Source organism: Aestuariibaculum lutulentum (assembly GCF_032926325.1).
In the GTDB taxonomy this organism is placed as follows: domain Bacteria; phylum Bacteroidota; class Bacteroidia; order Flavobacteriales; family Flavobacteriaceae; genus Aestuariibaculum; species Aestuariibaculum lutulentum.
The window spans coordinates 95,172-152,842 of the sequence record NZ_CP136709.1 but is presented as its reverse complement, the minus strand read 5'-3'; the positions used below and the strand labels follow the sequence as shown (position 1 = coordinate 152,842).

Annotated in this window: 52 protein-coding genes (2 of these 52 cut by a window edge); 31 read left to right on the top strand and 21 right to left on the bottom strand. The window is 34.9% G+C overall.

All coding sequences use genetic code 11. The features are described 5' to 3' along the window. The 7 genes from R1X58_RS00695 to R1X58_RS00665 all read left to right on the top strand — a co-directional run. Positions 1-549, top strand: partial view of a glutamine synthetase III family protein gene (locus R1X58_RS00695; RefSeq protein ID WP_240571202.1) — the end only. 1,638 nt of this gene lie to the left of the window's left edge; 549 of the gene's 2,187 nt are visible here — the last part of the coding sequence; its start codon lies beyond the left edge, outside the window; the stop codon is at positions 547-549. 85 nt (positions 550-634) lie between these two features. Continuing rightward, the gene (locus R1X58_RS00690; protein WP_240571201.1) at positions 635-1,813 is read left to right on the top strand and encodes an AIR synthase related protein; all 1,179 of its coding nucleotides are present in this window, start codon (positions 635-637) and stop codon (positions 1,811-1,813) included. A 136-nt stretch (positions 1,814-1,949) separates the two neighbouring features. Then, positions 1,950-2,909 carry a DUF3078 domain-containing protein gene (locus R1X58_RS00685; RefSeq protein WP_240571200.1) on the top strand — a complete coding sequence of 320 codons (960 nt, stop codon included), beginning with the start codon at positions 1,950-1,952 and terminating at the stop codon, positions 2,907-2,909. 181 nt (positions 2,910-3,090) lie between these two features. Next, a complete protein-coding gene (locus R1X58_RS00680; protein WP_240572657.1) occupies positions 3,091-5,652 on the top strand; it encodes an adenosylcobalamin-dependent ribonucleoside-diphosphate reductase in 2,562 nt (853 codons plus the stop codon). A 155-nt stretch (positions 5,653-5,807) separates the two neighbouring features. Further along, positions 5,808-6,884 carry a peptide chain release factor 1 gene (prfA, locus tag R1X58_RS00675; RefSeq protein WP_240571199.1) on the top strand — a complete coding sequence of 359 codons (1,077 nt, stop codon included), beginning with the start codon at positions 5,808-5,810 and terminating at the stop codon, positions 6,882-6,884. Positions 6,885-6,918: 34 nt separating this feature from the next. After that, on the top strand, positions 6,919-7,734 hold the full coding sequence (gene pyrF, locus R1X58_RS00670) for an orotidine-5'-phosphate decarboxylase (RefSeq protein ID WP_240571198.1): 816 nt from the start codon (positions 6,919-6,921) through the stop codon (positions 7,732-7,734). A gap of 30 nt (positions 7,735-7,764) precedes the next feature. Then, positions 7,765-8,574: an ABC transporter substrate-binding protein gene (locus tag R1X58_RS00665; protein WP_240571196.1), complete on the top strand. Its 810-nt coding sequence runs from the start codon at positions 7,765-7,767 to the stop codon at positions 8,572-8,574. Here the strand turns inward: R1X58_RS00665 and R1X58_RS00660 are convergent. The 4 genes from R1X58_RS00660 to purU all read right to left on the bottom strand — a co-directional run bounded on the left by R1X58_RS00660 (position 8,531) and on the right by purU (position 10,705). Next, positions 8,531-8,677: a hypothetical protein gene (locus tag R1X58_RS00660; RefSeq protein ID WP_240571194.1), complete on the bottom strand. Its 147-nt coding sequence runs from the start codon at positions 8,675-8,677 to the stop codon at positions 8,531-8,533. The two genes, R1X58_RS00665 and R1X58_RS00660, sit on opposite strands and share 44 nt — an antisense overlap. 81 nt (positions 8,678-8,758) lie before the next feature. Further along, the gene (locus tag R1X58_RS00655) at positions 8,759-8,956 is read right to left on the bottom strand and encodes a Lacal_2735 family protein (RefSeq protein ID WP_240571192.1); all 198 of its coding nucleotides are present in this window, start codon (positions 8,954-8,956) and stop codon (positions 8,759-8,761) included. 110 nt (positions 8,957-9,066) lie between these two features. Then, complete coding sequence (locus R1X58_RS00650) at positions 9,067-9,774, bottom strand: DUF4197 domain-containing protein (protein ID WP_240571189.1); 708 nt, start codon at positions 9,772-9,774, stop codon at positions 9,067-9,069. A 76-nt stretch (positions 9,775-9,850) separates the two neighbouring features. After that, positions 9,851-10,705 carry a formyltetrahydrofolate deformylase gene (gene purU, locus R1X58_RS00645; RefSeq protein ID WP_240571186.1) on the bottom strand — a complete coding sequence of 285 codons (855 nt, stop codon included), beginning with the start codon at positions 10,703-10,705 and terminating at the stop codon, positions 9,851-9,853. Between the two features lie 153 nt (positions 10,706-10,858). Between purU and R1X58_RS00640 the strand changes: the two genes are divergently transcribed. Further along, positions 10,859-14,281, top strand: coding sequence for a methylmalonyl-CoA mutase family protein (locus R1X58_RS00640; protein WP_240571184.1), 3,423 nt, complete (start codon positions 10,859-10,861; stop codon positions 14,279-14,281). A gap of 226 nt (positions 14,282-14,507) precedes the next feature. Further along, on the top strand, positions 14,508-14,639 hold the full coding sequence (locus R1X58_RS00635; protein WP_258225834.1) for a hypothetical protein: 132 nt from the start codon (positions 14,508-14,510) through the stop codon (positions 14,637-14,639). 246 nt (positions 14,640-14,885) lie between these two features. On the opposite strand, the gene R1X58_RS00630 is transcribed toward R1X58_RS00635, so the two are convergent. Continuing rightward, a complete protein-coding gene (locus tag R1X58_RS00630; RefSeq protein ID WP_240571178.1) occupies positions 14,886-15,281 on the bottom strand; it encodes a hypothetical protein in 396 nt (131 codons plus the stop codon). Between the two features lie 124 nt (positions 15,282-15,405). On the opposite strand from R1X58_RS00630, the gene R1X58_RS00625 reads away from it, so the two are divergent. Beyond that, positions 15,406-15,849 (top strand): Lrp/AsnC family transcriptional regulator, encoded by a 444-nt coding sequence (locus tag R1X58_RS00625; protein WP_240571175.1) that lies wholly within the window; start codon positions 15,406-15,408, stop codon positions 15,847-15,849. Positions 15,850-15,853: 4 nt separating this feature from the next. Here R1X58_RS00625 and R1X58_RS00620 read toward each other — a convergent pair whose 3' ends face one another. The 3 genes from R1X58_RS00620 to R1X58_RS00610 all read right to left on the bottom strand — a co-directional run bounded on the left by R1X58_RS00620 (position 15,854) and on the right by R1X58_RS00610 (position 18,494). Continuing rightward, positions 15,854-16,231: a VOC family protein gene (locus R1X58_RS00620; RefSeq protein WP_240571172.1), complete on the bottom strand. Its 378-nt coding sequence runs from the start codon at positions 16,229-16,231 to the stop codon at positions 15,854-15,856. Next, positions 16,231-17,211 (bottom strand): YpdA family putative bacillithiol disulfide reductase, encoded by a 981-nt coding sequence (locus R1X58_RS00615; RefSeq protein WP_240571169.1) that lies wholly within the window; start codon positions 17,209-17,211, stop codon positions 16,231-16,233. The genes R1X58_RS00620 and R1X58_RS00615 overlap by 1 nt, the downstream gene beginning before the upstream one ends. A gap of 62 nt (positions 17,212-17,273) precedes the next feature. Further along, positions 17,274-18,494: an MDR family MFS transporter gene (locus tag R1X58_RS00610; RefSeq protein WP_240571168.1), complete on the bottom strand. Its 1,221-nt coding sequence runs from the start codon at positions 18,492-18,494 to the stop codon at positions 17,274-17,276. A 241-nt stretch (positions 18,495-18,735) separates the two neighbouring features. Between R1X58_RS00610 and R1X58_RS00605 the strand changes: the two genes are divergently transcribed. After that, a complete protein-coding gene (locus R1X58_RS00605; protein ID WP_240571166.1) occupies positions 18,736-19,341 on the top strand; it encodes a DUF1684 domain-containing protein in 606 nt (201 codons plus the stop codon). Here R1X58_RS00605 and R1X58_RS00600 read toward each other — a convergent pair. Beyond that, on the bottom strand, positions 19,328-20,368 hold the full coding sequence (locus tag R1X58_RS00600; RefSeq protein ID WP_240571150.1) for an SRPBCC family protein: 1,041 nt from the start codon (positions 20,366-20,368) through the stop codon (positions 19,328-19,330). The two genes, R1X58_RS00605 and R1X58_RS00600, sit on opposite strands and share 14 nt — an antisense overlap. A 168-nt stretch (positions 20,369-20,536) precedes the next feature. Here R1X58_RS00600 and R1X58_RS00595 point away from each other — a divergent pair, with 168 nt between their 5' ends. Continuing rightward, positions 20,537-22,582 carry a dipeptidyl peptidase 3 gene (locus R1X58_RS00595; protein ID WP_240571147.1) on the top strand — a complete coding sequence of 682 codons (2,046 nt, stop codon included), beginning with the start codon at positions 20,537-20,539 and terminating at the stop codon, positions 22,580-22,582. A 477-nt stretch (positions 22,583-23,059) separates the two neighbouring features. Further along, positions 23,060-23,446 (top strand): nucleoside triphosphate pyrophosphohydrolase family protein, encoded by a 387-nt coding sequence (locus R1X58_RS00590; protein WP_240571141.1) that lies wholly within the window; start codon positions 23,060-23,062, stop codon positions 23,444-23,446. Between the two features lie 56 nt (positions 23,447-23,502). Here R1X58_RS00590 and R1X58_RS00585 read toward each other — a convergent pair whose 3' ends face one another. Then, on the bottom strand, positions 23,503-24,570 hold the full coding sequence (locus tag R1X58_RS00585) for a branched-chain amino acid aminotransferase (RefSeq protein ID WP_240571139.1): 1,068 nt from the start codon (positions 24,568-24,570) through the stop codon (positions 23,503-23,505). A 94-nt stretch (positions 24,571-24,664) separates the two neighbouring features. Between R1X58_RS00585 and R1X58_RS00580 the strand changes: the two genes are divergently transcribed. The 9 genes from R1X58_RS00580 to R1X58_RS00540 all read left to right on the top strand — a co-directional run bounded on the left by R1X58_RS00580 (position 24,665) and on the right by R1X58_RS00540 (position 33,425). Beyond that, positions 24,665-25,129 carry a DUF4920 domain-containing protein gene (locus R1X58_RS00580; protein ID WP_240571136.1) on the top strand — a complete coding sequence of 155 codons (465 nt, stop codon included), beginning with the start codon at positions 24,665-24,667 and terminating at the stop codon, positions 25,127-25,129. Between the two features lies 1 nt (position 25,130). Beyond that, positions 25,131-25,811 (top strand): tRNA (5-methylaminomethyl-2-thiouridine)(34)-methyltransferase MnmD, encoded by a 681-nt coding sequence (gene mnmD / locus R1X58_RS00575; RefSeq protein ID WP_240571134.1) that lies wholly within the window; start codon positions 25,131-25,133, stop codon positions 25,809-25,811. 261 nt (positions 25,812-26,072) lie between these two features. After that, a complete protein-coding gene (locus R1X58_RS00570; protein WP_240571130.1) occupies positions 26,073-26,978 on the top strand; it encodes a TIGR01777 family oxidoreductase in 906 nt (301 codons plus the stop codon). Between the two features lie 138 nt (positions 26,979-27,116). Then, the gene (locus tag R1X58_RS00565; RefSeq protein WP_240571128.1) at positions 27,117-27,656 is read left to right on the top strand and encodes a nucleotide exchange factor GrpE; all 540 of its coding nucleotides are present in this window, start codon (positions 27,117-27,119) and stop codon (positions 27,654-27,656) included. A gap of 9 nt (positions 27,657-27,665) precedes the next feature. After that, positions 27,666-28,781: a molecular chaperone DnaJ gene (gene dnaJ / locus R1X58_RS00560; protein WP_240571126.1), complete on the top strand. Its 1,116-nt coding sequence runs from the start codon at positions 27,666-27,668 to the stop codon at positions 28,779-28,781. A gap of 319 nt (positions 28,782-29,100) precedes the next feature. Then, positions 29,101-30,030, top strand: coding sequence for an ABC transporter ATP-binding protein (locus R1X58_RS00555; protein WP_240571124.1), 930 nt, complete (start codon positions 29,101-29,103; stop codon positions 30,028-30,030). Positions 30,031-30,034: 4 nt separating this feature from the next. After that, entirely contained in the window at positions 30,035-31,342 is a 1,308-nt protein-coding gene (locus tag R1X58_RS00550) for an ABC transporter permease (protein ID WP_240571121.1), read from the top strand. A 1-nt stretch (position 31,343) separates the two neighbouring features. Then, the gene (locus R1X58_RS00545; RefSeq protein WP_240571119.1) at positions 31,344-32,237 is read left to right on the top strand and encodes a mechanosensitive ion channel family protein; all 894 of its coding nucleotides are present in this window, start codon (positions 31,344-31,346) and stop codon (positions 32,235-32,237) included. A 24-nt stretch (positions 32,238-32,261) separates the two neighbouring features. After that, entirely contained in the window at positions 32,262-33,425 is a 1,164-nt protein-coding gene (locus tag R1X58_RS00540; protein ID WP_240571117.1) for a sigma-54-dependent transcriptional regulator, read from the top strand. 20 nt (positions 33,426-33,445) lie between these two features. Here R1X58_RS00540 and R1X58_RS00535 read toward each other — a convergent pair whose 3' ends face one another. Further along, positions 33,446-34,210, bottom strand: coding sequence for a hypothetical protein (locus R1X58_RS00535; protein ID WP_240571115.1), 765 nt, complete (start codon positions 34,208-34,210; stop codon positions 33,446-33,448). Between the two features lie 148 nt (positions 34,211-34,358). On the opposite strand from R1X58_RS00535, the gene R1X58_RS00530 reads away from it, so the two are divergent. The 3 genes from R1X58_RS00530 (at position 34,359) to R1X58_RS00520 (ending at position 37,217) form a co-directional block, all read left to right on the top strand. Continuing rightward, complete coding sequence (locus R1X58_RS00530; protein WP_240571113.1) at positions 34,359-35,210, top strand: PPK2 family polyphosphate kinase; 852 nt, start codon at positions 34,359-34,361, stop codon at positions 35,208-35,210. A gap of 68 nt (positions 35,211-35,278) precedes the next feature. Then, positions 35,279-36,661: a M20/M25/M40 family metallo-hydrolase gene (locus tag R1X58_RS00525; protein ID WP_240571111.1), complete on the top strand. Its 1,383-nt coding sequence runs from the start codon at positions 35,279-35,281 to the stop codon at positions 36,659-36,661. A 4-nt stretch (positions 36,662-36,665) separates the two neighbouring features. Continuing rightward, entirely contained in the window at positions 36,666-37,217 is a 552-nt protein-coding gene (locus R1X58_RS00520; RefSeq protein ID WP_240571108.1) for a hypothetical protein, read from the top strand. Here R1X58_RS00520 and R1X58_RS00515 read toward each other — a convergent pair. From R1X58_RS00515 to R1X58_RS00500, 4 genes are read right to left on the bottom strand one after another with little or no spacing between them, the layout of a single operon-like run. Further along, entirely contained in the window at positions 37,214-38,161 is a 948-nt protein-coding gene (locus R1X58_RS00515) for a TolB family protein (protein WP_240571105.1), read from the bottom strand. The two genes, R1X58_RS00520 and R1X58_RS00515, sit on opposite strands and share 4 nt — an antisense overlap. A 52-nt stretch (positions 38,162-38,213) precedes the next feature. Continuing rightward, a complete protein-coding gene (locus tag R1X58_RS00510) occupies positions 38,214-39,635 on the bottom strand; it encodes an amidohydrolase family protein (RefSeq protein ID WP_240571102.1) in 1,422 nt (473 codons plus the stop codon). 45 nt (positions 39,636-39,680) lie between these two features. Beyond that, positions 39,681-40,421: a LytR/AlgR family response regulator transcription factor gene (locus tag R1X58_RS00505; protein WP_240571099.1), complete on the bottom strand. Its 741-nt coding sequence runs from the start codon at positions 40,419-40,421 to the stop codon at positions 39,681-39,683. A 27-nt stretch (positions 40,422-40,448) separates the two neighbouring features. Beyond that, positions 40,449-41,570 carry a sensor histidine kinase gene (locus tag R1X58_RS00500; RefSeq protein ID WP_240571094.1) on the bottom strand — a complete coding sequence of 374 codons (1,122 nt, stop codon included), beginning with the start codon at positions 41,568-41,570 and terminating at the stop codon, positions 40,449-40,451. Positions 41,571-41,995: 425 nt separating this feature from the next. Between R1X58_RS00500 and R1X58_RS00495 the strand changes: the two genes are divergently transcribed. From R1X58_RS00495 to R1X58_RS00475, 5 genes are all read left to right on the top strand, one after another. Continuing rightward, positions 41,996-43,528, top strand: coding sequence for a Kelch repeat-containing protein (locus R1X58_RS00495; RefSeq protein WP_240571092.1), 1,533 nt, complete (start codon positions 41,996-41,998; stop codon positions 43,526-43,528). 333 nt (positions 43,529-43,861) lie between these two features. Then, positions 43,862-44,596 (top strand): PKD domain-containing protein, encoded by a 735-nt coding sequence (locus R1X58_RS00490; RefSeq protein ID WP_240571089.1) that lies wholly within the window; start codon positions 43,862-43,864, stop codon positions 44,594-44,596. 84 nt (positions 44,597-44,680) lie between these two features. After that, positions 44,681-45,394 (top strand): hypothetical protein, encoded by a 714-nt coding sequence (locus R1X58_RS00485; protein ID WP_240571086.1) that lies wholly within the window; start codon positions 44,681-44,683, stop codon positions 45,392-45,394. A gap of 27 nt (positions 45,395-45,421) precedes the next feature. Then, a complete protein-coding gene (locus R1X58_RS00480; RefSeq protein WP_240571084.1) occupies positions 45,422-46,819 on the top strand; it encodes a vanadium-dependent haloperoxidase in 1,398 nt (465 codons plus the stop codon). A gap of 360 nt (positions 46,820-47,179) precedes the next feature. After that, positions 47,180-49,411, top strand: coding sequence for a TonB-dependent receptor plug domain-containing protein (locus R1X58_RS00475; RefSeq protein WP_240571083.1), 2,232 nt, complete (start codon positions 47,180-47,182; stop codon positions 49,409-49,411). A gap of 22 nt (positions 49,412-49,433) precedes the next feature. Here the strand turns inward: R1X58_RS00475 and R1X58_RS00470 are convergent, their stop codons facing one another. The 6 genes from R1X58_RS00470 to lysA form a co-directional block, all read right to left on the bottom strand. Beyond that, the gene (locus R1X58_RS00470) at positions 49,434-50,741 is read right to left on the bottom strand and encodes an APC family permease (RefSeq protein ID WP_240571082.1); all 1,308 of its coding nucleotides are present in this window, start codon (positions 50,739-50,741) and stop codon (positions 49,434-49,436) included. A gap of 13 nt (positions 50,742-50,754) precedes the next feature. Further along, positions 50,755-51,930: a DUF1624 domain-containing protein gene (locus R1X58_RS00465; protein WP_240571081.1), complete on the bottom strand. Its 1,176-nt coding sequence runs from the start codon at positions 51,928-51,930 to the stop codon at positions 50,755-50,757. 77 nt (positions 51,931-52,007) lie between these two features. Continuing rightward, complete coding sequence (locus R1X58_RS00460) at positions 52,008-52,865, bottom strand: ester cyclase (protein ID WP_240571080.1); 858 nt, start codon at positions 52,863-52,865, stop codon at positions 52,008-52,010. Between the two features lie 22 nt (positions 52,866-52,887). Then, positions 52,888-54,222, bottom strand: a complete 1,335-nt coding sequence (locus tag R1X58_RS00455; RefSeq protein WP_240571079.1) for an MFS transporter — start codon at positions 54,220-54,222, stop codon at positions 52,888-52,890. A gap of 143 nt (positions 54,223-54,365) precedes the next feature. Next, complete coding sequence (locus R1X58_RS00450; RefSeq protein WP_240571078.1) at positions 54,366-55,097, bottom strand: hypothetical protein; 732 nt, start codon at positions 55,095-55,097, stop codon at positions 54,366-54,368. A 300-nt stretch (positions 55,098-55,397) separates the two neighbouring features. Continuing rightward, the gene (gene lysA, locus R1X58_RS00445; protein WP_240571070.1) at positions 55,398-56,633 is read right to left on the bottom strand and encodes a diaminopimelate decarboxylase; all 1,236 of its coding nucleotides are present in this window, start codon (positions 56,631-56,633) and stop codon (positions 55,398-55,400) included. Positions 56,634-56,831: 198 nt separating this feature from the next. Here lysA and sucC point away from each other — a divergent pair, with 198 nt between their 5' ends. Further along, positions 56,832-57,671 carry the 5' portion of an ADP-forming succinate--CoA ligase subunit beta gene (gene sucC / locus R1X58_RS00440; protein ID WP_240571068.1) on the top strand. It continues 351 nt past the right edge of the window, so 840 of the gene's 1,191 nt are visible here — the first part of the coding sequence; its start codon is at positions 56,832-56,834; the stop codon falls past the right edge of the window.

The window sequence follows — 57,671 nt, the reverse complement described above, 5'->3', positions numbered from 1 at the left end:
GCAAAAAAACGTGGGTTAAGCAATAATAAAACTACGCCGGAAGCACTTAAGGCTAAGGTTTCCGATAAGACCATAAAGCTTTTTGAAGAGATGAATGTGATGAGTGCTATTGAAACCAAGGCGCGCTATGAGATAGAAATGGAAGCGTATATCATGCACATTCAAATTGAAGGTCGTGTGTTAGGGGATATCGCTCGTAATCATATTGTCCCAACTGCTGTTAAATATCAGAATGTTTTAATAGAGAATGTAAAAGGTTTAAAGGAGATTTTCGATAAAAAATTTGCTACGGTTTCTAAAGAGCAAATAAATTTAATCGAAGAGATTTCAAGTCATATAGAGGGTATCAACTCAAACGTAACGAAAATGATTAATGAGCGTAAAAAGGCCAATACCGTTGAAGATATCCAAAAGAAGGCCATGGCTTATTGTAATGAGGTGAAACCGTTATTCGATGAAATTCGTTACCATTGTGATAAACTGGAATTATTGGTAGATGATGAAATCTGGCCATTAACCAAATATAGAGAGTTGTTATTTACCCGATAGGTTAAAGCTAATTGAAATAAAAAATCCCGTTTTAATACGGGATTTTTTATTTCAAAGAATTAAATTTGCAGCTCAATATTATACTATGAGTCAAGAAGTTTCTAAACGCTACGCGCAACGCGGAGTTTCGGCATCGAAAGAAGATGTACATAATGCAATTAAAAACATTGATAAAGGGCTGTTTCCTAAGGCTTTTTGTAAAATCGTTCCAGACTATTTAACAAACGACGAGGATTACTGCTTAATCATGCATGCCGATGGAGCAGGAACAAAATCTTCTTTGGCTTATATGTATTGGAAAGAAACCGGAGACATTTCGGTTTGGAAAGGTATTGCTCAGGATGCCTTAATTATGAATATTGATGATTTATTATGTGTTGGAGCAACGGATAATATCATGTTGTCATCAACCATTGGTAGAAATAAAAACCTGATTCCAGGAGAAGTGATTTCAGCAATCATTAACGGAACAGAAGAATTAATTGAAGAATTAAAATCTTTTGGTGTGACTATCCATTCAACAGGTGGTGAAACTGCCGATGTTGGTGATTTAGTGCGTACTATTATTGTTGATTCTACGGTTACGGCTCGTATGAAACGTAGCGATGTTATTGATAATGCAAATATTCAGGCAGGTGATGTAATCGTTGGTTTGGAAAGTTTTGGTCAGGCTACTTACGAGAAATCATACAACGGAGGTATGGGAAGTAACGGTTTAACATCTGCAAGACATGATGTATTCAATAACTATTTAGCTAAAAAATACCCTGAAAGCTTCGATGCTTCGGTACCTGAAGAGTTAGTGTATTCCGGTAATGTGAAATTAACCGATGCTGTTGAAGATTCTCCAATCGATGCCGGACAGCTAGTGTTGTCACCTACCCGTACTTATGCGCCTATTATCAAAAAAATATTATCGCAATTTAATAGTGATAAAGTTCACGGAATGGTACACTGTTCAGGTGGAGCGCAAACTAAAATTCTTCATTTTGTGAATCAATTTCATATTGTAAAAGATAATATGTTCCCGATTCCGCCATTATTTAAGTTAATACAAGAGCAAAGTAAAACCGACTGGAAAGAAATGTATCAGGTGTTTAACTGTGGTCACAGAATGGAGTTATATGTATCTCCTGAAATCGCTGAAGATATCATCAGTATTTCGAAATCATTTAATGTAAATGCACAAATAATAGGTCGAGTAGAGGCTTCAGAAACCAAAAAGCTTACAATAAAAAGCGAGTATGGTGAGTTTAACTACTAAACTTTTTATTCAATACTGTTGAAATGGAACGGTTATTGATAACAAGTGTATTTTATTAAAGTAAACTAACACAGCTAGTAAAATAAACATCCATATAAAAGGTATGTTGCTTTTTATGAGCATTATGTAATCGCACATGAAAAACATTGTATTAATAATTTTTTGTTTCTTTTTTCAAATTATTTCGGCGCAACCAGATTCTTTATTTTTAAAAGTTAAAGCAGAAAAGTACGAAGGTCCACAGTGGATTAGAAAAAATAAGGCAACTGTAGATTTAAATGAGGTGGCTTTTGTGAACTGGAATGCCGGGGGTACAAATTCTATAAGTGGTTTGTTGGGGTTTGAAACTTCGGCTAATTATACCGACAAGTTTTTTAACTGGAAGAATAATGCAGTGCTTCGTGTTGGGATGAATAAACAGGAAGCTACGGAATTAAGAAAAACAGACGATTTGTTTGAAATTAATTCTAATATAGGTTTTCAGCCGGATGATAATGCAAATTGGTTTTATTCAGCACGACTTAATTTTAAAACCCAGTTATTTAACGGTTACAAATATCCAGATACCGATAATCCTATTTCACGTTTCATGGCGCCTGGTTATCTGTTTTTCGGGGGAGGTATGGAGTATGGTAAGAACATTGATAAAACGTCGTTTTATTTCTCTCCTGTAACTTTAAAGGCTACTTTTGTTTTAGACGAAACTTTAGCGAATGCAGGTAAGTTTGGGGTAACACCAGCGGTTTACGATACCGAAGGGAATCTGTTAGTTAAAGGAGAGCGTGTGCGTCGTGAAGTGGGTATTCTTATAACCAATAGTCACGAGATGAAAGTGGCGCAGAATGTCAATGTTAAACATCAATTAAGTTTGTATTCAGATTATATTAATAACTTCGGTAATGTAGATGTCGACTGGAGTTTAGATTTCGATTTTAAAGTTAATAACTTTATTCGTGCAACACTAGGTTCGCATATTCGTTACGACGATGATATTAAAACTCAAAAAGAAACCGATGTAGAAGGCGAATACGCCGAAGCTGGTGCAAAAATCCAATGGAAACAGTTTTTAGGTATTGGTTTTGCGGTTGATTTTTAATCTGGACGCGAAATGTATAGTTTCAAAAATTTGTTAACTTTTTATTGTTGATAAAATTGCAAAGCACTGAAAACTAATAGTTTGTGTTTTTTTATTGAAAACTTTATGATTTTTATCATGTTTTAGTTTGGGTATTTTTTACGTTCTTTGTGCTGTAGAACAAGTAAAAATTCCCATTCCTATGCCTGTAGAAACACAAACTCACCAAAAACCAACAACTTACACTCAAGAGGAAGCTTTTGAAGCTTCAAAAACCTATTTTAAAGGGGACGATTTAGCTGCCCGTGTTTGGATTAATAAATATGCCTTAAAAGATTCTGAAGGTAATTTATACGAGAAAACACCTGACGATATGCACCGTCGTATCGCTAAGGAAATTGCAAGAATCGAAAGTAACTACGCGAATCCTATTTCAGAGGAACAAATTTTCGATTTAATCAAAGATTTTAAATATATCGTGCCGCAGGGAAGTCCTATGGCGGGTATTGGTAATCCGTATCAAACAGCTTCGTTGTCTAATTGTTTTGTAATTGGTAATTCTGGCGAGTCTGATTCTTATGGAGGTATTATGAAAATAGACCAAGAGCAGGTGCAGTTAATGAAGCGTCGTGGTGGTGTTGGTCACGATTTATCACACATTAGGCCAAAAGGTTCTCCAGTAAAAAATTCAGCGTTAACGTCTACAGGTATCGTGCCTTTTATGGAGCGTTATTCGAATTCTACAAGAGAGGTGGCGCAAGATGGGCGTCGTGGAGCTTTAATGCTTTCGGTGTCTATTAATCACCCGGATTCAGAAGATTTTATAGATGCGAAACTTGAGCAGGGAAAGGTGACCGGGGCAAACGTATCGGTAAGAATTGATGATGCGTTTATGAAAGCGGTTAAGGCCGATGGTGAATATGTGCAGAAATACCCGATTTTTAGTGAAAATCCAAAATACAGTAAAACCATTCACGCTACCGATGTTTGGAAGAAAATTGTGCACAACGCATGGAAATCGGCAGAGCCAGGAATTTTATTCTGGGATACGGTAATTAATGAATCAGTGCCAGATTGTTATGCTGATTTGGGTTACAAAACCGTATCAACAAATCCATGTGGTGAGATTCCGTTATGTCCATACGATTCTTGTCGTTTATTGGCAATAAATTTATTGTCTTACGTAGAAAATCCGTTTACATCGCATGCAAAATTCAATTTCGATTTATTCAAAGAGCATGCTGCAGTTGCGCAGCGTATGATGGACGATATCATCGATCTGGAATTAGAAAAAATCGATGTGGTTCTACAAAAAATTGATAATGACCCGGAATTGGATGAGGTAAAAGCTGTAGAGCGTAACTTATGGTTAAATATTAAAAAGAAAGCTGAAGAAGGAAGACGTACAGGTATTGGAATAACGGCCGAAGGCGATATGTTAGCGGCTTTAGGTATTCAATACGGAAGCGAAGCAGGAAATGCATTTTCTTTAGAAGTGCATAAAACCTTATGTTTAGAAGTGTATCGCGCATCGGTTTACACGGCTAAGGAGCGTGGTGCTTTCGCCATTTATGATTCAGAAAGAGAAAAAAATAATCCGTTAATTCAACGTATCAAGAATGAAGACGAGAAGTTGTATTATGATATGTTGGAATACGGACGTAGAAATATTGCTTTATTAACTATTGCTCCGACAGGAACAACAAGTTTAATGACGCAAACGTCCTCTGGTATTGAACCTGTGTTTATGCCGGTTTACAAACGAAGAAGAAAAGTAAACCCAAACGATAAAAACGTGCGTGTCGATTTTGTTGACGAAGTAGGAGATTCTTGGGAAGAATATGTGGTATTCCACCATCGTTTTAAGCAATGGATGGAAGTTAACGGCATTGATGCTGATAAAAACTTCACACAGGAAGAATTAGATGAATTAATTAAGAAATCACCTTACTACAAAGCAACGTCTAACGATGTGGATTGGTTAAGTAAAGTGAGCATGCAGGGAGCGATTCAAAAATGGGTAGACCACTCGATTAGTGTGACTATTAATTTACCTAACGATGTGTCGGAAGAGTTAGTAGGCGAGTTGTATCTTAAAGCATGGGAAGTTGGCTGTAAAGGTGTAACTGTTTATCGTGACGGATCTCGTTCTGGAGTTTTAATTTCGAACGATGAAAAGAAAGATACAGAAGAAACTTCGGAAGTGTTAACAGCTTTTCCAGTAAAACGTCCGGAAGTTTTAGAAGCTGATGTTGTTCGATTCCAGAATAATAAAGAAAAGTGGATTGCATTCATTGGTCTTATCGATGGGAAACCTTATGAAATCTTCACAGGTTTAGCCGATGACGAAGATGGTATTTTAATTCCTCGTTGGGTAAACGAAGGTTTAATTATTAAAGGTAAAAATGAAGACGGAACCAAGCGTTACGATTTTCAATATAAGAACAAACGTGGTTATAAAACCACTATTGAAGGACTGTCGTATAAATTCAATCCGGAATTCTGGAACTATGCAAAACTGATTTCAAGTACACTTCGTCATGGAATGCCAATTGATAAAGTGGTTGATTTAGTTAACAGTTTACAGTTAGACAATGCGTCAATTAATACCTGGAAAAATGGTGTGGTTCGTGCTGTAAAACGCTATGTGGAAGATGGTACAGAAGCTAAAGGACACGTTTGCGATAATTGTAAATCGAAGAATTTAGTGTATCAGGAAGGCTGTTTAACCTGCACAGATTGTGGGTCTTCAAAATGTGGATAATATATTTCTTATAAAATATTTAAAGGAAGTCGAAAGGCTTCCTTTTTTTATGTAGTATGATATTTCTTGAGAATTTAAAATTTATTATTTCAATTTTTAAACTCACGATTTATCAATTCATAAATTATCGTATTTTTGCCACACAATTTAATTAGATGTTAGACAAATTACAAATAGTAAAGCAACGTTTCGATGAGGTTAGTGATTTAATCATTCAGCCAGACGTGATTTCAGATCAAAAACGTTATATCGCTTTAAATAAAGAATATAAAGACCTTAAAGTTCTAATCGAAAAGCGAGAAGAATTAATTGAGGCGACAAATAATTTAGCTGAAGCTGAAGAAATTCTAGCCGATGGTAGTGATGCCGAAATGGTTGAAATGGCTAAAATGCAGTTTGAAGAGGCTAAAGAGGCTATTCCGAAGTTAGAAGATGAGATTAAGTTTCTTCTAATTCCGAAAGATCCTGAAGATGCAAAGAATGCCGTTGTTGAATTACGTGCCGGAACAGGTGGTGATGAGGCGAGTATTTTTGCCGGAGATTTATTTAGAATGTATACCAAATATTGCGAAAGCAAGGGTTGGAAAGTCGATACTGTTGACTTTAGTGAAGGAACAAACGGTGGATTTAAAGAAATTCAGTTTGAAGTGTCTGGAGAAGATGTTTACGGAACCTTAAAGTTTGAAGCAGGAGTACACCGTGTACAACGTGTACCACAAACCGAAACTCAGGGGCGTGTACATACCAGTGCGGCAACGGTAATGGTTTTCCCGGAAGCTGAAGAGTTTGATGTTGAAATTAATCCTAAAGATGTACGTATCGATTTCTTCTGTTCATCAGGTCCTGGTGGTCAGTCGGTAAACACTACGTACTCAGCGGTACGTTTAACGCATATTCCAACAGGATTGGTAGCACAGTGTCAGGATCAAAAGTCTCAACATAAAAATAAAGAGAAAGCGTTTAAAGTATTACGTTCACGTTTATATGATATGGAGCTTGCTAAAAAGCAGGAGGAAGATGCAGCTAAACGTGGAAGTATGGTGTCGTCGGGTGATAGAAGTGCTAAAATTAGAACGTACAACTATCCGCAAGGCCGTGTAACCGACCACAGAATTGGTTTAACGCTTTACGATTTAAGTAATATTGTAAATGGTGATATCCAGAAAATAATTGATGAGTTACAATTAGCCGAAAACACTGAAAAGTTAAAAGCTAGCGATAACGTAATTTAAAAATGAATAGCCTCTTTAAGAGGCTTTTTTATATATGACAACAGCACAACTTGTAGAACAAATTAAGAAAAAGCAATCCTTTCTTTGTATCGGATTGGATGTCGATTTAAACAAAATTCCAGAACATCTTTTAAAAGAAGAAGATCCTATTTTTGCCTTTAATAAAGCCATTATCGATGCCACGCATCATTTATGTGTAGCTTACAAACCAAACACAGCGTTTTATGAAGCTTATGGTTTAAAAGGTTGGAAAGCCTTAGAAAAAACGATTAATTATTTAAATGAAAATCATCCTGAAATCTTCACGATTGCCGATGCAAAACGTGGCGATATAGGGAACACGAGTACCATGTATGCTAAAGCCTTTTTCGAGGATTTAGCATTCGATTCAGTTACTGTAGCACCTTACATGGGAAAAGATTCTGTTGAGCCATTTTTAGCATTTCAGGATAAGCATACCATTATGTTAGGATTAACGTCTAACGCTGGAGCTTTCGATTTTCAAACGAAATTAGTTGACGGTATAGAACTTTACAAACAGGTTTTAGAAACTTCAAAGACTTGGGAGAATGCTCAGAATTTAATGTATGTTGTTGGAGCAACTAAGGCTGAGTATTTAGCTGATATTCGTCAAATCATCCCTAACAGTTTTCTTCTAGTACCAGGAGTAGGTGCGCAGGGTGGAAATTTACAAGACGTATGTAAATACGGAATGAATGATACTGTTGGACTTCTTATTAATTCTTCAAGAGGTATTATTTATGCTTCTAAAGGAGAAGATTATGCCGAAGTAGCGGCAGAAAAAGCAAAAGAACTGCAAGAAGAAATGGCCGAGATTCTTTCAGCTTAAGTTTCAAATAATATAATACGATAATTCGTTTTGGAAGTTTTAGATCAATTACAAAGAACAATTGAATTTAAAAGCGTTCCAAAGCGAATTATTTCTTTAGTACCCAGTCAAACCGAATTACTATGTGATTTAGGTTTAGAGGAATCTCTGATTGGCGTTACTAAATTTTGTGTGCATCCACATTACATAACCACAAAAGTTGCAGTAGTGGGAGGTACTAAGCAAATCCATTTAGATAAGATTAAAGCTCTTCAGCCCGATATTATTCTGTGTAATAAGGAGGAAAATACTAAAGAAATTGTTGAAGCCTGTGAAAATATTTGTCCTGTCCATGTTTCCGATATTTATACAATTTCCGACAGTATTGAACTGATTAAGCAATATGGTGTTTTGTTTGACAGGCAAAAGCAATCTGAAGCTATGTCTGCTAAAATAGAAGCAGAGGTTACGGATTTTAAAATGTTTTTAAAAAATAGACGGGAGTTAAAAGTGGCGTATTTTATCTGGAAATCCCCTTGGATGGTGGCGGCTAATAATACGTTTATTAATCACCTTCTAGAACTTAATAAATTCACTAATGCTTTTGATAGACAGGAGCGTTATCCTGATGTGCTTTTGGAAGCTTCGGGAGGATATGAAGCAATCCAGGTTGTGTTGTTGTCCAGTGAGCCCCATCCGTTTAATGAGAACCATAAAACAGAGGTACAAGAATATTTTCCAAAAGCCAAAATTGTTTTAGCTGATGGAGAAATGTTTTCCTGGTATGGCTCTAGGTTACTAAAAGCATTCGAGTATTTTAAAACGCTCCGTTTAAATCTTGAGAATAATCTAACTTACTAGTATCATCTACAAAATTTTCAATTTTACGTTCTAACTCTTTTAAGCTGATTAACTTATTTAAGTTTGGCTTAATTCTTCCTACTTTACAAAATTGTGTACTCATACTCATAACTTGTTTTTTTATAAAGTACGTGATTTTGTGTGGTTTAGATGTAAGGGAATCGTTAAATAAATGATAAAAACGTTAAACTAGCGTTTTTTGTTGTTCTCTTGAAAGATATTTTAAACGATTTAGCTTATTAAGAAGTTTGATTGCCATATATTCAGAAATGTCACTTTGCGCAGAATCCGTCTGACGCAAATTATACGCCTGTTCCATTAAAAGCTTATATTTATTTTTAAGCTTCTCCTGATCGATTCTTATGCGGTCTAATCTGTCCATTGTGCTCTGAATTTCAGTTATTTAAATATACATTTTTTATCTAATAAAAAAAAAAATCCGATAATTATTTTATTAACCATCGGATTTATATAGAAAACACTAATGTTTTTTTAATCTTGAAGTGCAAAAACCTGTTTCAGTAAAGTGGTTGTTCTTGATGAAATGTCGGTACGAATTTCTTTTTCTTCAACAGCTATCATGGTGTAAACACCTTCTAAGGCTTCACTAGTAACATAATCGGTTAAATCCGGATTAACATCATTAGTAAAAGGTATACTATTGTATTTGTTAATTAGGTTAGTCCAGATTTTATCAGCACCTACTTTTGAAAAAGAGCTGTTAATTACGGGGTGAAATTTTTCGTAAAGAGGAGTCTGGGTTTTTCCTGTTAAATATTGTGTAGCAGCATTGTCATTACCTAAAAGAATGTTCTTGGCATCTGTAAAAGTGATTTGTTTCACAGCATCGACAAAAATAGGCGTCGCTTCTTTTACTGCGTCTTCAGCAGCGCGATTTAAAGCTTTAATACCTTCATCAGCTAAACTTCCTAAACCAATACTTCTAAGACCTTTATCGACTTGTTGTAATTCTTCAGGAAGTAATATTTTAACCAGATCATTTTTATAAAAACCATCGGTTTGGGTTAGTTTCGATACTTGTTTTTCTATTCCTAAATTTAAAGCTTCTCTTAAACCAGATGCAATTTGGTCGTTTCCTATAGTTGTTCCGGTTTGTGGAAGTTGATTAATAACTTGTTGTAGGTCGGCACAGGCATTTAAAGTGAAAACCAATGCTACTGTAAAAATCTTTTTTATCATATTTGGGTGTTTTAAATCTTAAACAAATATAGACTTTACCATTTAGAATTTAAGGTTAAGCTTATGCTATATTCGATCAAGAAAATATAACCGTTTTATTATTGTAAACCATAACTTTTCTATCGGCATGCAATTTTACAGCATTTGCCAAAACAATTTTCTCCAAATCACGTCCTTTAGCAATTAAATCGGGAATGGAATGTGCATGAGTTACGCGCGTTACATCTTGTTCTATAATTGGTCCGCCATCTAATTCTTCCGTAACATAATGACTCGTAGCCCCAATAATTTTAACACCGCGCTTAAAGGCCGAATGGTAAGGTTTAGCCCCAATAAATGCTGGTAAGAACGAGTGATGGATGTTAATGATTTTATTGGGGTATTTATCAATCATGGATTTTGGTATTATTTGCATATACCTCGCCAAGACTATAAAATTAATACCATGTTCCTCAAGAAGTTCTAATTGGTTTTTAGCCGCGTCTTCTTTATTGTCTTTGGTGACAGGAATGTGATAAAACGGAATTTTAAAATTATCGGCAATGGGTTTTAAATCTTTATGATTACTGATGATAAAAGGAATTTCTAAATTAAGTTCTCCTGAATTATAACGGCCTAATAAGTCATAAAGACAGTGATCATATTTAGAAATGAACAATGCCATTTTCGGTTTGCTTTCCGATGAGTAAATACGCCATTTCATTTTAAAGATATCAGCCAAAGTTGTTTTGAAAGATTCTTTAAAGGCTTCTGTACAAAAAGATTCATCAGTAAATTCACTTTCCAGTCGCATAAAAAACTCGTTTTGCTCACGATCAACAAACTGGTCTATATAAACAATATTTCCTTCATTTTTCGCAATAAAATTGGTTACTGAAGCAATAATGTTGGGGCGGTCTTTACAATGTATAAGGATGGTAATTTTATTCATAATCATATATAAGTATCTCAAATTAACCTAAAAATCAGATAACTAGAAAGTGAGATTGTGAAATTTAGATAATCACTTGTAAATAGTTGGTTTTTTTGAATATTTCGTAAATTTGACACATATATAATAGTTTTATTTAATTATACTGAAAAGATGCATACAGCTCCTTATAAGCCAAAACATAAAGTAAGAATTGTTACCGCTGCCTCGTTATTCGATGGTCACGATGCAGCTATTAATATTATGCGCCGTATCATACAATCTACCGGTGTAGAAGTGATTCATCTTGGACACGATAGAAGTGTTGAAGAAGTAGTAAATACCGCCATTCAGGAAGATGCCAACGCCATCGCTATGACCTCATATCAAGGAGGACACAACGAGTATTTTAAATACATGTACGATTTGTTAAAGGAAAAAGGAGCATCGCATATCAAGATATTTGGTGGCGGTGGAGGCGTTATTCTTCCGGAAGAAATTAAAGAGTTGATGGATTATGGTATTACTCGTATTTATTCACCTGACGATGGTAGGGAGTTAGGATTACAGGGTATGATTAACGATTTGGTTGAACAATCTGATTTTGCAGTTGGCGATTCATTAAATGGAGAAGTTAATGATTTGGAAACAAAGAATTCAAAATCGATTGCTCGTGTTATTTCATCGGCTGAAAACTTTCCGGAAGTAGCAAAGGAAACTTTAGAAACAATTCACGATAAAAATAAAACTTCAAATATTCCAGTTCTTGGAATTACTGGAACGGGAGGCGCAGGAAAGTCGTCGTTGGTTGATGAATTGGTTCGCAGATTTTTAATCGATTTTCCGGAAAAAACCATTGGAATCATTTCAGTAGATCCTTCTAAACGTAAAACGGGAGGCGCACTTTTGGGCGATCGTATTCGAATGAATGCCATTAATAATCCGAGAGTTTATATGCGTAGTTTGGCAACCCGTCAATCGAATCTGGCATTATCGAAACATGTAAATGAAGCGATTGAAGTTTTAAAGGCAGCTCACTACGATTTAATTATTTTAGAAACTTCAGGAATCGGGCAATCTGATACCGAAATTATAGAGCATAGCAATGTATCTTTATATGTGATGACTCCTGAATTTGGAGCCGCTACACAACTGGAGAAAATTGATATGTTGGATTTCGCCGATTTGGTAGCCATTAATAAATTCGATAAACGCGGTGCTTTAGATGCCTTACGCGATGTGAAAAAGCAGTACATGCGTAACCACGAATTGTGGGAAGTGAATCAGGACGATTTACCGGTTTTCGGAACCATTGCTTCGCAGTTTAACGATCCGGGAATGAATTCGCTTTATAAAGCGGTGATGGATAAGATTGCTGAAAAATCCGGAGTCGATTTACAGTCTACTTTTGAAATTTCAAAAGAAATGAGCGAGAAGATTTTTGTCATTCCACCAAGTAGAACGCGTTATTTATCGGAGATTGCTGAAACCAATCGGGCTTATGATAAAACGGCTGTTGAACAGGTTGAAGTAGCTCAAAAGTTATACGGTATTTATAAAACCATTGAATCTGTAGTTGGAGCAGTCCCGGAATTGGATAAAACAGGAATTGATTTTGAAGCTTTACCTATAACTGAAAATAATTCAGCTTTTGTAAAACTATTAATTGCTGAATTTGATAGAGTAAAAATGAATCTCGATCCATACAACTGGGAAGTCATCACAGGTTGGAGTGAGAAAGTTGAAAAGTATAAAAACCCGATTTATTCATTTAAAGTACGTGATAAGGAAATTAAAATAGAAACCCACACCGAATCTTTATCGCATACGCAAATACCAAAGGTAGCTCTGCCAAAATATCAGGCTTGGGGAGATATTCTTCGATGGACTTTACAGGAAAATGTGCCAGGAGAATTTCCGTATACTTCAGGATTGTATCCGTTTAAGCGCACAGGCGAAGATCCTACGCGTATGTTTGCCGGAGAAGGAGGTCCAGAGCGTACCAATCGTCGTTTCCATTACGTGAGTTTAGGTATGCCTGCAAAACGTTTGTCAACGGCTTTCGATAGTGTTACTTTGTATGGTAACGACCCTGATTATCGCCCGGATATTTATGGTAAAATTGGTAATGCCGGTGTGAGTATTTGTTGTTTAGACGATGCTAAAAAACTGTATTCCGGATTTAATTTAGCCGATGCCATGACTTCGGTGAGTATGACGATTAATGGTCCTGCACCTATGTTGTTAGGCTTTTTTATGAATGCCGCTATCGATCAGCAATGTGAGTTATATATTAAGGAGCAAGGTCTTGAAAAAGTGGTAGAAGATAAAATCGAAGCGATTTATAAAGAAAAAGGAGTCGAGCGTCCTATATATAATGGAGAGTTACCTGAAGGAAACGATGGTTTAGGCTTAATGTTGTTAGGTGTTACTGGAGATCAGGTATTGCCGGAAGACGTTTATAATAGAATTAAAACGGAAACCATTGCTCAGGTTAGAGGAACGGTGCAAGCTGATATATTAAAAGAAGATCAGGCACAGAATACCTGCATATTTTCAACGGAGTTTGCTCTGAGATTAATGGGCGATGTTCAGGAGTATTTCATTGATAATAACGTTCGTAATTTTTATTCGGTGTCTATTTCTGGTTATCATATTGCAGAGGCAGGAGCAAACCCAATTACGCAGTTGGCATTAACCTTATCAAACGGATTTACCTACGTAGAATACTATTTGTCAAGAGGAATGGATATTAATAAGTTCGGCCCAAACTTATCATTTTTCTTCTCGAATGGTATCGATCCGGAATATGCGGTTATCGGTCGTGTTGCTCGTAGAATCTGGGCTAAAGCTTTAAAACAAAAGTATGGTGCCAACTCAAGAGCACAAATGTTGAAATACCACATTCAAACTTCTGGAAGAAGTTTACATGCTCAGGAAATCGACTTTAACGATATTCGTACCACGCTTCAGGCGTTATATGCCATCTACGATAACTGTAACTCGTTGCACACCAATGCGTATGATGAAGCGATTACAACGCCAACCGAAGAATCTGTACGTCGTGCTATGGCCATTCAGTTAATTATTAATAAAGAATTAGGATTGGCGAGAAATGAAAACCCGATTCAAGGTTCATTTATTATTGAAGAATTAACCGATTTAGTAGAAGAAGCTGTTTTAACTGAGTTCGATAGAATAACAGAACGTGGAGGCGTTTTAGGTGCTATGGAAACCATGTATCAAAGGAGTAAAATTCAAGAAGAAAGCTTGTATTACGAAACATTGAAGCATAATGGTGAATTCCCAATTATAGGTGTGAATACCTTCTTAAGTAGTAAAGGATCTCCAACCATTCAGCCAAAAGAGGTGATTCGAGCTACAGAGGAAGAAAAACAGTTCCAGATAAAAACTTTAGAAAATCTTCATAAAACCTATGAGGGTAGAATTGAAACTGTTTTAGCTAAGGTTCAGGAAGCGGCTATCCAAAATCGTAATGTTTTTGAAGTATTAATGGAAGCCACTAAAGTATGTTCTTTAGGTCAAATTACCGATGCGTTGTTTGAAGTTGGCGGACAGTATCGCAGAAACATGTAACCGATAGTTTTTCTAATAAATTAAAAATCCTGAACGTGAGTTCAGGATTTTTTTATGCTAATTAGTTGATAAATAAGGGTGTAGTTTATCGGTGATTTTTGTAAAATGTTTCAAATCAAAGAATTAAATAAGCAGGTTAACTAGTAATTTATGTTTCAGTGGTTTTCTTGGGTATCTTGAATGTTCTCTAAAAGTCAATAATATGTTCAATTTAAAATACATTATTATGGAAGCAACTTTAAATTACAATTTTAACAGAAGGTCTGAGAATCACATCGACTGGCTATTAAACGTTATTAAATCGGAGAAATACTATGAAATCGATAGTTACATAGTGAATTTAGATAAAGCAAGTTAAATTTATTTAAAAAGAAGATTTATACGGAGAACATTACTTTTATTATTATGTAAGGGGAGGCAACATTCTAAAATGAAAATAGATAAAACATGCTATAACGGCCTCAAAGAAGAACTTTAAAGCAGTTTATAGAAACTGCTAGGAAGGCAGAATTAATATGAGCTATAAGAGCTCATATTAATTCTGCTTTTTATTTTTATGAATTGGGATGTATTAAATGAAAGAAAAGAGAAAAAATGTTTTAGGCTATAAAGTTAATAACCAGGTACGTTGAAGTTGTTTGAATTTTTTCAACTCACTACGTAAAATAGGTAAAAAGTCTTTTCCGTTGCTATTAGATTTCTCTAAACGGTAAGAGTTTCGGTATAATTTGTTTGTTAAGCGTTTTAAAGTAGCAATGTGTTTATGTCTTTTATCGGTGTAACGCTCTAATTCTACACAGGCAATTTCTGGAGCTAATGATATAGATTGCTGAACAATATCACCAGAAAAATAGATATTACTATCTTCAGAACCATCAGGTTTAAGCTCTGATAAATCGTGATTTAAGTACGATGATATGCTTTGCGATAGTGCGAAAATTTCTATCGCTTTTTTATAAATCGGTAATTCCGATAGGTTTTGTGGGGTATTGTATGACATGATCTTTTTCTCTTTAGCGTTTTTATCAAAATTACAGACAAGATTTCATATTCATCTTTAATATTTAAAGTAAAATCGTATATTTACTTTAATATTTAATTTTTTAATCTAATTTATCTTAAAAATGGTTTTAGATGCGCTTAACTGGAAGATTTTGAAGTGTTTACAGCAGAATGCAAGGCAGTCTAATGCCGAAATTGGGCGTCAGGTGGGAATAAGTTCACCAGCGGTTTCCGAGCGTATTAAGAAGATGGAAGATGCCGGAATTATTTTAGGATATAAAACTGTAGTGTCTCCATTAGATATGGGATATCAATTAAAAGCCATAATAACCTTGCGTGCTTTTATAGGAAAGCTGAAACCTTTTTTAGAAAAAGTAAAAACTTACGATGAGGTTTTAAACTGTTACCGCATTACAGGAAACGAAAACATTGTAATGGAAGTGGTGCTTAAAAACCAGAAGCATTTGGAAACTTTTATAGATCAATTGATTATTTACGGAGAAACAAAAACTCAAATCGTGTTGTCGCACGTTACACGATTTAAGGAAATAAAACCCCTAAAATAATAGGTTAAGAAATCCGCCACGGCGGATTTTTTCGGTTCTTACCTGCGTGATATATAATAATAGGATTACCGTCTAAATCATTTAAATGAGCTTCACGCCATAACCAGGGTTTATCTTCAGGAAAACTCTCGAAAGCAATGCCCTTTTGCTGTAAGGTTAAAACCGTTTGATCCACATTATCAACTTCGAAATAGATAGTTGCTCTTAGTTCTTTTGGTAGAGCTTCAACCTGATGAATTGAGAATGTACTGTTTCCGTCAGGACATTCAAATCGAACATATCTTGGAATAGAATCTACAATAAGTTTGAGTCCTAATGTTTCATAGAATTTTGTTGCCTTTTCGACATCAACAGAAGGAATAGTAACTTGATTAAGGTTCATTATTCTGTACTTTCATTTAAACTTTCAATATGTTCAGCAATGAGTTTCGCATGAATTCGTGAATTTTCAATAAACCACTTATGTGTTTCATTACCACCGCAAATAACACCCGCTAAATACAAGCCTTCAATGTTTGACTCCATAGTTTCAGGGTTGTAGTTTGGAATGTTTCTGCCATCATCAGACAATGCAATATGACTTTGTTTTAAAAAATTAAAATCGGGTAAATAACCTGTAAGCGCTACAACATAATCGTTTTCTAAAGTCAAATTGCCTTTAGGAGTTTTAATCTCTACGGTTTCGGAGTCTATTTTCGTGATTTCAGAATTAAAATAGGCTTTAATGCTACCTTCATTAATACGATTTATAATATCGGGGCGTACCCAGTATTTTACACGTTCGCCGATGGTTTCACCTCGAACTACCATGGTTACATCACCGCCTTTACGCCAAATTTCCAATGCCGCATCAACCGATGAATTACTGGCGCCAACAACAATTACTTTTTGTAAGGAATAGTTGTGTGCTTCCTTGTAATAATGTGTCACTTTTGGTAAATCTTCACCAGGTACATTAATAAGTTTTGGGATGTCGTAAAACCCTGTTGAGATGATGACTTTTTTAGCTAAATATTCAGTTTTTGATGTCGTTACTTTAAATATTTCCTTTTCTTTTTCAATATGCTTTACAGTTTCATATAAATGTATGTTAAGTTTATTGGAAGTCACGACCCGTCGATAGTACTCTAAAGCTTCATCACGATTAGGTTTCGGGTTGTTACTAATAAATGGAATCTCATCAATTTCTAATTTTTCAGATGTTGAGAAGAAGGTCATGTTTTTAGGATAGTTGAAAAGTGAATTGGTTAAAGCTCCTTTTTCAATCACAACATAATTCCATCCTCTTTTTTTACATTCTAAGGCGCAGTTAATACCAATAGGTCCTGCGCCAATTATTAAAACATCAAAAGTATTTCTCATCTCATTTATTAAAATTATCAACCATATTGCTTATTTAAACAATTAGGTCTTAATAATTTGTTTCAATTTACGGTTTTGTATCTTTTTAAATTATTTAATCTTCTGTTTAAACTAAATAATATCAAGGCACATATTAGGGCTAAACCTGCAATAATATACCATGTAATTTCAAATCCTAAACCTGCCGTTAGCTGCAATCCTGCATTATGACCAAAAATATGCGCCACTGAAAATGATATGGAATATAACGCCATGTATTCACCCTGATTTCCTTTTTTGGCACGTTCTATGGCAAAGGCATTAGAAAACGGAAAGGCAATCATTTCGCCAAAAGTTACCAGTAACATACCAATAACCAGAATGCCGGTCCAGGAAGTAAAGTTTAAAATTAGAAAACTGATTCCTGTTAAAACAGCTCCGAAAAACACCAACCATAATTTGGTAAAAGCTGTATTTTCCAACCATTTGATTAAAGGCATTTCAAAGATAAAAATAACAAAACCATTTAAGCCTAAAATCAAACCGATTTCAAATTCACTTAACAGATGCACATCTTTATAGTAAATAGTAATAGATGAAAAGTATTGCAAGAATACAATGCCAAATAGAACCATTGCTATAAAGAACACCAAAAAGGCATGGTCTTTATAAGCTGAAACCGGATTGTCGTTTTTAATCTCGTCTAGTACTTTGGTTTTTTTAGGATTTAAAACTTTAACCATAACAAGAGCAGCAATGGCACAGGTTATTCCATCTACCCAGAATAAACCGGAATACCCAAGACCTGTGATAATCATACCACCAATAGCTGGTCCTGCCGAAAATCCAAGATTAATGGCCAAACGAATTAATGTTAATGAACGGATTTTATTTTCGGGTTTGCTATAGGCATTTAATGCCACAAATATAGCTGGACGAAAGGCATCGGCAACCATCATAACAATAAATATCCCAACACATATCGATACGAATGTATTTAGAAATTGTAATAGAACGAATAAAACCCCTGTAGCAAGTAAACTTCTAACCATAACTTTGTAGTAACCAATTTTGTCGGTTAGTTTACCCCCAATCCAAGAGCCAACAACCGAGCCCAAACCAAAGGCACTCATAATCCACCCTACCTGACTTACCGAAAAGTGTAAATCTTCTTTTAGGTAAAGAGATAGAAACGGAATAACCATAGTACCGGCTCGGTTTATAAAAGTAATAAGTGCCAGCCACCATATTTCTTCCGAGAGTCCTCGAAAAGTATCTATGTAGTTTTTAAAAAGTGTTTTCATTATATGGTTGGTAATAGTTATAAAAATAAAAAAGTCCGACGGTTAAGTCGGACTTTTAATACATTGTAATATAATTTTATAATGATATCATCACAATATATAGCAAGCCCGACCTCGTTCTCTCACAGAGGTATATTGCTTTTTACAAATTGTGATCATATAGCGCATAGTCTAATTTTATGAATTACAAACTTATATAAAATAATTGTAAGTTGTATTTTTGAAATCAAAAATTGTTTAAATGAAGTATTTTTTAGTATGGTCTCTACTTGCTTTAGGTATAGTAAGTTGCCAAAATAAAAAGCAGTATAATTTAGGTGAAACCGCCTTTCAGCAAGAGTTGAATGCCGAATATAAAGATGCTACAACATCGCCTTTAAAAGATGAAGATAGAAAGACTTTTGAAGGCTTGGAATTCTTTAAAAATGACTCAATATATGTGGTTAAGGCAATATTAGAGTTGATGCCTGATTCGGAATTTGTGCCAATGAAAACTACAACAAGCCGTATTTCTGAAAAGCGAATTTATGGTATTTTAAATTTTGAATTAAAAGGAGAATCTTTCAAATTGAATATCTATCAGGATAAGGATTTAATGACAAAGGAAGGCTATGAAAATTATCTGTTTTTGCCATTTTTTGATGAAACCAGTGGCGAAGAAAGCTACGGAGGAGGTCGTTATATTGATGCTCGAATTCCAAAGGGAGATACCATCATAATAGATTTTAATAAAGCTTATAATCCGTATTGCTCATACAATGATAAATATTCATGCCCAATTGTGCCAAGAGAAAATTATTTGGCTACTCGTATTGAAGCCGGAGTAAAAGCCTTTAAAAAGCATTAACAGGATCTTCTTTAATGGCTATATAAATTTCGGTTACCCAATCGGCTGGATTTGGTGTAGTTTCAGGGTTTGTTAAGTAGACTTCTAACATAGGGCCATTTTCGGTAAATTCTAATCCCGCATCAGGAATGTATTTTAAAGCGGTTTCCCAGGCTTCTTTTGAATTACTGTAATCGCCTTTTAAAGTTGTTTTCACAGCTCTAAAGGGATCTAATTTACCCATTAAAATATGACTGCTGGTCGTGGTAACTTCTTCGTTTGTTGGTATGCAACAGGAAAATTCAGCTGTATTGCTAACGTCGCCCCATTTGGTGTAATTTACAAATGGTGCACCAGAAGACGAAATATTGTGTTCTTTAACATAAGCCTGAATTTCATTAAACATCTCCTGCATTTTTTCTTCAGACTCACTTATTTTACAGGTAATGGAGTTATAAAGAAAATGTTCACCGGCAAAACTGGTAATACCATTTACTTTTACGCTGTACACTTGCATGCTGGCTAAAACAATACTATCTAATTTTTCCAGACTACGTTCGTAATGTGGGCCGATTTGTTCTTCCATGCTTCCTGTAAAAGCCGTGTAAGCTTTGAAACCGAAAGGGAGTTCATTCCCTGAAATACTCCAGGTAACATTAGTAGAACCATCTTCATTAGGGGTAAATGTCCAGTTAATATTAGAGGCAGGAAATTCTGCGATTTGCATTTGTTGGTATATGGTAGCATTTGGAACTGTTTCAAGTGTTGTCAAACTTCCAAGTCCGCTTTCATCTTCCCAAGAATAGGAGCTGTTAATCCCTGATGTTTGCTCAGGGTAAATTAATTTCATGTCAGGGTCAGCTTCAACCCAAGACGACCAGTCTTTCCAGTTTTTAAAATCAATAACATTGTTATAAATCACAGACGCAGGAGCTTGAATGGTTCGTGTTCTGCTTACTTCGAAAGTATTTGGCTGAATAGCGACATAAATAGACGTACCAATAACGGCAATGAGTAGTAAGAATAGTATGTATTTGAAAGATTTCATGTCAATCTTTTTTTTAGTGGAGTTGCTATATCAAAGATAATGAATTTATAATTCTTGTTGAGAAATTATTACATTTGTGGACTTTATAATAAAAATTCAATAACGAGAACGGGTTAATTGTTTTTAAATGCTAATTCAGCCTGTTTTCGAACTTAAAAATCCAAAAAAATGAATTTAAAACAAATACTTGGTGTTGCTTTTGTTTCAGCTACATTATTTTCCTGTGGAAATGATAAGGCGAAAACAGCACCCGAAGACGCTACAGATGCTAAGATTGTAGAAGCTCCGTTTAATTACAATGTAGAACAGTTTGCGGATATTAAGGTGTTGCGATACCAGATTCCGGGATGGGAGAATTTAACCCTGAAAGAGCAGAAATTAGTGTATTATTTAACACAGGCTGGACTTTCTGGTCGTGATATTATTTGGGATCAGAACTACAAGTATAATTTAACAATCCGTGAAGCTTTAGAGCAGGTTTATACTAATTATGAAGGCGATAAAACATCGGAAGATTGGAATGCTTTTGTGGTTTACTTAAAGCGTGTGTGGTTCAGTAATGGTATTCACCATCACTATTCAAACGACAAATTAAAACCTGAATTTTCATCAGAGTATTTAAAGATGCTTTTGGCTGAAACTGATACGGAATTGGAAGGCGAAGCGTTCGATGTTATTTTCAATGATAAGGATGCTAAAAAAGTAAATTTAGCTAAAGGAATTGATAATGTGTCTGCTTCAGCTGTTAACTTTTATGGTGAGGGTGTTACCAATTCAGATGTGGAAACTTTTTATAAAGCAATGCAGTCACCAGACCCAACAAAACCATTGTCGTATGGGTTGAATTCAAAGTTAGTAAAAGAAAATGGTGTTTTAAAAGAACAAAAATATAAATCGGAAGGTTTATATGGAGAAGCCATTGATGAAATCATCAAATGGTTGGAATTAGCCAAAGGCGTTGCGGAAAATGAGGCTCAGGGAAATGCGTTAGGTTTATTGATTGAGTATTACAAAACTGGAGATTTACAAAGCTGGGATGATTACAATGTAGCCTGGACTGCCGCTACCGAAGGTAATATAGATTACATTAACAGTTTTATTGAAGTATATAACGATCCGTTAGGGTATCGTGGTTCATACGAGAGTATTATCCAGATTAAAGATTTCGATATGTCTAAAAAAATGGCAGTATTATCGGATAACGCGCAATGGTTTGAAGATAACTCACCATTAATGGAAGAACATAAAAAGAAAAATGTTGTTGGAGTAACGTATAAGGTAGTTAATGTAGCAGGAGAAGCTGGCGATGCTTCACCAAGTACACCAATAGGGGTTAATTTACCAAACGCCAACTGGATTCGTGCCGCAGTTGGAAGTAAGTCGGTTTCTTTGGGAAATATTGTTGCTTCTTACAACAATGCAGGTGGTTCAGAGCGTTTAAAAGAGTTTGTTAACGATGCCGAAGAATTAGAATTAGAAGAAACTTACGGTCAGTTAGCAGATAAACTACATACAGCGTTACATGAGGTTGTAGGTCATGCTTCAGGGCAGTTAAATCCTGGTGTAGGTGAAACTAAAGAAACGCTTAAAAATTATGCTTCAACCTTAGAGGAGGGCCGTGCAGATTTAGTGGCACTTTATTATTTGTATGATTCTAAATTACAGGAATTAGGTCTGGTTGAAGATTGGCAAAAGGTAGGTAAAGCTGCTTACGATGAATACATTAGAAATGGTTTAATGACGCAATTAATCCGTTTAAATTTGGGAGATGATGTTGAAGAAGCTCACATGCGTAACCGCCAGTGGGTATCGGCTTGGGTATTTGAAAAAGGACAAGCTGAAAATGTTATTGAAAAAGTAACACGTGACGGAAAAACGTATTTAAATATTACCGATTACGAGAAGCTTCATAAGTTGTTTGGAGATTTATTAAGAGAAACACAACGTATAAAATCTGAAGGAGATTTTACAGCTGTAGAGGCTTTAGTTGAAGGTTATGGTGTAAAAGTAGATCAAAAACTTCATGCAGAGATATTAGAACGTAATGCTCAGTTTAAATCAGCACCTTATAGTGGATTTGTAAATCCTGTGTTGGTTCCTTTAACAGATGAAAATGGTGAAATTACGGCAATAGAAGTAACTCAACCGGAAACATTTGAAGAACAAATGTTAGACTACAGTAATCGTTACAACTTCTTACCAGAAGTCAACTAGAACGATTTTAGAAATTACATTATAAAAAAAAAACAGAATCCTTTAATTAAGACGAGACTGAAAAAACAAGTAGGTTAAGTTTATGGAAAATTTTAGGGTTCTGTTTTTTTATTAACACTAAAAATAAGTAGAAAAGCATTAATTAAAAGCAGACAACCAATTATAATTAGTACATCCATAAGTGTTTGTTGTTTGTGTTAGTCATTCTTATGATGCATAAAACGCAAAAAGGTTGCGTCTTATTTTAAGAAAAATTTTATTGCAACAATAAAAAGGATGAATCCGATGAAAGCTAATAGCATCCAAATACTGCCTTTATAGAATTTTCGGTGTAGTTTTAAATCTTTTCGGTACATGAATCCTATAATGATAGAGAATACAATAAAAAATATAATTCCGAAAATGATTTGACCTTTACTAAACATATAATTAATTTTAGGCAAAAATAGTAAAACAGATTTCAGAAATAATAGATAAATGAAGAATAAAATTGAAGCTGTAAAGGCATTTCATACAGCGTTTAAAATAGGACATAGGGAAACACCAACGGCCGATTTGGGTTTAGAAAAAAATACTTTGCGTTTTAATTTAATGAAAGAGGAAAACGAAGAGTATTTGGAAGCTGCAAATAATAACGACTTGGTAGAGGTTGCCGATGCTTTAGGTGATATGCTTTATATTTTGTGTGGAACGATTATAGAACACGGAATGCAATATAAAATTGAAGAGGTTTTCGAAGAAATTCAGCGAAGCAATATGAGTAAGTTAGGAGAAAATGGTCAGCCAATTTATAGAGAAGACGGTAAAGTACTTAAGGGACCAAATTATTTTAAACCAGATATCGCATCCATTTTAGATAAATAAAAAAAGAGAAGCTATTTAGCTTCTCTTTTTTTAATATCAATATTTTTAAGTAGTGCTTAGTCTACTTTGTATCTCCATCCGTAAGGATCTTCCACTTTATTCGTTTGAATATCGGTAATACGTTTCTTTAAGAAGCTTGCAAAATTTTCTTCTAATTCAGGTAATTCAAAATCTTCATCTTTGTATCCAAATCCTGAAATAGGAGAGATTACAGCAGCAGTTCCGGCCCCAAACATTTCTTTTAAAGATCCGTTTTTAGCAGCTTCAACAACTTCATGAACCGAAAGTTTTCTTACTTCAACATCAATACCTTCAGCTTTAGCTAATTCAACAATACTTTTACGGGTAATACCATCTAAAATTCTGTCACTTGTAGGCGCAGTAATTAAAGTGTCGTTAATACGAACAAAAATATTCATAGCTCCTGCCTCTTCAATGTATTCATGACTTGTATCGTCTGTCCAGATAACCTGTTGGTATCCTTTCTCAACAGCTAATTGTGTTGGGTAAAATTGTCCGGCATAGTTACCACCAGCTTTAGCAAAACCAACACCACCATTAGCAGAACGCGAATAGGTTTGCTCGATTAATACTTTTACTTTTCCAGAGAAATAAGATCCAGAAGGAGCAGTACAGATTAGGAATTTATATTCGTTAGCCGGTGAAGCATGGAACCCATTTCCTGAAGCAAAAATAAACGGACGAATATATAGCGAACTACCATCTTGCTTAGGAATCCAGTCTTTATCAACTTCTAATAAAGCCTTTAAACCGTCCATAAAATAGTTTTCAGGTAATTCAGGCATCGCTAAACGCTTGGCCGAAATATTTAAACGCTTAAAGTTGTCTAACGGACGAAATAAATATACGTCTTCATTAGCATCTTTATAAGCTTTCATACCTTCGAAAACCGATTGTCCGTAATGGAAAATCTTCGCAGAAGGGTCTAAACTTATTGATTGGTAAGGCACTACTTTTGGAGCTTGCCATTTTCCATCTTTATAGTTGCACTCCAGCATGTGGTCAGAAAAAACACTTCCAAAAGACAAGTTGTTAAAATCTACATCATTTATTTTTGTAGTTTCTGATTTTATAATCTCTATGTCGTTGATTATTGAGTTCATAAATAAGGTTGTTTTAATGCTACAAATTTAAGTAAAAACGTTTTTAAAAAAGCAGTATATTTACAACTAATCAATAAAAATTGAATTTTAACGGATGAAAAATATATTATTTTCATGGATTTGCGTTTTTCTCTTCTTTTCTTGCAAAGAAAAGGTGTCTTACGAATCGTTTGGGAAAGAAATTACTGCCATAAATGCGAACAATGTAAAATCGATGGCAAAAGCATATAATGACATGCATCTTGGAGATAGCACAAATTATAAATTAATAGCTGAGGTTAAGGACGTTTGCAAAGCTAAAGGTTGCTGGATGACTTTAAATTTGGAAGATGGTAATGAGGTGATGGTGAAATTTAAAGATTATGCTTTTTTTGTTCCGCAGGATATTGAAGGAAAAGAAGTGATTATTGAAGGTAAGGCTTTTGTAAATGAAGTTCCTGTTGATGAATTACAACATTATGCTCAGGATGCCGGGAAATCTGAAGAGGAAATAGCAGCAATCACTCAACCTAAAAGAACGCTGTTTTTCGAGGCCGAAGGTGTTTTAATAAAACAATAAGTTGGAAAGAGAAGTAGTTATAACCGGAGACGGATCGTCTACCATACATTTACCACAGTGGAATGAGCAATATCATTCCAAACACGGTGCTATTCAGGAAGCATGTCACGTATTTATAAAACACGGGCTGCATCATTATTTGGAAGTTCAACCAGAAAGCGATGAGATTTCAATTTTAGAAATAGGTTTTGGTACAGGATTAAATGCTTTTATCACATTGTTGGAAGCAGAAAAATTGAACTGTACAATGAACTATTATGGGGTAGAAGGTTACCCTGTATTGAAAGATGAAATTGTACAGTTAAATTATCCAAGTCAATTACAGGCTGATGATAAGGCTCCTCTTTTTATAAGTTTACATGAGGTTTCTTGGGAAGAGAAGCATAATGTTACTCCAGCCTTTACCCTCACAAAACAAAAGCGATTTTTCTCTGAAATAGAGGAAAAAGAACAATATAATCTTATTTATTTCGATGCTTTTGGTGCTCGGGTTCAGCCAGAATTATGGACCGAAAACATTTTTCAAAAAATGTACGATGCACTTCAAATAAATGGTGTTTTGGTCACCTATGCAGCAAAAGGAAGTGTTCGTCGTGCCATGCAGGCAGTTGGTTTTAGTGTTGAAAAATTGCCTGGTCCTCCAGGAAAACGTGAAATGCTCAGGGCTACAAAAAAGTCTTGAGCATTAGGCGAAGCCAAATGTTGAGAGCAACGAAACATTCAGTGTAAGCTAAATGCTTAGAGCTGTTAAAAAGCTATAAGTATTCGGTAAAATATATTCTTTTTTTTTATGGTTTTTAGCCTTGTATTTTTTATTCTGATAATGTTAAACCTAACATAAATCTATAGTTTGTGGTATTTGCTTTTCGTAAATTTAATCAATGCTTAATGAGGGTTTCAAAATTTTAAATTGAAGTTATAAGCTTATTGAAAAAGATTAATTATGAGGGTTTTAATTACCGGAGCGACAGGGTTAATAGGAAAGGAGATTGTAAAATGTTGCCTAAAGAAAGGTATTCAGGTAAATTATTTAACAACCAGTAATTCGAAAATAGAACAAAAGGACGATTACCAAGGATTTTATTGGAATCCAAAATCTCAGGATATCGATACCAATTGTTTTAAGGATGTCGATGCTATAATTCATCTTGCAGGTGCAACTGTGTCTAAGCGATGGACACCTTGCTACAAAAAAGAAATTTTATCCAGCAGAAGAGATTCTACCCGTTTACTGGTAAATAGTTTAAAAGGCGAAATGCACACCATAAAACAAGTGATTTCTGCTAGTGCTATCGGTATTTATCCAGACTCTTCAACTAATTATTACGAGGAAAATTATAAAATTAAAGTTAGCTCATTCTTAAGTAAAGTTACCCATATCTGGGAATCTGAAGTTGATGCTTTTTCAGCGTTAGGCATGGTAGTTTCTAAAATCCGTATCGGTTTGGTCCTGTCAAATAAAGGCGGCGCTTTAAAAGAAATGCTGAAACCTATAAAAATGGGCGTAGGCTCTGCTTTTGGTGATGGAAAACAATGGCAATCCTGGATTCACATAAGTGATCTGGCCGAGTTGTTTTTGTATGTTTTAAAACATCAGTTGCCTGGAGTGTATAATGCCGTAGCACCTAATCCTGTTACTAATGCCGAATTAATAAAAACTATTGCTAATAAATTGGAAGCGCCTTTGTTTATGCCTAATATTCCAAAGATTGTTATGAAGATGGTTTTGGGTGAAATGCATACTCTTTTATTCGATAGTCAGCGTGTAAGCAGTAAAAAAATAGAAGACAAGGGGTTCTATTTTAAGCATCATCATTTACAACCAGCGTTGACTGATTTATTAAGTTAAATTTTATAGTCTTTCTGCAAATTCTTCAGTTTTATAAATTTCCACTAAAATTATTTCGTGACATTATGACATTTTTACAATAATGGCAGTACTTTTGCCAATCAGTTTTAGTATTTGTATAAAAATTTAGATACAGCGATGAGTAAAAAAGAACACGATATAGAAAAGGAGCAAATAGAAGCCGTAGAAAACGAAACAGTTGAGGTTGAAGAACAAGTAGAAGAAAAAACTGTTGAAGAAAAGCTTCAAGACGAATTAAAGCAAGAAAAAGATAAGTTTTTACGCTTATTTGCTGAGTTTGAAAACTATAAAAAAAGAACTTCTAAAGAGCGTATCGATTTGTTTAAAACAGCAAGTCAGGATGTTATGGTGTCTCTATTACCAGTTTTAGATGACTTCGATAGAGCTTACGTTGAAATTTCTAAAACCGAAGAAAAAGAATTATTGAAGGGTGTTGAGCTTATCAGCAATAAGTTAAAAACGACACTTCAACAAAAAGGTTTAGAAGTTATTGAAGCGGCTCAAGGAGATGCTTTTAATGCAGACAATCATGAGGCGATTACACAAATACCAGCACCTTCAGAAGATTTAAAAGGAAAAATTATCGATGTTATCGAAAAAGGATATAAGCTTGGCGATAAGGTAATTCGTTTCCCTAAAGTAGTAATTGGACAATAAAAAAGGAACATGGCTAAAAGAGATTATTACGAAATATTAGGTGTGAGCAAAGGTGCTAGTGCAGCCGAAATTAAAAAGGCGTACCGAAAGAAGGCTATTGAATTTCACCCTGATAAAAATCCGGATAATAAAGACGCAGAAGCGAAGTTTAAAGAAGCAGCAGAAGCTTACGAAATATTAAGCGACGCCGATAAAAAAGCACGTTACGATCAGTTTGGTCACCAGGCATTCGAAAATGGTGGCGGCTTTGGTGGTGGCGGTATGAATATGGATGACATATTCAGCCAGTTTGGTGATATCTTCGGCGGAGGCTTTGGTGGCGGCTTCGGAGGTTTCGGCGGTGGCGGTGGTCCACGTCGTGCTAAAGGAAGCAACCTGCGAATTCGTGTTAAGCTAACTTTAGAAGAAGTTGCTAACGGCGTTGATAAAAAAATTAAAGTTAAACGTAAAGTTCAGGCGCCAGGTACAACATATAAAACCTGTACAACATGTAATGGTTCTGGGCAGGTAACACGTATAGCAAATACCATTTTAGGAAGAATGCAAACTTCTGCACCTTGTAATGCGTGTGGCGGTTCTGGTCAAACTATCGATCAAAAACCAGCTGATGCTGATGCACAAGGTTTAAAAATTTCAGAAGAAACCGTTTCTATAAAAATTCCAGCTGGGGTTGTAGATGGTATGCAACTTAAAGTTTCAGGAAAAGGAAACGAAGCTCCAGGTAATGGTATTCCAGGAGATATTATCGTAGTTATTGAAGAAGAGCAACACGAAAAATTACAACGTGAAGGCGACAATCTTCACTACGACTTATATGTGAGTTTTCCAGATGCGGTTTTAGGAACATCGAAAGAAATAGATACTGTAACCGGGAAAGTGCGTATTAAAATTGAGCCAGGTGTACAATCTGGTAAAATTTTACGCTTACGCGGAAAAGGTATTCCAAGTATTAACGGCTACGGAAAAGGTGATTTACTGGTACATGTAAATGTATGGACACCTAAAACATTAAATAAACAACAACGTGAATTTTTCGAGTCGATGCAGGAAGATGAACATTTTGCACCGAAACCGGAAAGTTCAGATAAATCATTTTTTGAAAAAGTAAAAGATATGTTTTCTTAAAAAGTAGCAGTTTTTAGTTTAATGAAACTAACCTGCTGTTTTTTAAAAAGTTCTTAATTCATTTTATTTGGAATTAAGAATAAAAAAACTATATTTGATTCATCACTAAATTAATTTTAGTGATAATTTTTCTTTTTCATAGCAATTTTTTCCCATCCTTAATCCTTTTTAAGGGTGGGTTTTGTTTTTATAAAAACATCAAAAAGCTATTTGATTTATAATTAATAAATTAGGCTTTTAGTATTAAATTCTAGAAACCATTTAGAGGTCTCTTAACATTTAATATCTTTACCAATCATTAGTCAATTTAAATTACACAATGAGCAACTTATTAGAAGTTAATCAGGTTTCTAAACATTTTGGAGACTTCAGGGCATTAAATAACGTGTCTATATCTATTCCAAAAGGCAGTATATTCGGATTATTAGGCCCGAATGGCGCCGGAAAAACCACATTAATTCGAATCATAAATCAAATTACCATGCCAGATACAGGTACGGTAAGAATAGATAACGAGTTACTTAACGCAAATCATATTAAAGATATCGGGTATTTGCCAGAAGAGCGCGGTTTATATAAATCGATGAAAGTTGGTGATCAGGCTTTATACTTAGCGCAATTAAAAGGTTTAAGCAAAGCTGAAGCTAAAGAGCGTTTAAAATACTGGTTCGATCGTTTGGAAATTGGCGACTGGTGGAACAAAAAAATTCAGGAACTTTCAAAAGGAATGGCGCAAAAAATTCAGTTTGTGGTTACAGTGTTACATCAACCTAAACTTTTAATTTTCGATGAGCCTTTTTCAGGATTCGACCCTATTAATGCCAATTTAATTAAAGACGAAATTTTAAGGTTACGTGAAGATGGCGCTACGGTTATTTTTTCAACGCACCGTATGGAGTCGGTTGAAGAGTTATGCGACGATATTGCCTTAATTAATAAATCGAATAAACTACTAGACGGAAAGCTGATTGATATTAAACGTCAGTATAAAATTAACACCTTCGAAGTGGGTATTAAAACTGCTGATCATCTCATTTTACAGAATGAATTATCTGATAAGTTTACTGTATCTCCGGCAAATTTTAAAACCTTAGATGATGAACTGAAATTAAACATCAAATTATCGAACGGAGAAAGCCCAAACGATTTATTAAACTACTTAACATCTAAAGGGGAGGTGTCACATTTCGTGGAATTGATACCAAGTGTTAACGATATTTTTATTCAAACTGTAAAGAATAATCAATAAAAAAATGAACCATTTACCACTTATCATAAAGCGAGAGTATTTAACAAAAGTTAGAAACAAATCGTTTATAGTCATGACGTTTTTGAGTCCGTTGGTTATGATTATTCTTGTTTCGGTTGTTGCTTATTTAACACAATTGAATAACGAAAAAGTCAGAATAATTTCAATATTGGACGAATCTGGTTTGGTACAGGATGTTTTTAAGAGCAACGAAAAGACGACTTATAATGTATTAAACGATATGTCGCTTAGTGAAGCTAAAATCTTTGCTAAGGAGACCGAAGCTTACGGCTTGCTTTACATTGGTGATTTTAAGGATGCCAACAATGCTTCAAAGCATATTCAATTTTATTCGGAAGAATCACCATCACTAACACTTATTTCAGATTTAGAAGGTCAGTTAGAAAAGAAACTAACGAATTTGAAATTGTTAGATAATGGCGTGGATGTCGATATGATTAACGCTTCAAAAATCAATATTAATATCGCTCAGGAAAGTTTTGAAGGAGAAAAGACTTCAAAAACCGATAGCGTGGTAAAACTTATTTTTGGTGGCGCTGCCGGTTATTTGCTATTCATGTTTATCATTATTTATGGCAACATGATTATGCGAAGTGTTATTGAAGAAAAAACCAGTAGAATTATTGAGGTTATTATTTCTTCGGTAAAACCAGTGCAGTTAATGTTTGGTAAAATTGTTGGGACTTCTTTAGCAGGGATAACACAGTTTATTATTTGGTTGATTATCGGAAGTATTCTGCTAACCATTATTTCTGTTGTTTTCGGAATTAATGTCATGGAAAGTCAGCAGCAGGAAATGATGAATCAGGCTATGGCGAATCCAGAAATTAATGAACAGGTTCAAAATTTTGTAACCTCGTTTTATAATTTACCATTAACTAATTTAATTTTTGCGTTTATCTTATTCTTTATCGGCGGATACTTGTTATATAGTTCGTTGTATGCGGCTATTGGTGCTGCTGTAGATAATGAAACCGACACGCAACAATTCATGTTACCTATTATTACGCCGTTAATGCTGGCGGTTTATATAGGTCTATTTACTGTAATTGAAGATCCTCATGGAACGGTATCAACAGTATTTTCATTTATTCCATTAACATCTCCTGTGGTTATGCTTATGCGTATACCTTTTGGTGTACCGCTTTGGCAACAATTAGTATCTTTTGTACTTTTAATAGGTACTTTTGTGTTTACTGTATGGTTTGCTGCTAAAATTTACAGAGTAGGTATTTTAATGTACGGAAAGAAGCCTAGTTATAAAGAACTGATTAAATGGATTAAGTATTAATATGATTCAGGAGTTAGAAAAATTGGAGAAAATAGAAAACGCTGTAAGTAACAGTTCGTGGGGACATAAAATCAAGGATTTTCTAAACTTGCATGTTGAAATAACCGATAAGATTCACATTTCGGTACTCGATGTTATAGCTATTATTACAGCCATTTTTATAACGACTTTAGTGCTTCGCGTTCTTTTAAAATTGATTACTAAAAAGTTGCCGGATGAAGAAAAAGGAAAATTTAATGTGGTTTTCGGTTACTTCAGATGGCTTGTCTATCTCATCATTCTTTTAATTACTCTTAATGCAGTAGGCGTTAATGTTACCGCGGTTTTTGCAGCATCGGCAGCTTTAATGATCGGTATTGGTTTGGCACTTCAAACCTTATTTCAGGATATAATTTCCGGAATTTTTATTTTGGTTGATCAAACCGTGCATGTTGGCGATATTATAGAATTAGAGGGGAAAGTAGGTCGCGTTGAAGAAATAAAATTACGAACCACCAGAGCAGTTACCATTGATAATAAAGTGCTTATTATTCCCAATCATCTGTATTTAGAAAACAGTTTGTATAACTGGACTCAAAACGGAACCACAACGCGAGAAAGTGTGGCTGTTGGTGTCGCTTACGGGAGTGATGTGCAATTGGTAAAAAAACTTTTAATACAAGCGGCGAATTCACATCCTGATGTTATGGCAACTTCAGAAACCGTGGTGCGTTTCGATAATTTTGGAGATAGTTCTTTAGATTTCCGTGTAGTTTTTACGCTTGCAGATAGTTTTAATGCTGGATTACCAAAAAGTGATATTCGTTTCGAGATTGACCGTTTGTTTAGAGAACACAATGTTAGTATTCCGTTCCCACAACGCGATATACATATTATTCAAAACCCAAATCAATAAATAGAATTTTAAAAGGAAAATATTATGCCCAAAATTTTAATTATAGAAGATGAAGCAGCTATTCGTCGCGTACTTGTTAAAATTCTTTCAGAAGAAAATGATACTTATGTTGTTGAAGAAGCCGAAGACGGTTTAGTTGGTATCGATAAAATTAAAAATGACGATTACGACTTAGTACTTTGTGATATTAAGATGCCTAAAATGGATGGTGTTGAAGTATTGGAAGCAACTAAAAAAATAAAGCCGGAAATTCCAATGGTTATGATTTCTGGTCATGGCGATTTAGACACAGCTGTGAATACCATGCGTCTTGGTGCTTTCGATTATATCTCAAAACCACCAGATTTAAATCGTTTATTAAATACAGTTAGAAATGCTTTAGACCGAAAGGAACTTGTTGTTGAGAATAAGTTATTGAAGAAGAAAGTCGGGAAGAATTTTCAAATGGTAGGTGAGAGTGAAGCGATTTCACATATTAAAGATATGATTGAAAAAGTTGCACCAACCGATGCTCGTGTTCTGGTTACAGGACCAAATGGAACAGGTAAGGAATTGGTAGCCCATTGGTTACATCAAAAAAGTGATCGTAACAAAGGACCGATGATTGAGGTTAACTGTGCAGCCATACCAAGTGAATTGATAGAAAGTGAATTGTTTGGTCATGTTAAAGGAGCCTTTACAAGTGCTGTTAAAGATCGTGCAGGAAAATTTGAAGCCGCTAATGGCGGAACCATTTTTCTTGATGAAATTGGCGATATGAGTTTGCCAGCACAGGCAAAAGTTTTGAGAGCCTTACAGGAAAGTCGTATTCAGCGCGTGGGTAGCGATAAGGATATTAAGGTAAATGTTCGTGTGGTTGCGGCTACCAATAAAGACTTAAAAAAGGAAATCGCCGATGGGAAATTCCGTGAGGACTTGTATCATCGATTAGCGGTAATTTTAATTCAGGTGCCACCACTAAACGACCGTAGGGATGATATTCCGTTATTGGTGAATCACTTTTCTGAAAAAATAGCGAGTGAACATGGTACGGCTAAAAAGGAGTTTTCAGCGAAAGCTTTAAATTTACTTAAAGATTACGACTGGACAGGAAATATTCGTGAGCTTCGTAATGTGGTAGAACGCCTGATTATTTTAGGCGGAAAAGAGGTAAGTGAAGAAGACGTCAAGTTATTTGCAAGTAAATAACCTGACGTTTCAAAATAGGTTTATAATTTACACGAGTCTAATTCAGCTAAATAAGCCGAAGCTAATGTTTTTAGTTGATTCGTGTAATAAACTTTTAATGCTTCAGTAGTCATTTCAGAAGTATTTCCTGAACTGGATTTTGAGATGTTTTGATGCCCGCAATTACAGCTTTTTAAAGTTTCGTTGTAGGTTTTAATATTTAAGTCAATCATCTTTTCATAAGACACAACGAGCTGTTGCTTTTTAAGTAGCAGCTCTTTTTCTTTTTGTGCGGCTAATTGCTTTTTAATCTCAGCTTCCTTACGTTTAAGTGCTTCCTGCTGTGCAAGTAAAGCGGCCTGTTCATTTTTTAGGCTGGCTAAATCATTACTATCTGAGGCATCGGCTACATCCTCTTCAATAACTTCAGGCATGCTGTATGAAGATGTTGCACATTTATCCATTTCAATAACACTTTGCTGGCAGAATTCTTTTGCTCGTTTTACAAAGTATCTACCGTCTTCATAAGTAGGCTGGTCGTCAACTTTGGCTAAAACTTCTAAAGCTTTATTGGCTTGTTCTAAAGCTTTGGTGCAATTGCAGTCTGCCAAGGTCTTTTTAGCAAGATTTATAGACTCTAACGATCGGTGTGCAGAGTATTTTAAGTGACTTATATTATTAGCTTCGTAAGACGATTTTACATGGGAATAAGCACTTACCAGATAAGCATTGGCATTGTCGCATTTGTTTTGTGCATGTATGCTTAAGGTGCTAATTAAACAAAAGAGGTAGTAAAAATTTTTCATATAATTTGGGGTTATAACATAAATAGGTAAGACGAAAATACCAAAAACATTGTACTTTTCGGTGTTTTTCATCGAAATTGTAGAATTTACTATATTTAAAACTTTAATTAAAAACCTCAGAATTTAACATTTACTTACTTCTTTGACTATGGAAAAATACAAAGTAACTTCAAATATTACCCTAAAGGAATTAGAAACTAAAGTTGTTATTGATGACGCTAAAAAGGAATTGAAACAGGTTCGAAAAAAGCTGGGGAAAATACAGGATACCATGTACGCTCATGGTAAATATGCTGTTCTTGTGTGTTTGCAGGGGATGGATACGGCCGGTAAAGACAGTTTAATACGCGAGGTGTTTAGAGATTTTAATACACGCGGTATTATTGTTCATAGTTTTAAAGTACCAACCGATTTAGAATTGAAACACGATTATTTATGGAGACACTATATTGCACTTCCTTCACGTGGTAAATTCGGAATTTTTAACCGAACCCATTACGAAAATGTACTGGTAACACGCGTGCATCCGGAATATATTTTAGGAGAAAATCTACCAACCATTACAAAAGTTGAGGATGTGAATAATGAATTTTGGGATAGGCGTTTTCAGCAAATCAATGAATTTGAACAGCACATTTCTGAAAACGGAACCATCATTTTTAAATTCTTTTTAAACCTTTCTAAGAAAGAACAGAAAAGCCGATTGTTAAGACGCCTGGAAAAACAGGAAAAAAACTGGAAGTTCTCGCCCGGAGATTTAAAAGAGCGTGAGGAGTGGGATCTTTATCAGGAATGTTACGAAGATGCCATAAACAGAACATCGAAACCCCATGCTCCCTGGTATGCTATTCCGGCTGATGATAAGGAGTCAGCACGTTATCTCGTTGCTAAAATTATGTATGATACCTTAAAAGAATATAAAGATATTGAAGAACCGGAGTTGGATGATGAAATAAAGAAACATCTGGAGAAATATAAAGAGCAACTCAATAACGAGTAGTTTTATTTATATAGGCATTTACATTATAATAGAATTGAATTATTTTTCAAATAAATAAAAACGAATATATGAAGAACCTAACCCTTTTGTGTTTATTAATTATTGCATCAATAGTTTTTAAATCTCATGCCCAAACTGATGATGAAGTTTTAAAAACTATTTATACAAGTTCATTAACCGAGGGAGAAAGTTACAATTGGTTAAATTATTTATCCAATCAGATTGGAAGTCGTTTATCAGGATCATTAGGAGCTGAACGAGCGGTTCAGTACACCAAAGAAGAGTTAGAGCAGTTAGGGTTAAGCAAGGTTTGGTTACAGCCTGTTATGGTCCCAAAATGGATAAGAGGAGCCAAAGAATATGCATACATTGAAACAGTTCCGGGGAAGACCAGCACCGTTAATATTTGTGCTCTAGGAGGATCAGTAGCAACATCACCTTTAGGGATTAAAGCTCAGCTTGTTGAAGTTCATAATTTTGAAGAATTAGAAGCTTTAGGAAAAGAGCAAATAGAAGGAAAGATAGTGTTTTATAATCGTCCAATGCAGGCCGATTTAATTAATACATTTCAGGCTTATGGTGGTTGTGTTAATCAGCGGTACAAAGGGGCAGTTGAAGCAGCAAAATATGGAGCGGTAGGTGTTGTGGTTCGGTCTATGAATTTAAGATTAGATGATTTACCACATACCGGCAGCATGACTTATGACGATTTACCTGTAGCGCAACGTATTCCTTCGGTAGCTATCAGTACCAACGATGCTGAAACGCTTAGCACGATGTTAAAATTAAGTAAGGATGTAAAACTATATTTTAAAACTAGCTGTAAACAGTTAAACGATGTACAATCTTATAATGTTATTGGGGAAATTACCGGTAGTGAATTTCCAAATGAATATATGGTTGTAGGTGGGCATTTGGATTCGTGGGATTTAGGAGATGGTTCTCATGATGATGGGGCAGGAGTCGTACAATCTATGGAGGTTTTAAGATTACTGAAAAAAGCAGGAATAAAACCTAAGCGAAGTATTCGTGTGGTTTTATTTATGAATGAAGAAAATGGTTTACGCGGAGCTAATAAATATGCCGATGTGGCAAAACAAAAAGGAGAAAATCATGTGTTTGCTTTAGAAAGTGACTCCGGAGGTTTTACACCTCGAGGCTTTAGGTTTGATTGTGATGAAGCTAATTTTAATAAGGTGTTAAGTTGGAAAGAGCTGTTTAAACCGTATTTAATTCACTATTTTGAAAAGGAAGGCAGCGGAGCCGATGTCGGGCCGTTAAAAACAGATAAAAATGTGTTGGCTGGTTTGCATCCGGATTCACAACGTTATTTCGATCACCACCATGCCAGTAATGATACTTTTGATGCGATTAATAAACGCGAACTGGAATTAGGTGCTGCAACTATGACAGCTTTAGTATATTTGTTCGATAAATATGGAATAAAATAAAATTATGAGATATATAATTATAATGCTTTTTTCAATGGTTTGTTTTGCTCAGACTCAAAACGATTTACCGTATTATGAAATACCTGAAGCTCCTGAAGTGTATACGCCAGCAACGGCTGCAGCAAGAATGATTGATGGTTTAGGTTTTAGATATTACTGGGCAACCGAAGGATTAAGATTGGAAGATTTAGCCTATAAAATAGGCCCTGATTCCAGGACTTCGGGTGAAACGATTGAGCATATTTATGGCTTATCGAAGTTTATTAGAAATAGTGTTCTTGCTGAAAATAAAGATGACAACAAAAACGAGTTGTCTTTCGAATTGAAGCGAAAACAAACGCTAATGAATTTAAAATTAGTTTCCGATGCTCTAAAAAATAATCAAGGAACTTTCGATTTGGCTAATACTGAAGTACCATTTTGGAATATCATTAACGGTCCCATTGAAGATGCGGTTTGGCATTGCGGACAAGTGGTAATGTTGCGACGTGCATCAGGAAATCCATTTACTTCAAATGTGAATTTGTTTTCAGGAAAAGTGAAAACAAAGAATTAATCTAAAGGTTTTTGGTCGGGGTTTAAAGGCTCCTTTAAAAGGACTTTACAAATTTGGTAGTTTCCTTGTCTGAAGCCTGAAATCAATAAATTAATATCGTTTGGAGACCAGCAAGGTTGCATGTCTTCGACATCATTATACGTGATTTGTATTTTGTGGGTTCCGTCGTCTCTCATGATAAAAATTTCGGAGTGTTTCATGTCGTCAACTTTTGCAGAATAGACAATACGGCGACTCCCATTGGTGTTAGACCAGTCGGGGTATGTGCTTTCATCTTTTAAATAAGTTAAACGGTTTTTGTCCTTGGTAAACAAATGCTGGCTGTAAATAACATTACTTTCACCTTGTGTGTTTTTGTTAGAAAAGTAGATGAGTACATCGCCTCGTGATGTTAAGTTAGGATACACATTTTTGAATTTATTGCTCACCACTTTCTTTAATCGTTTGCCTTTTGTAGAGCAGGCGTAAATATCGAAAATATCGGCTCTTTCGGAATATGAAAACATAAGTTCCATGCCATTGGGAGCGAAATTGGCATAGTATTTATTACCACTAAGGTTGATAGGAAACTTATCGATTTTACCAGAGTCAAAATCATAACTGTAAATTTCACTGGTTCCGGTTCGGTCTGATTCAAATAGAATCATGTTTTTTGAAGGATGCCATTTTGGTCGTCGGTCGTTGGATTGTGTCGTCATAACCCGTTTTTGAGCCCCTCCATCAATATTCATAGAATATATTTGCCAGATGCCGTCACGATTCGATTCGAAGATAATTTTAGTACCTTCTTTGTTGTAACTGGCGTATCTACTATCGCCATTGGAAAAGGTTAATTGTTCCTCTTTAAACCCTTCCTTTATTTCTTCTTCCTGAGCAAAACTATTTGAGATACATAAAATTGTTAAAAATAAGACAGCAGGTTTAAAAATGAGAGATAGACGCATAGTAAAGGATTAGTGTTCAGCTAATTTAAAAAAATATAACTAAGCACGAAACCTAGTTGCGACCAACTTGCCCATCAACAGATTCGAAAAGTTTTTTTGAATTAAAACCGATACCATCTTTGAAGACAATTTCCGTGTTTCTAATCTGTTTGATATCACTTTCTAAATCTCCATTAATTAAAATGAGGTCGGCAGTTTTTCCTTTTTCAATTGTACCAATAGTCTCATCCTGGTTTAAATATTTAGCACCATTGAGCGTGCAAATTTTTATTACGTCAACTAAAGGAAATCCGCCTTCTACCAATAATTCAAGTGTATGCTGATTGGCGTAACCGGCGACGGTTCTTCCTGCGCCAGTAGGGTCGGTTCCCGCGACTAATTTTCCGCCTGAATTATAAAATCGTTTTAACCAGATCAAGTTTTTATAATATGACGCGATTTGAATAGAATCTTTATTTACTCTTCGGTCGTAAATAGCCTTAACATCTTTTAAAACTTCCGGAGTTACCGCGCGTTCGCCGCCACCAGGAATAAGTTCGCGGTTGGTGTAAGGTTCAAAAACATTTGGTGTGGTTGTAATGGTTGTACCGTTTTTAATAAGCACCTCAATAAGGTGGTTTATTTTAGGACTGTCAATAGGTTCGCTGTCAAAGGCCTGTCTGGATTCAAAAGGATCGCAAATGTTTTCCTCTTTGTTAACTTCAAAATCTGTGGCCACTCGAAAGCCGTGTTCCAAATTATCAATACCAAGGTTCGAAGCTTCTTCATAGGTTACTGAACATAAATGTCCGGTAACTTTTAATGCGCGTTTGTGGGCTTCGGTCACGCAAACTTTCACATCTTCTTTTGTAATGTTATTATAAAGTTTGAATGAGGTGACACCGCGTTTTGACCAGAAGTCTACAATTTCTGAAACTTCAGTTGTGTTTTTTATATAGCCTAATTCGGCAATAGGAACACCTTCGCGTTCTATAAACGGGCTGGTAACATCCATTTTTGGCCCCGTCATTTTACCTTCTAAAATCCATTGTTTTACGTTGAGGTCGCTTTGTGGTTGAATGCTTCCGGCCGTTCGCATGGTAGTTACCCCTCCGGCAAGATATAGACGCGGAAAAGTAAAAGTGGATTGCCCAACGCTAAACCAGTTTTCGAAGAATTTAGTATAGAATAAATGTTCGTGTAACATAACCAAACCAGGTATTACTGTTTTTCCTGTGCCATCAATTATCAATGCATTTTTAGGAATTTTTAAAGTATTTGAATTACCAACACGTTCTATTTTATTGTCTTTAATAATAATGGTTTGATTATTTTTAATATCGCCTCCCGTTCCATCAATAAGTTTAACGTTGGTTATAGCTACTAAGCTTGTGTCTACCGAGATGAAGGCTTTTACCTCTTTTGTGAATTTTTGAGCATGAATTTGAATGGAAGTAAAAAGTAAAAATACGAGTGTTTTTAATAGATATTTCATATTGAGAAGCTTACAAGAACCCAAATTATGAAAATTATAGCAATATTAGTGAGATTCTGAATTGACTATTTTTAAAAAATGATTTAAGTAAAATTTTCCAATGGGCAATTCCTTTTTATCAATTTCAACCAATTCGTGAGTATATGACTTTATTTTGTTTACTGGAACAATGAAAGATCTGTGAATGCGAACAAATTCATTTTTGTCAATCATAGCCTCGATAGCCGATATGGTTTGCCGGCACAAATGCATTTTATCCGATGTGAATATTTTTATATAATCTTTATCACTTTCAATGTAAAGAATATCATCTAAGACAACGCGAACCTGTTTTCTGTCGATACGAAGGTAAATAGAATCTATACCAGATTTTCGTTCTAATTCCTGTGGTTCATTAGGGTTCAAAACATTTTCGTAATCGGGTAAAGCTTTGTTAACCGCTTTTAAAAATCGATCGAATTTTATGGGTTTCAATAAATAATCAACAGCATCCAGTTCAAATCCATCTAAAGCATATTCTTTGTAGGCTGTTGTAAAGATGATTTTTGGAGTGTTTTTGATAGAACGCACCAACTCGGTGCCTAATAATTCTGGCATTCTAATATCTAAAAACAGAATATCGATCTCGTTCGATTGAAGAAACATAAAAGCATCGATTGCATTATTACATTCGCCAACTAAATCTAATACAGGTAATTTTGCAAAATACCGACGTAAAACATCTCTGGCAAGAGGTTCGTCGTCTACGATGAGGCATCTTGGTTTTTTAAATTCAGACTGTTTCATTTTGCTTCATGTCGTTATGTGAATGTTTTAATCTTCTGAAATTTGATGGTCTAATACAATCTGGAGGTTAACAATAAAAGTTTCATCATCATCTTTAATCTCAAATATGTGTTTGTGAGGGTAGATTAGGTTTAATCGTCTCCTAATATTTTCAATGCCTGTTCCTTTTCTTGACTTTTCATGAGTGTTTTCATTTATTTTTCCATTCATCAATTTAATACTGAATTTGTTATCGGTAAGTTCAGATTTTATATTAATCCACGGATTATTAATCATTTTGCTGGCTCCGTGTTTGAAGCAGTTTTCAACTAAAGGCAATAAAATAAGTGGAGCAATTGTAATATCGTCGGTGTTCGAGGGAAACACAAAATGTAAATCAAGTTTGTTATCGTACCTTATTTTTTCCAGATTCAGGTAATCAACAATCATTTCCAGTTCATTTTCCAATGGTACTCTTTTTTTCTTGCCTTCATCTAAAACGTAACGCAGAATATGAGATAACTCTAAAATCATTTTGGCACTTTTTGGTGATTCTTCCTGCGCCTGAGAATAAATGTTATTTAAGGTGTTAAACATAAAATGCGGTTGGACCTGTGCCAGAAGAAGGCGTAATTGGGCATCCGAATTTTCCTTTTGTAATTGTTCGTTTCGAATGGATTTTAAATAATAATGTTTAAACAATTTAAAACTGGAGGATATTGAGAGAGCCGTAATCGAACCTAGTATACTTCCCAAATACGCATAAAATAATTTTTCTGTAAATGTGGAGGTGGTTAAGAATAAATTTGCATTGGGAACCCAGATTATTTTAGCCCACGGAACATAAATAAGATAGACTGCGTTAACCGTCATGGCTACAAAATAGAAAACGATAAACCAGAAAAAGGCAAGAATATACTTTTGGGTAAATACAAATTTAGGAAGTATAAAATATAGGGCCGGATAGACCAAAAACATTTGAGGGAAAAGAAAAAAGAAGGTTTCAATGGAAGTCTTCCAAAAATTAGGAAAATGACCAGTCATTTGGTATGCAATAGGATTCAGGTAGCGGGTCATTGTGAAATAACCACCCCATAAAAACCAAAAGAACAGATGTCGTCCCAGACGATGCCATTTGTTATCTGATAATATAAATTCCTTTATAGACATGGTTATTCGTATTTATATTCAAATGTATAACTATTAGAAATAGCTGAAATTTTACCGCTACATAAACATCATCTACGTAGACAGATACAAGTTAAGCAGCTACCAAACAAATTTGTCGATACTAATTAAGTTTCTGTCTACCTAAAGTCGCTTTATATCGCTAATACAGATTTTCCTTTCAAGTATATCCTAAATTTAATAATATTTTTTGAATGTAACTTGTTGAAATTTAGTGTCTAAATAAATTGTTGTTAAGGTAAGATGTTCAAGGTTTTTATGGCCTTTTATTAGATAGCAAAGTACCATTAGTTAATAGCGCAAAAATCAGACTTAAATTATAATGTATTCTTCCTCTCTAAAACACATTATAATGTTAAAGAAAAGCTGGTTTTAAAATATATAATTAACCTCTAAAGTTTAAAATTATGAAAGCGCTAAACACATTTTTAAAAAGAAATTTTCTTTTTGGAGCCTCCTTTTTATTTGCAGCCTTACTTTGTTTTCAAGCCTGTGATAAATACGAATTACCTGAACTAATCATTTTACAGGAACAGAAGGACGAATCAGAAGAGCAAGAACAAGAACAGGAACAGGAACAGGAACAGGAACAGGAACAGGAACAGGAACAACCTTTACCAATTATTGAAGGTCAGTTTCCAACAGTATTTGCTGGGGATAGTATTGTTTTGTATTATCCTAATAATCATCTTATTCTGGATGGACTGAAGTCATTCGATTCATTAGGAGTATTTGATTATACTTGGAGAAAGATTGCCGGGCCACCATATTACACAATAATATCTGAAAAATCATCCAAAACAGATATTTATCATTTAGTAATGGGAACTTATCTGTTTGAAATAACTGTTCAAGATACTTCTTTTAAGATTTATAAAGACACTATCAAGGTGGTGATAAAAGAGCCTGAGTATTGTGGTGACATAAAAAGGGTACCGATAGATATAAAATTGCTTGAAATTGGAGAGCTGGGTAAGGCAAGAGAATATGTGGCCATTACTACGTTAGGTAGTAAGATTTTTATTGCTGGTGGTAGACATCCGGATTCTAAAAAAGTAGATATATATGATGTTTTAACAGAAACGTCATCAATCATAGAATTGGGAACTGCTCGATCAAATATAACTGCTATAGCTGCAGGAAATAAAGTGTTTTTTGCTGGTGGTCTTGTTTCTGTTTTTGATGGTTGGGCGTATTCGGCAGTAGATGACATAGACATTTATGATATTAACACAGATACTGTCAGTTCAGGGCATTTAAATACGGAAGGTTCGGGCATGGCTGCTGCGGCTGTTGGAGATAAGGTTCTATTTGTAGGGGGAATAGATAATTCTAGTACAGCTAACGAAAGAAAGGGAACTGCTGAAATGTATAGCCTACTTACAAATGAATGGACAACAGCTAAATTAAGTCAGGGGAAATCAGATGGGCATATTGCGTTAGTTTATGGTGATAAGGCTTATTTTGCAGGTGGTTATGAGAATCGCGATAAGATTTTGATTTATGACAATAGTACCGGTGTTTGGTCTGTTGAAGAGATGTATGAGAATAAATCACAATTATCAGGAATTGCGGTTGATGGGAAAATGTATTTGGCGGGAGGTTATACTGAAAATCCGGATTTATTTTATTTAAGCAATTTAGTAGAAATAAAAGATCTTAATTCAGGTATCTCCTCATATACCTGCCTGAGTCAGCCAAGTATTAATGGACAAGCAATAGCATACGACAATAAGATTATAGTTATAGCTAAGCATAAGTCAGAAGGACAGCACCAAGGTAACCAATCAACTATAGAAATCTATGATCCCTCTGGGGACATATGGTATAATGCTACAATAGATGTTCACATAGAATATATTTTTAATTACAATGAAACATTGTATACGATTTCAACAAAAACAGGAAAAATAATCATAAGCAAATTGGAGATTCGTTAACCCATTATACAATAGGGAGTAGACTGTCTTATAACCACATTCGGACCCAGATAAGTCCGTTATTCCAATTAAGGATATAAATTCTTTCATCGACTCAGATATTTATCTTTCCTTTCAAATGTATTGATATTAATGAAGGTTAATTTTTATCACTTCAGCTGATCTTTTTATGTTACAGAAGCAGGATAAACAGCTGGAAAATAAATTTGTCGATACTAATTAAGTTTCTGTCTACCTAAAGTCGCTTTATATCGCCAATGCAGATTTTACTTTCAAGTATATCCTAAATTTAATAATATTTTTTAGTGTAAATCAATTAAAAGACAACTAGCCATGAAAATTTTAAAAGTACTTTTATTTATAGTAGTGTTTTCCTCTTGTACTAATAATGAAGATACATTTGAAGGAATTAATACATTTGAAGGAATTACTAATGATTCTTTAGTCAATGGTAATGATCATTTAAATAATGAAAATGATCATTTAAATAATAATGAAACTTCAACAGATTTTGTAGAAATTAAAATAGGAGCTGGGACAGATAAGCTTGTTTTTCTCCCGAATAATTCTTGCAGATTAAACGGCTGGGCTTCCTATCAAGTTGTCAATCCACCTGTAAAATATAGATGGGATAAAATTGCAGGTCCTGATTCTTTCCATTTTGTATCACCAGATTCTCTCTCAACGATATTAAATGAATTGGAGAAAGGGATGTACAAGATTGAAATTACATGCATTGCAGCCAATGGATATATAGCGAAGGATACCTGTTCGGTTATAGTGGGGCAATTTCCTTCACCATCAAACTTTATCGTTTTTAACAATCAAAAATGGGATGGTACTGGCTTGCTATGGGGGGCTCAAATATTAATCCCAGACATTTATCAATATATTCCAATAGGTGGTGTATTTAAAGTTTTTTTAAGAAGGCTAAATTCAGAAACATGGGAAGAAATAATGTTTGATGATCACGATTCATTGATTAGCGCACATTTATTTAATGGTAATTTGGGAATTTATTCAAATGTTGAGGAAACCGACAGTCCGGATATAAAAATTGAATATTAAATAATTACCATGTAATGAAATATCCAATAAACCAATTCTAGCTAGACTAAAGTAAAATAGTATTAATATTTAAAATTGAAATTTATGAAAAAAACTAGGAAGGCAAATCTATATGCTAGGCAATATAAGACAATTTTTCGATGTTATATTTCAGTGGTGGTTGTTCTTATTATTAATGTTTTAATGTCATCTTGTGCTAATGTTGAGGATTTGGAAATTATAGATAAAGAGTCAATAGTCGAGAACGAATCTGAAACTCAAGATGAAATTCATAATGGTAATGATATTCCATATGTACAAGAATCAGTTATTATCTATAAGGATATAGAACCCGATTTCTCCAGTGTAAAAGCGGATGATTTTTATAATCTGGATATTAATAATGATGGTTTTGTTGATTTTAGTTTTACATCTATCCGTGATTCTTGGTGTTTTTTAGCAGAACCCTTTGAAAGACTTAAAAATAATGCATTTGTATCGGTATCTGGTCCTTTTGAATCTTACATAATACCTTTAGGTCAAGGTAAAGTCATTTCTAAAGTTCTTGAATTCCCTACGTTTTTCGATTCTTATGGAGGTTACGTCGGAATGAATTTTTGTGATACGTTTTCGACTTATTGTAAATACAGTTGGGAAAATACAGAAGACAAATACGTAGGGTTACAGTTTTCGGTAAATAGTAAAATATATTTTGGTTGGGCTAGATTCGATGTCAAAAACAGTAACGAGTGGACCATTAAAGATTACGCCTATAATTCAAAACCTAATGCTCCAATTCTGGCAGGACAAACTGAATAACATAATTAACACTTAAAATAATGAATCATGAAAACAACTTGGGTGGCGACCCGAAATGCAAGGCAAATAAAAACTGGATACATTCTTCTAATAGCCATGCTGTTATTAGACTTCTCCTGTTCTAAGAACAACGATTTAGAGCTAATTGAAGAAGAAAATGCGATGATGTCGAAATCGGCAAATACCTCACCAAACACGGTATTGGCCTGGAATCAGGTAATGGAAGATCTTTATACTTTTTCTTTAAACGGACCCGGAACACCACCTCCGTCAGCCTCCTATACCTGGGCATTGGTTCATCTGGCAATGCATGATGCCCTTAACGGTATAGTGCCTCGTTACGAAACCTACGCTGGAGTGCCAAGAGATAAAGATGCAAATCCCGATGCCGCTGTATCTCAAGCCGCATACGATGTGCTTATGGCAATAAATCAACTTCCTTTTGCACCAGCGTATCTTCCCCAAAATTTTCAAAGTATCAATGCATTGTTGGCAGAGACATTAGATGGTATTCCCGATGGTGAAGCTAAAAATAAAGGTATCGCTTTGGGGCATGCTGTCGCGGAAGCAATTATGGCAAAAAGGGCTGGCGATACACCTAATCTGGCTCCTGGGGTTCCAAACCAACCAGCAGAAGGGACTCAGCCTGGAGAATATAGGTATCTTCCATATCCTTTAGCTCCCAATGGTATGGGATATGCCTTGGCGAATTTTCATAAGCTAAAACCATTTTTTATGGTAACAAACGACATGTTCAGATCAGAACCGCCTTATGAAACGAGCTCTCCTGAGTATGCAGCAGATTTAAATGAAACTAAAGATTTTGGCGCATTAAACAGTCAGGTGCGTTCGGCAGACCAAACTGAGTTAGGGGTGTTCTGGGCGGAGAATTCCAGTCGAGGTTGGAATGTTGTTGCTAGAATTGTGAGAGATAGTTATAATGAAAAATCACAAAATGCATGGAAAACTGCCAGATACCTGGCTTTAGTGCATAGTGCAATAGCCGATTCATACATATCAATTTTCGAAAGTAAAATGTATCATTATTTCTGGAGACCAATAACAGCAATCCAACTAGCAGATAATGATGGAAATGATGCAACCACAGCAGATCCGTCATGGGTACCACTACTTAACACACCACCATTAGGAGAATATCCATCTGCACACGCCATTTCTGGTTCTGTCGCCGGACAAGTAATAATTCGATTTTTTGATGACAGAGATAATTATGAGCTTAACCTTGATAGTGGTTATATGCCAGGTGTTATTCGTTCTTTTTCTTCAGTTTCAGATGCAGTAAGAGAAAATTCTTTATCACGTATTTATATCGGTTATCACTTTAGACTGGCTGTAGATGTCGGTGAAGCTTTAGGTAAAGAATTGGGTGATTATGTTTATGAAAACGCTCTTAAAGAAAAGTAATAAAATTGAAATAAGTATTCATTTAATTCATGCTCTCCATTTTTGTAGAAATATCATGAATGATGTTTGTGTAACTTGTTGATTTTTAAAGTGAAAATATTTTGTTCTGTATTTCGTATGGAAAAAATAATTATCTTTAGTAATCCTTAAAATAAAGGATGAGGATTAGCCCCAAATTGAATATTGTTTTGAATAAATTTCATTGAATGTTCAGTTTGGGGTTTATTTTTTATCATATAAATCTCATATAAAATTTTAGACAATATTAGTATATAAATAATATGCGATAGTAGCAAATCGCGGAAAGCAAAGAATCCCTAAGTAGTTGATGTCATTTAAGTTTTACTAAAATCATGTGCTATGAAACATGCAACTATTTTATGGCTTTCGCTATTCTTTTTAATACAGGGTATTTTTGCACAAAACGAAGGTCAGAATAAGCAAATACTTATCGATACCCTATCAGAAGTGGTTGTAACATCACTTTTGCGTCCTGAAAAAATAACACGTGCTGCGGCTTCCATCCAGGTGTTGGCAACCAAGGATATTGAACGATTTGCAGGTTCGAATATTGGTGAACTTATTGGTACGCTTCAAGGGGTGGAATTCACCCGTTATGGGGTTGATGGGACCACCTTTAACGCCAGAGGTTTGAACAGTGCGTTTAACAATAAGGTCCTGCAAATTGTTGATGGTCGTATAAGCACTTCACCATTAAGTGGTGGGTTATCTGTTTTTAATAATGGGTCTACCATTATAGACGATATCCAGCAGATGGAGGTTGTGCTGGGGCCGCAAACGGCTTTGTATGGTCCGAATGCTCATAACGGAGTCTTTAATAGTGTCACTAAAGATCCTCGCAAAACTCCAGGAACATCAGTCTCTCTCAGTGCAGGAACACAATATCAGTTTAGTGGAAGATTCAGGCATGCCCAAAAAATTGATAATAACTGGGCCTGGAAAGTTACAGGCGAATATGCTACCGGACAGGAATTTAATTTCACAGATAGTGTTTATGTTCAAGGGCAAACAAAAGCTATTCCTGAGCGTAATGTAGATTATAATTTCAGGCATATCAGAGGGGAAGCTCATCTGTATTATAATCTTAATCCTAAAACAGAAATTGTTGTTTCCGGAGGTACCAGTAAAAATAATTTTTTGCAGGTTGTTACGTCCGGACGAAATCAAATGAGAGGGGTAACATACAGCTTTTTGCAGGCCAGATTACGAAGTCGTCACTTTTACGCTAATGTTTATAATACATGGGGTAGTTTAGGACGCAGTTACAGTATTACCAGTTACACACAAACGTTTTGGACGAGAACACAGCAGGGAAGTCTTTACTTGCCTCCCGATGAAGCTGAAGCGTTGGCATTAACTGGAGCCAGTTTTAGAGAAAGGAGCAGAAGGTTTAATGCCGATTTTCAATATAATACAAGCTTTCCAGATATCGGCTTGTTTTTAGTTGGAGGGTTGGATTATGAGAATATTAGTCCTAATACAGATAACGGAACAACGGTGGTAGGTAAGTCGGGTGATATTTCGGTTTCTCAGGTTGGTGCCGTGATACAGCTCGAAAAAAGTTTAATCTCTAAATTAAGAGTAATTGGAGCTTTCAGATATGATAACAACGATAATTTTAAAGATTTGTTTGCTCCAAAATTTACTTTAGTGAAGGATTTTACTAATGGAAGTGTAAGGCTGGGATGGGCTAAGGCGTATGTGTTACCTTCCATTCAAAATCAATATGCCAATATTAGAAGCTTCTTTTTTGGGAATGGAGGAAAGGGAATTTTGTACATCCCGAACAATGCTAATGTTAACGATCCGGAAGCGATAACATCTACAGAAGCTTTAAAGGCGGAAGAAGTTGGAACCTGGGAAATCGGATTTAAAGGGCAAGCTTCTAAAAAACTTTGGGTTGATGCTAATGCCTATTATGGTATTAGCAAAAATTTTATAACTCCATCGTTGCCAGTTGGGGGAAGAGCACTGGAAGTGAATACAATTAAAGTTAATCACAACCCTATTTTCGCTGGTACTGTTAGCAATGACACCCTGCAAGGTGCTTCCTTTTTAACTTTTTTTAATTACGGACGTGCCAAAATCTATGGTCTGGATGCAGGGGTAAACTTCAGTTTCACACCTGCAATTCAGTTGGCTTTAAAATATTCATGGATTAATGCAGATTTTGAGGAAAACGATGCAAATAAAGATGGGGTTATTAGTCCTGACGAAAAAAGTCTCAATGCGCCAAATCACAGAGGAATGGCACAGCTGACGATTAAAGACCTCTGGAAACAGCGTCTTAATTTATATTTGGGAGCCAGAATGGTTCAGAAATATGATTTTTTTAGCGGGAATCAGATAGGTACAGAGGCTGGAGAGGGAACCCGGGTACCACCGAAAAATTTTAATTATGGTGCGCTTGGTGGGTTTACAACTTTCGATTTAAATGCTACTTATCAAATAAATAAGAAAGTTTCCTTTAACTTTAATATCTCAAATTTATTCAATACTAAACAACTTGAATTTGTAGGAGCACCATCTATCGGACGACTGGCAATGGCAAGTATTAAAGTAACGGATTAAAAGTTTTTAGAGCAAAAGACTATTAGTGTCTTGACTTTTTATTCTTAAAATATTTAATAATTACGTACAGGATACTCAGAAAAATTATCACAGCAATGGTTCCAATAATTTCATTTGATGCCAGATTGGACAGAAAATAAAAGATAATAAGTATCGATAAAATAGGAACCGTTAAACCTCCAGGGATTTTAAACTCTTCGGTTTGGGGTTTTCGCGTTTGTCTTAGTTTAATAACAGACAGAGCAACCCCTAAATAAAGTAAAAGCATCGAGCTTGTAGCAATAATAACAGCCTGCTTAAAGCTGCCAAAAACAGTTAATGTATAACCAATAGATACGTAAATTAAAATGGCTATATAAGGCGTTGCATAGGTTTTATGAATTTTTGAAAGTCCTTTAATCGGAAATACGTTGTCTCTTGAAAGGGCATAGAATATTCGTGGACTATTAAGGATAGAACCAGTCATATTTCCGAACATGGAAATTACAGCTCCAACAGTTAAGAGCAGGAATCCGAATGAACCTAAAACAACTTTAGCAGTTTCAGCCAAAGGTGCTCTTTCATAATTTTGAAATGTGTCTCCAAGAATGCCTTGCCCCACAGTTTGTAGCAAAACATAAACAACAAGAACTGTACTAATACTTACTAAAACAGCTTTAGGTATAGTGCGTTTAGGATTTAGAACTTCACCACCAACAATAATTCCGGTTTCACACCCTTGAAATGCAAAAAATAGAATTAATGAGGCTTGTCCTAAAGTATCTAAGTCAGTTAAAGTCTCAATGGCTAAATTGCTGAAATTGATATTCGGTAACCCAAAAATGATTAGAATTGATAGCGGTAAAAGTTTTAAAACCGTGTTTAGTTTTACAAGACCAATACCTTGTTTCAGACCTATAACGTTAATGAAAGCCAGTCCCCAGAACAATACAGTTAAAAAAATCAATCTAAACCATGTGCCTTCTAAAACAGGGTAAGCTGCCATAATGATATTAACCAAAGCATTAGAAACAGCGGCATCAGCAAAAAGGTTGCTGCTTACGGCAAAACATCCGGCAATAAACCCGGCATAATCACCAAAGGCAGTTTCAATATATGTATATGGACCTCCTGTATTATTGACTTTACTGCCTGCTTCGGCAAAACATAGCATCACTAACGCCATCAATAGTCCGCAAAATAAATAAGCAATGATGCTTGCTGGTCCCATTAGAGCGGCAATTGTTGCAGGTAAGACAAATATACCGGAACCAATTATAATGTTTATTATATTGGCAGAAAGCCCTAAAACACCAACTTCACGTTTTAAATGTTCATTATTTTTTTCCATAAGCTTTAAGGTTTTACAGATAGCTTAGCCACCATTTCTCTTTGTTTTTTACTTTGTAAATCATATAAGTTTTACAGGGGAAATAGAGAAGGATGATTATGCTTATCCAAACGAGATAAACCGTTAATAAAGAATATCCATAATCTTTTAATGTGGGGTTATTAAATCCGGCCTGAGTTATAATCATGTTTTTCCAGTCACCACCGAAAATTAGTATACCGACTATTGCTAAAACATGGATAACAAAAATGTGAAGAAAATAATAGAAGAGAGGTACCCGACCAAAAACAATCATAAAATCGGTGAGTTTGTTTTTAACTGATTCAATAGCATATAAAAATAATAATGCAGGCCCTAAGGTGATTAAAAGATACGATAAGGAAGGTGGATATTTGGTGACTTTAAAGAAAGATAAAATGGTTTTAGTTGTTGTGTCTTGAATGGACCACGGCACTAAATCGCCATAAATATTTATTCCTCGAATGATAAAAAATAGAACGGTAGAAGCTAATCCTATTTTCAATAACCATTGTTTTCTTTTTTCAGTATCGAAATCAGGAAGGTATAGTTGTCCTAAGCAATAACCAAGAATCATAACACCAAGCCAAGGTAAAATGGGATAGGCAAAAACAACTACTTGCCCTCCAATGGCAGTACCATTCTGTTGATGTAAAGCGTACCAAAGTATAGATGAAAAACTATTGCCTTGCATAACGATGTTGTCTAACGCATTATGTCCGGCAATGATAAGACTTCCAATAAGTAATAATAGTTTAGTGTTCAGAAATATTAAGAATGATAATATGAGCATTGTTAAACCAATGGCCCAAATAACCTGAAGGATGACAACCGAATAAGTGACATCGAATTTCCAGAGGAGATTGTTTAAAAAGATTTCCAGAAAAATAAGCCAGATGCCTCGTGTAAATAGAAATTTAAAGAGTTCTGGCTTTGTTTTTTTACTGCCATATAGAAAGGCTGAAGTTCCCGCCAATAAAATAAAAACCGGAGCACAATAGTGTGTTATAAACCGAGTGAAAAATAATATTGGTGTTGTGGTTTCTAAATTGGTAGGGTCGCTGAAAAAAGCTCCGTAATGGAAATAATCTCTGGTGTGATCTAAAGCCATAATAATCATGACGAACCCTCTTAAGATATCTATAGATTCAATTCGATTGGATTTTATCATAGGCTATGTCTAAGTTATATGGTCTTAATTTAGTAATAATATCTGTATGTTGTTAATTATGTGTTTTTTATAGTTAATTATTGTTTGCCTAAACCTATGTATTGTTGGAATGTCGTTATTTTTTCATTTTTTAATGTCCACAAATGGACTACAGTGGTTTTATAAGCTTCCCCCGTTTTTTTAAATTTTCCATCGTAATTGAGTATCGCTAATACTTGATCGTTTCCTAAAGGGGATAGCTTAATATTTTCTAATTTGAAATATTCGTTGTCTTCTCCCAGGCGTTTGAAAACACCATTCAACACGGCGTCTGGTCCTTTATAGGGATTACCATCTGAATAAGAACTGGAAGTAGATTCATTCCAAACAATATTTTTATCCATCATTTCTAAAACTGCTGGAATATCGCCTTTACCAAAAGCTTCGTATATGCTGTTTATCAGAGTTGTGTTTTCCAGGTTAGGTAAGAGTCCTAATTGTTGCATAAAAACCATGTTGTCCATGAAGTCTTCTTCCTGGGCAATTTTACCGTCTTTCATTTTAACTAAGGTAACGCCATCAATATCTACTGAATTTCCAGTAGCAGGTATACCAAAAAAATCACCAGTATGGTTTCCTTTGAAATTCCAATGCTTTACTATATTGTCTCCCTGACCGAAAACTTGAACGACGGTAAATTTTATATCTGAAAATCCGGTTAGAAAATTTTGGTAATAGTCTTTAAAACCATCGATGCCTACAATGTTTTGAGGACTCATGACTAAAGTAATGTCTTCAGTGAAATTAGAGTTATTGATGAGATCTATATTTCCATCATTAACGATATGGTCCCAGGTGTCGGCGTACATGGTTATGTTTTTTTCGAGTTTTGCATCGTTACAGGAAACCAAACTTATAGCTGTTAATAAAAGAAATAATGTTGTTGAAGTTTTCATAGGTTTTATGTTTAGTTGGTTATTAGTTAGTTAAATTTTCTAATGTGGTTAAGTGTTTTTTTATGTTAATGGTTTTATAAATGAAAAAAGCGAAAAACGGAATGGCTGCACCGCAAAAAAAGACTTGATTCCATTGTAATTTTTCTTGAATCAAACCAAACAGCCATGGGCCTATTATAATTCCCAGATTATTACAGGTCATATATAGAGTGAATTGAGAAGCTGATATTTTGTGCCATGAGATTTTCATCGCCATGGCTAAAAGTGCTACGGTAAGTAGTGTGTTTAATAAATTAAAAAGTATGATAAATCCATAAACAGCAGAGATGTTTTGCCAACTGTTTGAAATCATGCCGAATGAGAAAATAACAAGAGCTAATAAAGATATAAGAATAAGTGCCATTTTCTTTGTGCCAATAAAATCTATAATAACCCCACCGGCAACCATACTAAAGCCTCCACCAACAACGGAAGCTATGGAGTAAACTTGAGAATAATCCGTATTGGTCCAGTTTAATTCCTGAACCGTAAAAATGGGAAATAAGACTTCAATAAATCCAGTTGAAGCACCAGTAAAAATCATGCCCAGACTCAGAATAAGACTGGTTGGCAGTATGAGGACTTTTCCAAGGTTTTTAAACAAGCTTTTCCAGTCTGTAAGCTGTGCCTTTTTTGAAACTTCAGAGGCTTTACCTTTTGTCCAGGGCATTAGTTTTTCTCCACGATGTTCTCTGAAGAAAATTGGAACAAGGATTAGTATAGCAACCACAAGTGATAAGGAACCAATAGCATTGGTAAAGCCTACAATATTAATAAGGGTAGTTCCTAAAAGTAGGGATAACGATTGACCGATAATTCTGGAACCCCACATAATACCATTGGCTCGTGCTTGTTGGTGTTCTGGAATAAGATCTACTGCCATACCATCAATGGCGATATCTTGTGTAGATCCAAACAAGCTAATTAAAAAACCGCAAATCATTAGTCCTTTAATATTAGTTAAAGGTTCGTTTACAAAGCCGAAAGAGAGAAAGCTTATAATTAATCCAACTTGGGCAAAAATAATCCAGGGTCGTTTTCTACCCATAGCTATAGGAGTATAGCGGTCAATAATTGGAGCAATAAAGAATTTAAAACTCCATGGAATAGAAATGACCGAAACATAAGCTGCAATTGTAGTCGCAGAGATTTCATTCATTGCTAACCAAGCAGGGATGGCGTAAAAGGTTATGCCAATAGGAATACCTTCGCAGACATATAAAGCAGCAAAGACAAGATAGCGTAAGGTTGCATTTTCAGATAGATAGATTTTTTGCTTTAAATCGGCCAATTCATAGAGTAATGCTTTTTGATTCATTTTTGGTTGGTTTAAGATTAAAACTAAATGCTATTAGTTAAATAGGGCAATACTCTTATGCAAAGGGAGATAGAAGGATAAACACAATTTTCATTGTGCTTATCCTGGATGCTATTGTTTATTAAATTAATATTTAGAATTATCTAATACGATAAATCATCCATTAAACTGTACATATACGACCAATCTTTAGAAACGGCACTTCTAAATTTTTCTTTAATAGCGTCGGCTTTAGATTTTCCTTTTTCTTTTTCATAAACCTTCCAAACACCGTCGCGGTCTTCATCTAAAGCTGCAAAATTTTTAAAAGGAACGGTCACAAAGTAATCAGATACATGTGGGCCGCCACCTATTACGCTACACCAGGTTCCTCTAGTATCGCCCTCAGCTTTTTTAATGGTAGACTCTACTTCTTTAACGGTTTCCATAAAGCTATCATAATTGTCAACTTTTACGTTATAAACCCATACCAGTTTGGTATCATTAGAAAGGTTTGAATTGGATTTGCTTACATCTGGCATGCGTCGTGCAATATTGTATTCTACACTTTCAACGTGTGGTATAATTAAATCGACCACTTTCATTCTGCATTTTTTCCCGGCTTCATCATTGCTTTCATCCATTTCAGCCCAATTAGCCATTCGGCTGGTCATGGTGTATACCGTTCCTTTACCCTGAACGCGTTTCCACATACTCCATTTAAATTCCCCTTCGTTATCTTTATAGCATTTTTTCCATGACATGACACCCTCTATAAATTGTGAATTTTGTCCGGGTTTCACCGTGATTTCAGACATGTTTAATAAGTAATTGTCGTTTTCCTGAGCTACTCCCAATAATGGAAGAACAAGTAATAGATACAGTAATGTTCTCATAATTTTGATTTTGGTTAGAATTATTAATGGTTATATAGTTGGTAGCGTTAAATGTTACTTTAACACAATAGGTATTCTAAATAAAATCAACTTGGGACTCTAAAATCAGAGGTTAATTATGAGAGATATGGGTAGGTAATTTGTTTGTTTTATTGACAATAGCGTACTTAAAGATAGAAAATTTTGTTGAGGTAACAACCTTGTGTTTTAATTATAGGTAGGATTTTTAGTTTCTAAAATAAAAAAGCCCAACCAAAAGGTTGAGCTTTTATAACTAAGATGTATAATTATTGGAATTGGTTATTTGGCCAACTCTTTTTCTTTTTTCTCTGAAAAATCGACTTCAATTTGATTTTTAATGATGTCATCAAACGTTTCTCTTTTTCTGATTAAGTGTGCTTCGTTGTTGTACCATAAAACTTCTGCAGGTTTGAATCTAGAGTTGTAGTTACTCGCCATAGAGAAACAGTAAGCTCCTGCATTTTTAAAGCATAACACATCACCTTCAGAAATTTCTTTAATTCGTCTGTTGCTACCAAAAGTATCGGTTTCACATATGTAACCAACAACAGTGTAGAAACGTTCGTTACCGTTAGGGTTAGAAATGTTGATGATATCATGGTGCGAACCGTAGAACATAGGACGGATTAAGTGGTTGAAACCAGAATCTACCTGAGCAAAAACAGTTGAAGTGGTTTGCTTAACAGCATTTACTTTAGTTAAGAAATATCCAGACTCACTTACTAAAAACTTACCAGGCTCGAAAGCTAAGGTTAAGTCTTTACCATATTCTTTACAGAAAGCGTTAAACTTAGCCGTTAATTTTTTACCTAATTCTTCAATGTTAGTTTCAATATCACCTTCTTTATATGGTACTTTAAATCCTGAACCAAAATCGATGAATTCTAAGTTTTTGAATTGCTTAGCAGTATCGAATAAAATTTCGCTGGCGTATAAGAATACTTCAATATCTAAAATATCACTACCAGTATGCATGTGAATACCGTTGATAGTCATTTTGGTATTTTCAACAATACGTAAAATATGAGGAATCTGGTGAATAGAAATTCCGAATTTAGAATCGATGTGTCCTACAGAAATATTGGCATTTCCTCCGGCCATAATGTGCGGATTAATACGAATACATACTGGAATGTTTGGATGTTTTGTTCCAAATTGCTCTAAAATAGACAGGTTGTCGATGTTAATTTCAACACCAAGTTTAGCAGCCTCTTCAATTTCAGCTAAAGATACACCGTTAGGCGTAAATATAATTTGCTGAGGTTTAAAGCCTGCTCTTAATCCTAATTCAATTTCTTGTAAAGACACGGTGTCAATACCAGAACCAAGTTTGTTGAATAATTTTAGTATTGATATATTTGATAAGGCTTTTACAGCATAATTAAGTTTTAATTTTTTTACACCGCTAAAGGCGTTAGTCAGTCTGTTGTACTGTGCCTCAATTCTTTCAGCATCGTAAACATAAACAGGGCTTCCAAAATCTTCTGCAATTTTAAGCAATTGATTCTCCAACATAATTTGTAAATTTTTGGCAAAGATATTTCTTTAGGCACAATAAAAAATAAATAAATAAAAAATTATACAAGTTAAACAGAATGTTAATTATTTAACACAAGGTTATTAGTTTATTATTTATAAAGTTTTCACATTGAAATATTAGGGTAAGTAATTGCGATTATTTACATTTGTGCCTCTTAAACTATTTAGCGAATTATGAATTTACACGAATATCAAGGTAAAGAAATATTAAGCAGTTTTGGTGTACGTATCCAACGTGGTATTGTAGCGCAAAATGCAAAGGAAGCTGTTGCAGCAGCAAAACAATTAACTGAAGAAACAGGAACCGGTTGGCATGTTATTAAAGCACAAGTACATGCAGGTGGTCGTGGTAAAGGTGGTGGAGTAAAACTTGCTAAAAACTTAGAGCAGGTTGAAGAGATTGCTGGACAAATCATCGGCATGAACTTAGTAACACCTCAAACATCGGCTGAAGGTAAAAAAGTACACCAAGTATTAGTTGCAGAAGATGTTTACTATCCAGGTGATAGTGAAACTGAAGAGTTCTATATGTCTGTTTTATTAAACAGAGGTACTGGTCGTAACATGGTTATGTATTCTACCGAAGGAGGTATGGATATCGAAACTGTTGCTGAAGAAACTCCTCATTTAATTTTTACAGAAGAAATCGATCCGGCTGTTGGTTTAACACCATTCCAGGCAAGACGTATTGCTTTTAACTTAGGATTATCTGGTAACGCATTTAAAGAAATGACTAAGTTCGTTACTAATTTATATACAGCTTACGTAAAGTCTGATTCTTCTTTATTTGAAATCAACCCTGTATTAAAAACAAGTGACGATAAAATTTTAGCTGTTGATGCTAAAGTAACTATCGATGATAACGCACTTTACAGACATAAAGATTACGTAAACCTACGTGATTTACGTGAAGAAAACCCAATTGAAGTAGAAGCTAAAGAAGTAGGATTAAACTATGTTGACCTTGATGGTAACGTAGGATGTATGGTAAACGGAGCTGGTTTAGCAATGGCT

Coding starts and splice junctions, on each gene's coding strand:
- R1X58_RS00525 (WP_240571111.1), top strand. CDS start 35,279: ATGAAGAACCTAACCCTTTTGTGTTTATTAATTATTGCATCAATAGTT.
- R1X58_RS00600 (WP_240571150.1), bottom strand. CDS start 20,368: ATGAAATCTTTCAAATACATACTATTCTTACTACTCATTGCCGTTATT.
- R1X58_RS00555 (WP_240571124.1), top strand. CDS start 29,101: ATGAGCAACTTATTAGAAGTTAATCAGGTTTCTAAACATTTTGGAGAC.
- R1X58_RS00690 (WP_240571201.1), top strand. CDS start 635: ATGAGTCAAGAAGTTTCTAAACGCTACGCGCAACGCGGAGTTTCGGCA.
- R1X58_RS00545 (WP_240571119.1), top strand. CDS start 31,344: ATGATTCAGGAGTTAGAAAAATTGGAGAAAATAGAAAACGCTGTAAGT.
- R1X58_RS00505 (WP_240571099.1), bottom strand. CDS start 40,421: ATGAAACAGTCTGAATTTAAAAAACCAAGATGCCTCATCGTAGACGAC.
- R1X58_RS00460 (WP_240571080.1), bottom strand. CDS start 52,865: ATGAAAACTTCAACAACATTATTTCTTTTATTAACAGCTATAAGTTTG.
- R1X58_RS00465 (WP_240571081.1), bottom strand. CDS start 51,930: ATGATAAAATCCAATCGAATTGAATCTATAGATATCTTAAGAGGGTTC.
- R1X58_RS00480 (WP_240571084.1), top strand. CDS start 45,422: ATGAAAACAACTTGGGTGGCGACCCGAAATGCAAGGCAAATAAAAACT.
- R1X58_RS00605 (WP_240571166.1), top strand. CDS start 18,736: ATGAAGTATTTTTTAGTATGGTCTCTACTTGCTTTAGGTATAGTAAGT.
- R1X58_RS00650 (WP_240571189.1), bottom strand. CDS start 9,774: ATGATAAAAAAGATTTTTACAGTAGCATTGGTTTTCACTTTAAATGCC.
- R1X58_RS00550 (WP_240571121.1), top strand. CDS start 30,035: ATGAACCATTTACCACTTATCATAAAGCGAGAGTATTTAACAAAAGTT.
- R1X58_RS00570 (WP_240571130.1), top strand. CDS start 26,073: ATGAGGGTTTTAATTACCGGAGCGACAGGGTTAATAGGAAAGGAGATT.
- purU (WP_240571186.1), bottom strand. CDS start 10,705: ATGAATAAAATTACCATCCTTATACATTGTAAAGACCGCCCCAACATT.
- R1X58_RS00630 (WP_240571178.1), bottom strand. CDS start 15,281: ATGTCATACAATACCCCACAAAACCTATCGGAATTACCGATTTATAAA.
- R1X58_RS00450 (WP_240571078.1), bottom strand. CDS start 55,097: ATGAGAACATTACTGTATCTATTACTTGTTCTTCCATTATTGGGAGTA.
- R1X58_RS00500 (WP_240571094.1), bottom strand. CDS start 41,570: ATGTCTATAAAGGAATTTATATTATCAGATAACAAATGGCATCGTCTG.
- R1X58_RS00595 (WP_240571147.1), top strand. CDS start 20,537: ATGAATTTAAAACAAATACTTGGTGTTGCTTTTGTTTCAGCTACATTA.
- R1X58_RS00640 (WP_240571184.1), top strand. CDS start 10,859: ATGCATACAGCTCCTTATAAGCCAAAACATAAAGTAAGAATTGTTACC.
- R1X58_RS00535 (WP_240571115.1), bottom strand. CDS start 34,210: ATGAAAAATTTTTACTACCTCTTTTGTTTAATTAGCACCTTAAGCATA.
- R1X58_RS00590 (WP_240571141.1), top strand. CDS start 23,060: ATGAAGAATAAAATTGAAGCTGTAAAGGCATTTCATACAGCGTTTAAA.
- R1X58_RS00515 (WP_240571105.1), bottom strand. CDS start 38,161: ATGCGTCTATCTCTCATTTTTAAACCTGCTGTCTTATTTTTAACAATT.
- R1X58_RS00610 (WP_240571168.1), bottom strand. CDS start 18,494: ATGAAAACACTTTTTAAAAACTACATAGATACTTTTCGAGGACTCTCG.
- prfA (WP_240571199.1), top strand. CDS start 5,808: ATGTTAGACAAATTACAAATAGTAAAGCAACGTTTCGATGAGGTTAGT.
- pyrF (WP_240571198.1), top strand. CDS start 6,919: ATGACAACAGCACAACTTGTAGAACAAATTAAGAAAAAGCAATCCTTT.
- lysA (WP_240571070.1), bottom strand. CDS start 56,633: ATGTTGGAGAATCAATTGCTTAAAATTGCAGAAGATTTTGGAAGCCCT.
- R1X58_RS00660 (WP_240571194.1), bottom strand. CDS start 8,677: ATGAGTACACAATTTTGTAAAGTAGGAAGAATTAAGCCAAACTTAAAT.
- R1X58_RS00495 (WP_240571092.1), top strand. CDS start 41,996: ATGAAAGCGCTAAACACATTTTTAAAAAGAAATTTTCTTTTTGGAGCC.
- R1X58_RS00470 (WP_240571082.1), bottom strand. CDS start 50,741: ATGGAAAAAAATAATGAACATTTAAAACGTGAAGTTGGTGTTTTAGGG.
- R1X58_RS00620 (WP_240571172.1), bottom strand. CDS start 16,231: ATGAACCTTAATCAAGTTACTATTCCTTCTGTTGATGTCGAAAAGGCA.
- R1X58_RS00685 (WP_240571200.1), top strand. CDS start 1,950: ATGAAAAACATTGTATTAATAATTTTTTGTTTCTTTTTTCAAATTATT.
- R1X58_RS00680 (WP_240572657.1), top strand. CDS start 3,091: ATGCCTGTAGAAACACAAACTCACCAAAAACCAACAACTTACACTCAA.
- R1X58_RS00455 (WP_240571079.1), bottom strand. CDS start 54,222: ATGAATCAAAAAGCATTACTCTATGAATTGGCCGATTTAAAGCAAAAA.
- R1X58_RS00655 (WP_240571192.1), bottom strand. CDS start 8,956: ATGGACAGATTAGACCGCATAAGAATCGATCAGGAGAAGCTTAAAAAT.
- R1X58_RS00625 (WP_240571175.1), top strand. CDS start 15,406: ATGGTTTTAGATGCGCTTAACTGGAAGATTTTGAAGTGTTTACAGCAG.
- R1X58_RS00530 (WP_240571113.1), top strand. CDS start 34,359: ATGGAAAAATACAAAGTAACTTCAAATATTACCCTAAAGGAATTAGAA.
- R1X58_RS00565 (WP_240571128.1), top strand. CDS start 27,117: ATGAGTAAAAAAGAACACGATATAGAAAAGGAGCAAATAGAAGCCGTA.
- R1X58_RS00475 (WP_240571083.1), top strand. CDS start 47,180: ATGAAACATGCAACTATTTTATGGCTTTCGCTATTCTTTTTAATACAG.
- R1X58_RS00490 (WP_240571089.1), top strand. CDS start 43,862: ATGAAAATTTTAAAAGTACTTTTATTTATAGTAGTGTTTTCCTCTTGT.
- R1X58_RS00510 (WP_240571102.1), bottom strand. CDS start 39,635: ATGAAATATCTATTAAAAACACTCGTATTTTTACTTTTTACTTCCATT.
- dnaJ (WP_240571126.1), top strand. CDS start 27,666: ATGGCTAAAAGAGATTATTACGAAATATTAGGTGTGAGCAAAGGTGCT.
- R1X58_RS00580 (WP_240571136.1), top strand. CDS start 24,665: ATGAAAAATATATTATTTTCATGGATTTGCGTTTTTCTCTTCTTTTCT.
- R1X58_RS00635 (WP_258225834.1), top strand. CDS start 14,508: ATGGAAGCAACTTTAAATTACAATTTTAACAGAAGGTCTGAGAATCAC.
- R1X58_RS00615 (WP_240571169.1), bottom strand. CDS start 17,211: ATGAGAAATACTTTTGATGTTTTAATAATTGGCGCAGGACCTATTGGT.
- R1X58_RS00520 (WP_240571108.1), top strand. CDS start 36,666: ATGAGATATATAATTATAATGCTTTTTTCAATGGTTTGTTTTGCTCAG.
- R1X58_RS00485 (WP_240571086.1), top strand. CDS start 44,681: ATGAAAAAAACTAGGAAGGCAAATCTATATGCTAGGCAATATAAGACA.
- R1X58_RS00585 (WP_240571139.1), bottom strand. CDS start 24,570: ATGAACTCAATAATCAACGACATAGAGATTATAAAATCAGAAACTACA.
- R1X58_RS00540 (WP_240571117.1), top strand. CDS start 32,262: ATGCCCAAAATTTTAATTATAGAAGATGAAGCAGCTATTCGTCGCGTA.